This is a genomic window from Ureaplasma ceti (genome assembly GCF_040369755.1).
Classification (GTDB): domain Bacteria; phylum Bacillota_I; class Bacilli_A; order Mycoplasmatales; family Mycoplasmoidaceae; genus Ureaplasma; species Ureaplasma ceti.
In genome coordinates this window covers 57672-115342 of the sequence record NZ_BAABQM010000003.1, presented here as the reverse complement: position 1 = coordinate 115342, position 57671 = coordinate 57672, and the positions used below count along the sequence as shown (strand labels likewise).

Annotated in this window: 44 protein-coding genes (2 of these 44 cut by a window edge); 25 read left to right on the top strand and 19 right to left on the bottom strand. The window is 32.1% G+C overall.

All coding sequences use genetic code 4. The features are described 5' to 3' along the window. A protein-coding gene (locus ABWU82_RS02785; RefSeq protein ID WP_353289980.1) for a hypothetical protein crosses the window boundary here: on the top strand, positions 1-484 show its 3' portion. 128 nt of this gene lie to the left of the window's left edge; 484 of the gene's 612 nt are visible here — the last part of the coding sequence; the start codon falls outside the window, past its left edge; the stop codon is at positions 482-484. 217 nt (positions 485-701) lie between these two features. On the opposite strand, the gene ABWU82_RS02780 is transcribed toward ABWU82_RS02785, so the two are convergent. Both ABWU82_RS02780 and ABWU82_RS02775 read right to left on the bottom strand, forming a co-directional pair. Then, complete coding sequence (locus tag ABWU82_RS02780; RefSeq protein WP_353289979.1) at positions 702-4964, bottom strand: DUF4011 domain-containing protein; 4263 nt, start codon at positions 4962-4964, stop codon at positions 702-704. Between the two features lie 181 nt (positions 4965-5145). After that, complete coding sequence (locus ABWU82_RS02775; RefSeq protein ID WP_353289978.1) at positions 5146-6036, bottom strand: Abi family protein; 891 nt, start codon at positions 6034-6036, stop codon at positions 5146-5148. Between the two features lie 171 nt (positions 6037-6207). Here ABWU82_RS02775 and tsaD point away from each other — a divergent pair, with 171 nt between their 5' ends. From tsaD to ABWU82_RS02730, 9 genes are all read left to right on the top strand, one after another. Next, complete coding sequence (tsaD, locus tag ABWU82_RS02770; RefSeq protein WP_353289977.1) at positions 6208-7209, top strand: tRNA (adenosine(37)-N6)-threonylcarbamoyltransferase complex transferase subunit TsaD; 1002 nt, start codon at positions 6208-6210, stop codon at positions 7207-7209. Then, positions 7181-8317, top strand: coding sequence for a methionine adenosyltransferase (gene metK / locus ABWU82_RS02765; RefSeq protein ID WP_353289976.1), 1137 nt, complete (start codon positions 7181-7183; stop codon positions 8315-8317). Before tsaD ends, metK begins: the two co-directional genes overlap by 29 nt. A 62-nt stretch (positions 8318-8379) precedes the next feature. Next, the gene (locus tag ABWU82_RS02760) at positions 8380-8991 is read left to right on the top strand and encodes an FKBP-type peptidyl-prolyl cis-trans isomerase (protein WP_353289975.1); all 612 of its coding nucleotides are present in this window, start codon (positions 8380-8382) and stop codon (positions 8989-8991) included. A 216-nt stretch (positions 8992-9207) separates the two neighbouring features. After that, complete coding sequence (gene asnS, locus ABWU82_RS02755) at positions 9208-10569, top strand: asparagine--tRNA ligase (RefSeq protein WP_420017863.1); 1362 nt, start codon at positions 9208-9210, stop codon at positions 10567-10569. A gap of 12 nt (positions 10570-10581) precedes the next feature. Further along, positions 10582-11259, top strand: coding sequence for a CDP-diacylglycerol--glycerol-3-phosphate 3-phosphatidyltransferase (gene pgsA, locus ABWU82_RS02750; protein ID WP_353289973.1), 678 nt, complete (start codon positions 10582-10584; stop codon positions 11257-11259). Between the two features lie 24 nt (positions 11260-11283). Next, positions 11284-12273: an amino acid--tRNA ligase-related protein gene (locus ABWU82_RS02745; protein WP_353289972.1), complete on the top strand. Its 990-nt coding sequence runs from the start codon at positions 11284-11286 to the stop codon at positions 12271-12273. Positions 12274-12288: 15 nt separating this feature from the next. Beyond that, on the top strand, positions 12289-13713 hold the full coding sequence (locus ABWU82_RS02740; RefSeq protein WP_353289971.1) for an NADP-dependent glyceraldehyde-3-phosphate dehydrogenase: 1425 nt from the start codon (positions 12289-12291) through the stop codon (positions 13711-13713). Between the two features lie 156 nt (positions 13714-13869). Then, entirely contained in the window at positions 13870-15987 is a 2118-nt protein-coding gene (locus ABWU82_RS02735; RefSeq protein ID WP_353289970.1) for an ATP-dependent Clp protease ATP-binding subunit, read from the top strand. An 80-nt stretch (positions 15988-16067) separates the two neighbouring features. Beyond that, positions 16068-17303, top strand: coding sequence for an aminoacetone oxidase family FAD-binding enzyme (locus ABWU82_RS02730; RefSeq protein ID WP_353289969.1), 1236 nt, complete (start codon positions 16068-16070; stop codon positions 17301-17303). A 15-nt stretch (positions 17304-17318) separates the two neighbouring features. Here ABWU82_RS02730 and ABWU82_RS02725 read toward each other — a convergent pair whose 3' ends face one another. Beyond that, a complete protein-coding gene (locus tag ABWU82_RS02725; RefSeq protein ID WP_353289968.1) occupies positions 17319-17801 on the bottom strand; it encodes a glutathione peroxidase in 483 nt (160 codons plus the stop codon). A 158-nt stretch (positions 17802-17959) separates the two neighbouring features. On the opposite strand from ABWU82_RS02725, the gene ABWU82_RS02720 reads away from it, so the two are divergent. The 4 genes from ABWU82_RS02720 (at position 17960) to ABWU82_RS02705 (ending at position 25269) form a co-directional block, all read left to right on the top strand. Next, on the top strand, positions 17960-20851 hold the full coding sequence (locus tag ABWU82_RS02720; RefSeq protein WP_353290003.1) for a cation-translocating P-type ATPase: 2892 nt from the start codon (positions 17960-17962) through the stop codon (positions 20849-20851). Next, positions 20835-20978 carry a hypothetical protein gene (locus ABWU82_RS02715; protein ID WP_353289967.1) on the top strand — a complete coding sequence of 48 codons (144 nt, stop codon included), beginning with the start codon at positions 20835-20837 and terminating at the stop codon, positions 20976-20978. Before ABWU82_RS02720 ends, ABWU82_RS02715 begins: the two co-directional genes overlap by 17 nt. Before the next feature lie 151 nt (positions 20979-21129). Further along, a complete protein-coding gene (locus ABWU82_RS02710) occupies positions 21130-23931 on the top strand; it encodes a cation transporting ATPase C-terminal domain-containing protein (protein ID WP_353289966.1) in 2802 nt (933 codons plus the stop codon). Between the two features lie 120 nt (positions 23932-24051). After that, on the top strand, positions 24052-25269 hold the full coding sequence (locus tag ABWU82_RS02705; RefSeq protein ID WP_353289965.1) for a restriction endonuclease subunit S: 1218 nt from the start codon (positions 24052-24054) through the stop codon (positions 25267-25269). A gap of 15 nt (positions 25270-25284) precedes the next feature. Here the strand turns inward: ABWU82_RS02705 and ABWU82_RS02700 are convergent, their stop codons facing one another. Continuing rightward, the gene (locus ABWU82_RS02700) at positions 25285-26436 is read right to left on the bottom strand and encodes a restriction endonuclease subunit S domain-containing protein (protein WP_353289964.1); all 1152 of its coding nucleotides are present in this window, start codon (positions 26434-26436) and stop codon (positions 25285-25287) included. A gap of 260 nt (positions 26437-26696) precedes the next feature. Between ABWU82_RS02700 and ABWU82_RS02695 the strand changes: the two genes are divergently transcribed. After that, the gene (locus ABWU82_RS02695; protein ID WP_353289963.1) at positions 26697-28358 is read left to right on the top strand and encodes a DUF31 family putative serine protease; all 1662 of its coding nucleotides are present in this window, start codon (positions 26697-26699) and stop codon (positions 28356-28358) included. Positions 28359-28425: 67 nt separating this feature from the next. Here ABWU82_RS02695 and ABWU82_RS02690 read toward each other — a convergent pair whose 3' ends face one another. From ABWU82_RS02690 to trpS, 9 genes are all read right to left on the bottom strand, one after another. After that, the gene (locus ABWU82_RS02690; protein WP_353289962.1) at positions 28426-28827 is read right to left on the bottom strand and encodes a hypothetical protein; all 402 of its coding nucleotides are present in this window, start codon (positions 28825-28827) and stop codon (positions 28426-28428) included. A 6-nt stretch (positions 28828-28833) separates the two neighbouring features. Then, a complete protein-coding gene (gene rbfA, locus ABWU82_RS02685; RefSeq protein WP_353289961.1) occupies positions 28834-29187 on the bottom strand; it encodes a 30S ribosome-binding factor RbfA in 354 nt (117 codons plus the stop codon). Continuing rightward, the gene (gene infB, locus ABWU82_RS02680) at positions 29180-31045 is read right to left on the bottom strand and encodes a translation initiation factor IF-2 (RefSeq protein ID WP_353289960.1); all 1866 of its coding nucleotides are present in this window, start codon (positions 31043-31045) and stop codon (positions 29180-29182) included. Before infB ends, rbfA begins: the two co-directional genes overlap by 8 nt. 14 nt (positions 31046-31059) lie before the next feature. After that, on the bottom strand, positions 31060-31320 hold the full coding sequence (locus ABWU82_RS02675; RefSeq protein ID WP_353289959.1) for a YlxR family protein: 261 nt from the start codon (positions 31318-31320) through the stop codon (positions 31060-31062). A 10-nt stretch (positions 31321-31330) separates the two neighbouring features. Next, positions 31331-32731: a transcription termination factor NusA gene (gene nusA, locus ABWU82_RS02670; RefSeq protein WP_353289958.1), complete on the bottom strand. Its 1401-nt coding sequence runs from the start codon at positions 32729-32731 to the stop codon at positions 31331-31333. A 141-nt stretch (positions 32732-32872) separates the two neighbouring features. Continuing rightward, on the bottom strand, positions 32873-35233 hold the full coding sequence (locus ABWU82_RS02665; protein ID WP_353289957.1) for a ribonucleoside-diphosphate reductase subunit alpha: 2361 nt from the start codon (positions 35231-35233) through the stop codon (positions 32873-32875). Continuing rightward, complete coding sequence (locus tag ABWU82_RS02660; protein ID WP_353289956.1) at positions 35223-36356, bottom strand: ribonucleotide-diphosphate reductase subunit beta; 1134 nt, start codon at positions 36354-36356, stop codon at positions 35223-35225. The genes ABWU82_RS02665 and ABWU82_RS02660 overlap by 11 nt, the downstream gene beginning before the upstream one ends. Before the next feature lie 300 nt (positions 36357-36656). Then, positions 36657-37553 carry a Cof-type HAD-IIB family hydrolase gene (locus tag ABWU82_RS02655; RefSeq protein WP_353289955.1) on the bottom strand — a complete coding sequence of 299 codons (897 nt, stop codon included), beginning with the start codon at positions 37551-37553 and terminating at the stop codon, positions 36657-36659. A 27-nt stretch (positions 37554-37580) separates the two neighbouring features. Next, positions 37581-38585, bottom strand: coding sequence for a tryptophan--tRNA ligase (gene trpS / locus ABWU82_RS02650; RefSeq protein ID WP_353289954.1), 1005 nt, complete (start codon positions 38583-38585; stop codon positions 37581-37583). Positions 38586-38706: 121 nt separating this feature from the next. Between trpS and ABWU82_RS02645 the strand changes: the two genes are divergently transcribed. Genes ABWU82_RS02645 through ABWU82_RS02635 form a run of 3 tightly spaced genes read left to right on the top strand, consistent with a single transcriptional unit; the run spans position 38707 to position 40212 of the window. Then, positions 38707-39087 (top strand): Spx/MgsR family RNA polymerase-binding regulatory protein, encoded by a 381-nt coding sequence (locus ABWU82_RS02645; RefSeq protein ID WP_353289953.1) that lies wholly within the window; start codon positions 38707-38709, stop codon positions 39085-39087. Next, complete coding sequence (locus tag ABWU82_RS02640; protein ID WP_353289952.1) at positions 39080-39838, top strand: NAD(+)/NADH kinase; 759 nt, start codon at positions 39080-39082, stop codon at positions 39836-39838. Before ABWU82_RS02645 ends, ABWU82_RS02640 begins: the two co-directional genes overlap by 8 nt. Before the next feature lie 5 nt (positions 39839-39843). Beyond that, complete coding sequence (locus tag ABWU82_RS02635) at positions 39844-40212, top strand: PTS sugar transporter subunit IIB (protein ID WP_353289951.1); 369 nt, start codon at positions 39844-39846, stop codon at positions 40210-40212. Between the two features lie 57 nt (positions 40213-40269). On the opposite strand, the gene ABWU82_RS02630 is transcribed toward ABWU82_RS02635, so the two are convergent. Then, positions 40270-40575 carry a hypothetical protein gene (locus ABWU82_RS02630; protein WP_353289950.1) on the bottom strand — a complete coding sequence of 102 codons (306 nt, stop codon included), beginning with the start codon at positions 40573-40575 and terminating at the stop codon, positions 40270-40272. Between the two features lie 107 nt (positions 40576-40682). Here ABWU82_RS02630 and ABWU82_RS02625 point away from each other — a divergent pair, with 107 nt between their 5' ends. From ABWU82_RS02625 to ABWU82_RS02605, 5 genes are all read left to right on the top strand, one after another. After that, positions 40683-43649 (top strand): AAA family ATPase, encoded by a 2967-nt coding sequence (locus ABWU82_RS02625; protein WP_353289949.1) that lies wholly within the window; start codon positions 40683-40685, stop codon positions 43647-43649. 14 nt (positions 43650-43663) lie between these two features. Continuing rightward, the gene (gene ftsY / locus ABWU82_RS02620; protein ID WP_353289948.1) at positions 43664-44734 is read left to right on the top strand and encodes a signal recognition particle-docking protein FtsY; all 1071 of its coding nucleotides are present in this window, start codon (positions 43664-43666) and stop codon (positions 44732-44734) included. Further along, a complete protein-coding gene (gene ylxM / locus ABWU82_RS02615; RefSeq protein WP_353289947.1) occupies positions 44727-45029 on the top strand; it encodes a YlxM family DNA-binding protein in 303 nt (100 codons plus the stop codon). Before ftsY ends, ylxM begins: the two co-directional genes overlap by 8 nt. An 82-nt stretch (positions 45030-45111) precedes the next feature. After that, a complete protein-coding gene (locus tag ABWU82_RS02610) occupies positions 45112-45765 on the top strand; it encodes an MPN555 family protein chaperone (protein WP_353289946.1) in 654 nt (217 codons plus the stop codon). Between the two features lie 22 nt (positions 45766-45787). Then, the gene (locus tag ABWU82_RS02605) at positions 45788-46399 is read left to right on the top strand and encodes a winged helix-turn-helix domain-containing protein (RefSeq protein WP_353289945.1); all 612 of its coding nucleotides are present in this window, start codon (positions 45788-45790) and stop codon (positions 46397-46399) included. Positions 46400-47519: 1120 nt separating this feature from the next. On the opposite strand, the gene ABWU82_RS02600 is transcribed toward ABWU82_RS02605, so the two are convergent. Next, entirely contained in the window at positions 47520-48407 is an 888-nt protein-coding gene (locus ABWU82_RS02600) for a DegV family protein (protein ID WP_353289944.1), read from the bottom strand. 276 nt (positions 48408-48683) lie between these two features. On the opposite strand from ABWU82_RS02600, the gene thrS reads away from it, so the two are divergent. Continuing rightward, positions 48684-50417, top strand: a complete 1734-nt coding sequence (gene thrS, locus ABWU82_RS02595; protein WP_353289943.1) for a threonine--tRNA ligase — start codon at positions 48684-48686, stop codon at positions 50415-50417. Positions 50418-50464: 47 nt separating this feature from the next. Here thrS and ABWU82_RS02590 read toward each other — a convergent pair whose 3' ends face one another. The 3 genes from ABWU82_RS02590 to ABWU82_RS02580 all read right to left on the bottom strand — a co-directional run bounded on the left by ABWU82_RS02590 (position 50465) and on the right by ABWU82_RS02580 (position 53280). Then, the gene (locus tag ABWU82_RS02590; RefSeq protein ID WP_353289942.1) at positions 50465-51172 is read right to left on the bottom strand and encodes a hypothetical protein; all 708 of its coding nucleotides are present in this window, start codon (positions 51170-51172) and stop codon (positions 50465-50467) included. Positions 51173-51341: 169 nt separating this feature from the next. Beyond that, positions 51342-51995, bottom strand: a complete 654-nt coding sequence (locus ABWU82_RS02585; RefSeq protein WP_353289941.1) for a hypothetical protein — start codon at positions 51993-51995, stop codon at positions 51342-51344. A 241-nt stretch (positions 51996-52236) separates the two neighbouring features. Beyond that, a complete protein-coding gene (locus ABWU82_RS02580) occupies positions 52237-53280 on the bottom strand; it encodes a 3'-5' exonuclease (protein ID WP_353289940.1) in 1044 nt (347 codons plus the stop codon). A gap of 341 nt (positions 53281-53621) precedes the next feature. On the opposite strand from ABWU82_RS02580, the gene ABWU82_RS02575 reads away from it, so the two are divergent. Then, the gene (locus ABWU82_RS02575; protein ID WP_353289939.1) at positions 53622-57329 is read left to right on the top strand and encodes an AAA domain-containing protein; all 3708 of its coding nucleotides are present in this window, start codon (positions 53622-53624) and stop codon (positions 57327-57329) included. Between the two features lie 52 nt (positions 57330-57381). On the opposite strand, the gene ispG is transcribed toward ABWU82_RS02575, so the two are convergent. Continuing rightward, positions 57382-57671, bottom strand: the 3' portion of a protein-coding gene (gene ispG, locus ABWU82_RS02570; protein ID WP_353289938.1) for a flavodoxin-dependent (E)-4-hydroxy-3-methylbut-2-enyl-diphosphate synthase. Its footprint extends 787 nt past the window's final position; only the last 290 of its 1077 coding nucleotides appear in the window; the start codon falls outside the window, past its right edge; it ends in the stop codon at positions 57382-57384.

The window sequence follows — 57671 nt, the reverse complement described above, 5'->3', positions numbered from 1 at the left end:
AAAATTAAACAGTTTAAGCTGACAAAACCGTTATGTCAGAAAAAGCTTGAAAATGTTGTTAAATATTCAACCTTTAATTGAAAGTGCCAAGGTGACTGTGTTAAATAACCAAAAGGTGATTAACATGATCCAAGAAATTAGTAATTACTCACTATCTGATGAAGCTAATATTTTTGAAGTTACAAATTTATTAGTCAAACACTTCATTTTATTCCCTTACATTTATGTAGATTTAGCAGAAATTAGTGAGTTACTAAAACATCCTAACGAAACGGTCTCAATAGAAGAATTAAAGGCTAAAGTGTTAGCAAAACACTTACCTAAAATCTTAAATTATGGACCAAATGTGTACAAAACTTGACAGTTTGTAAAAAGCAACACCAAGGTCTTAAACGAGTTCGAAAAAGAGTGTGACAAGTCAATGGAACAGTTTATTTTGAACTTCTTAAGTCCTGAAGAGTTAAGAAAGTTTAAATTACACTAAAAAGGCTAAAAAAATTTTTTATCAGGTACTTTATTACAATATAATTTATACGGCATTTAGAGTGCTATTATCACTCTAAATGTTATAGAAATTAGAAATGTTCAAATAGTTTTAAATCTGGAATTTTGCAAAAAATTTCAGATTTTTTTGTTTTAAACAAGAAAAAAACTACCTACAATTTGGAATAATTGTAGTGTAGCTTTTTTTCTTGACTGAATTACTTATTTCAAGGATCTACTTCGTCAAAATCTACGATGATTTTAGGTTTTGACATTGTGACATCATCAATTAAAGAAGCGATGTCAGCTTGAACGTTAGCCTTGTTGTAAGTTCACATGTATTCTTCAATTCTGTTAACCTTGTAGCCTCTATCTTTTAAGAAGTAGTAGTTATCAATGTCTTCTAAATATTCTTTAGTAGTCACATCTCTTGATCATGGTTGCAGAATAAAGGTTGTGATAATTTCTTTATTTTTAGGGTTAATTAAAGCGAAATCAATGACTTTAGAACCAATGTCATAGTTTTGGACTAAATCAATGTCTCTGTCCTTTAGAATGCTTTCTAAATATTGTTGGACATCTGTTCTGAAGGATTCGTTTAACATTGGGGTTGGTGTAATATCTTTGACCATTGCGTTAATGTTATCAGAACCGAATTGGTCACAGTATTGGATGAATGATTTAAAGACAACAGCGTTCTTGTTGTTCAAGTTCACGTTCATGTCTTTACTGTAAAGCGATTTAATGATAATCATTTTTTCTTTAGCTCTGGTAATGGCAACGTTTAATCTGTTGATACCACCATCCATGATTAACGGACCGTAACCGTTTCTTAAGTAGCCATCTTTATTTTTACCGTAAGTGACAGATAAGATAACTAAGTCCCCTTCGTTACCTTGAACGTTTTCTAGGTTAGTAATTACTAAGCGACCATCTTCATATTTTTGGAAGACAGTCCCTAAAGCTGGACCCATTTTAGAAATGGTTTGTTCGATTAATAAACTTTGTTTTACCCCAAAGGTAATAACGATAATCTTGTTGTATAAATTAATGTTTTCTTCTAATTTATCAATTACTAAATCGACTTCTCTTTGGTTTGTACTGTCTTCAGCAATACCGTTAGCGTTAATTACTTCGATACCGCTAGCAGTTGAACCATTTTTTGTTGCAAAGTGTAACTTGTGGTCGTAGATGTAGTCGTTACTGAATTGAATTAAATCTCTATGAGTTGAACGGTAGTGGTTTCTTAAGTTATAAGCAGATCATAAAGATACTTTAGCTCTGTCTAATAATGAGTCCACCACGTCGTTATCGTTTAATTCGTAGTTGTTGTTGTTTGAAATTCTTGATGCAAAGAATGAAGTTGGTTTTAATTGTTTATCATCCCCAGCAACAATTGAGGTTTTACATCTGTAAACTAGTGGATAAGCTCTTTCCACGAACATTTGACTGGCTTCATCAAAGATACCATAGTCAAATAAACCAGATTTTAACGGGAAGATTTGGGCTACTAGTTCTGGTAAAGAAATTCAAATCGGGAAGATGATTGATAATTCTTTGTAATATTCTTGAACGAAGTCTTTAATTGAAGAGTTATTACCACCACGTCTAGCAATTGAGAAGATTTGTTGCATACGTTCTTTTTCTAGTGGGGAAATTCTCACCAATCTGTTTTTTAAGTAGTCAATGAAGCAGTGTTCAATTTGTCTACTTGCATCTTTAGTAGCGTTTAGCACTTGGTCTCTGTCGCGGTTGACTAATTGGTTAAAGTCAGCACCCATTAAACCAGTGTATTTACTCATAACTTCGTTATCGTAGTTAATTAACAACTTGTATTCGTTGTAAATTTTTGAGTTAAAGTTTCTTACAGGATTTAACTTCACTAGGACATCATCGTCGAAGAAAGTAAATTGTTTTACTCCTAAATCAATGATGTAACTGTTTAATAATCAGTCGTTTAAGTAGAAGTGAACTGTATTTTTATCGATGTAGTTAACGTTATCTTTCAACAGTACTGGTAAGTATCTGTATCTAGCTTCAGGGATTTCCATGAATTCTTTAACAGCTTCAATCTTACGCTTTTGAGCATCAGTCATTACCTTAGGCTTTGAGAAGACTGGTTGAAGCTTTAACACCTTACCAGTTGTAAAGAATTTACTTGCAACATAGAACTTGTGTTCTTCTTTAGTTAATTCTAATTTGTTAATGAAGTGCGGTAACTCATCATAGTTTTTAACTAAGAATTCTAAGAATTTGCCTTCTAGTAAATCACTGTATTTCTTAATAAAGTTTTTTAACTGTGTTTGTTGTTGCTTTAATAAGTTTGGAGTGCCTTTTAATAAACGTAAGAAACGTTCATCTTTGTCTAATTTGTATTCTTGCAATAGTTCTTTGAACATTTGCACGTTGTACTTGATTTTAGATTCAGATTGAATTAAGTATTCTAATAAGTTATCAGCTACTTGTAGTTCGGTAATTTTAACCTTTTCTTTTTTTAATCTTTCACTAATGCCTGGTTCATCTAAACCATAAGTTAACAAGAAGTCTTTATATTCGTTGAACTTGTTCATTAACTTATCAACATTTTCAAAGAAGTATCTGTCCATGATACTACCGATGTATTCAATCACCTTTGATTCTTTAGCGTATTGAACAATCTTATCGTCACAACGTGAACGGTACACTAAGTAGTCGCTGAAGTTAGTGCCATTAGAGTCTAACTTGTTGTTTAGTTCGACTAATTGTCAAATGTGCTGTCTTAAGGCTTTGTGACTGTTATCGACATGAGTTCATTTTTCTTGAGTTTCTAAAATGCCTCTTAAGTTGTAGTCTTGCGGTTCAAAACCTTCAAGTCTCATGTTGTTAATCTTGTCACCAAAGTCTGCAATTTTATCGTAGAAGGCTTTTTTGTTATCTAAGTCATAGATAAATAAAGCTAAATCAGATAAGTTTTGTAAACGTTCGTGTAAGACGTCTAAAGCAGCTTTCTTTTCAGATACCACTAAAACTGATTTATTTAAACTGATTACGTTCGCAATGATGCTTGCAATTACTTCAGATTTACCGGTTCCAGGAGGACCGTAAATTAAAGTGTTTTGGCTTAAGGCTGATCTTACAGCGTATTTTTGGTAAATATTTAATGGACGGCCAATTTCTAATAATGGAATGGCATCAATTTCTTCTTGAACAAATTTGATGTCTGAGTATTCTTTATTAGAGACAAACGGATCAATGTCGTTATCTACTAAGTTTTCTAAGTTATCTTTTAAAGCACCACCAGAAGGTTCAAAGATACCTAAAATGGCTGAGTCATATAGGTTTAAGAAAGTTAGTTTACTAAATTCAGACGCTGTGTAATCTCTAAATTCGTGGTTTTCGTATGAAGATTGTACAAAGGTACTTTTGATACCGTTTCTGATAATCTTGATTAATTTTTCTAAGTTGTTGATTTTGGATAAATCAGCAATCACTCAATCTAGGTCATATTCTTTCTTTAATAAAGTTAATAACTTTTCGTTAACTTGGAAACCATTTTTTAAGTGGTACATCTTGTATGGCTCGTTATTTTCTGATTCTAAAGTGACTGGGAAGAAAATTAACGGAGCGTTAATAGAAGTACCTTTTCTAGTGGTTCCGACTAAGAAGTTGTAAGCAACGTAAAGTGAGTGTACACCAGTGTTTTCAACGATAACATCGTTATCTTTGACGATTTTGTTGAATTTCTTTTGTTGACTTTCTGTTTGACTGGCCACTTCATCACGTACTTTAATTTTGTATTTATCAAAGTTACCTGTTAAATCAGCTTGTCTTCTTTCGGTGATAGTGATTTCTTCTTCGTTACAGATTTCCATAAATTCTTCTAAGTTTTGAGCTTTACTTAATCTGTCGATAGTGTCACTAGCACCTAAGTTTTTACTAAAACTTAAAGTTTTGTCATTATCTCTAAAGAATTGCAATAAAGCTTCGTGTTCAAAGTACTTAGATAAATCTACTGTATCTTTAGTGATTTTGGCTTTAATACATAAGTCTCTAGGGTTGGCTGCTGTCATGTTAGCCAATTTTGATTTGATGGCTTTACCGGTTTTTACTTCAAAAGAAAAATCGTTTTCATCAAATAAGCCTTCATCAACAGAAACTTTATAGTTAATGTCGACGTTGCTTAAAGTTTTTTTATTAAATTGTGAAGCAGGAGTTACCACTGGGGGTGTGATTTCTGTTTTCATCGCAGTTAATGCTGCTTCAAAATTATTTTGTTCTCTTTTAATGTCAAAAATAGTTCTCTCTGTTGAAAAAGAAGTAGTTTGAGAACTAGATCCTTGATTTGTTTGAAAGTTAGAAGTGTGCGGTTCAGAAGGTTGTGCTTCATCTGTAGAAACAGATTCAGTTTTGAAACCTTCTAAATCATTGTGAACGCTATTCGCTTGGTTATTTGTTAAACCGTTAGCTTCAGCATCCAAAGTGTTTAGTTTTTCTGTTGACATTTTTAAGTCTCCTAAAATGGGGTCATTGTTTTTAGGTTGTTATTGGAACTAAATCAATAACGGGCTAGATATTTTACTAAGGAAAAATAATTGGGAATAAAATTATTGACTTCAGTAAAACGACCGTTGCAGACAATAAACAATTAAACGTGTCTCTTTAACGGTAGTGGTTAAAACCTAATTATTCAGAGAATGTTGCTCTTATATCTTTAGGGTTTCAACCTAAAAGTTTACCTACACGACTTCTAATAGGTTTTCTGAAACCAGATTTTTTAATTAATTTAGAAATCTCTTTCACTAAAGATTTTTTAGATGAGGAAATTTCGTCTAAAAGTGTACATACGTCATACACGTATACGTACTTTCTTTTAGGGTTTAATGACAATGCATTAATTAAAGTTTCAGACGCATCGTACTTAGATAAAAGTAAGCAGTCGTTATGAGAAATGGTGTTTCTAAGTTTTCTAATGATGTGTCCTAAACTTCTGAAAGAATTAACATCTCAACCAGTTAAGCCTAATGAATCGATTACTTCTCTTTTGATATCATCAGCTGTTGCTTCAAAGAAGGCTAAGGTGTTAAAGAAAGTTCAAGATAAAGCTAAACTCATTAAAGGAATGTTATCCTTGTCTGGGTAGCTAGATAAGAAGTTACATGAGTCCGCATTTTGGTACATGTTTCTTCTGAAATTTTCTTTGTCTTCGTGTGATCTAAATTCTAGTCAATCACAGTGATCGATGTCTAAAACGTATTTTGGACTTAATTTGTAATTAGCTAAAATTGTTGTAATCATCACGGAGTTTAATCTCTGTTCGAAATCAAATAAATACTTTAAAAGAGTGACGCCTAAGGCACCATCAAAATTGACTAATTTCATTAATTGACGGCTAGTTGTTTTGGAAATAAATTTACCGTCAGAATTGTCAATTAAGCAAGAAGCATAGCCTCTTAGCACTCTTGTTTGTCCGTACTGAAAAACGAAGTTACTCAACTTCTTTTTACTTCAAATACGCATTCCTTGTCTTTTTAGAGCTTTGAAGTCGTACGAGATGTTTTTTGGGGTCTTTAACATATTCTCGTCTCCATAAAATTACATAGTATTAATTCTACAAAAATATAGATACATTTATGTAAATATAAAAGTAAAACGATAATATATAATTTTTAAATATAACCACGAAAAAAAATGTGGTAAATTAACTATAATATTTCAATAATTTCAAACAAGAATCGAGAAAAAACTGTGCAAGATAAAATTGTTTTAGGTGTGGAATCTAGTTGTGATGAAACTAGCATGGCCATCATTAAAAATGACGTATTAGTAGCCCACTTCACAACAACTTCTGCTGATGTTCAAAGTAGATACGGTGGGGTTGTACCTGAAGTAGCGAGCAGATACCATATGAAGAACATTCATTACGTGTTTGACCAAGTGTTAAAACAAGCTGGTATTAGTCCGTTTGATATCACTCATATCGCATATACTGCTTGTCCTGGATTACCAGGTTGTTTACACGTAGGTATCACTTTTTCTAAAACTTTAGCCCAAGCTACAGGGGCTAAATTAGTACCAATTAACCATTTATACGGTCACTTATTTTCAGCATACATTGAATCAGGTGAACCAGTCTTTCCAATGTTAGGTTTAGTAGCTTCTGGAGGACATACTTCAATTTACTACGCAAAAAATTACCAAGAAATCGAAGTGTTAAACGAAACTCAAGATGACGCAATTGGCGAAGTGTACGACAAGGTAGCAAGAATTATTGGCTGACCTTACCCAGGTGGCCCAACAATTGATAAAAATTACGATGAAAGCAAAGCTAAAATCCAATTTATGGAAGGTATGCCTGCAACTAATAAATTTAGTTATTCTGGTTTAAAAACTTGTGTAATTAATTACGTGCACAATAAAAAACAACATAACGAGACAATTGACCAAGTGGAAATTGCGAGCTCTTTCCAAAAATATGCAATTGATGACATTATGAAAAAAGTAAAGCACAGTTTAAAATTAAATAATGTTAATTGCATTGCTCTTGGTGGGGGCGTATCTGCCAATAGCTTGTTAAGAAAAAAGATGATGGAATTAGACGTTCAAAAAGTAGACATTCCGTTATTAAAATACACTGGTGACCAAGCAGCGATGATTGCTCACTATGGAAATAAATTAATTGAAGAAATTGAAAGAAACGAAAAATTACAAGGAGTACAAAATGTCGAAAGAAAAAATCTTGTTCACTAGTGAATCAGTAGGTCCTGGCCATCCAGATAAAATTTGTGACCAAATCTCTGACGCAGTCTTAGATGAATGCTTAAAAAAAGACCCAAACAGTAGAGTTGCGTGTGAAGTGTTTGCTTCAAACAGATTAATTGTTATCGGCGGGGAAATTACTACAAGCACTTATGTAGACGTTGTAAAAACCGCTTGAAAAGTTTTAGAACCTTTAGGATATACTGAAGCTGACTTTACTATTATTTCAAACATCAACTCACAATCAAACGATATTAGTCAAGCTGTTTCAAAAGTGAAAAAAGATGATATCGGAGCTGGTGATCAAGGAATTGTTTTCGGTTATGCAACTGATGAAACTCCGGAATTAATGCCTTTACCAATCATGTTAGCTCATGAATTAGTAAGAGAAATGGAAACAGCGAGAAAAGCGAAAGAAGTGTCATGATTAAAATCAGACATGAAATCACAAGTAACCATTGATTACACTGATGAAACTAACCCTCAAATTGACACAATGTTAGCTTCTGTACAACACGCTGAATCTGCAACTAAAGAAGAAATTGACGCTTTTGTAGCGCAAAAAATGGATCAAGTAGCCAACAAGTATCACTTAAACTTAGATTTCAAAAAAATCATTAACCCATCAGGTAGATTCGTAATTGGGGGACCAATCGGTGATACTGGTTTAACTGGTAGAAAAATCATCGTAGATACATATGGTGGTGCAGCTAAACATGGTGGGGGTGCTTTCAGTGGAAAAGACCCAAGTAAAGTTGATAGAAGTGGTAGCTATTTAGCAAGATATATTGCATTAAACGTAGTATCTGCCAAATTAGCTAAACGTTGTGAAATTCAAATTGCATTTGGTATTGGTTTAACTGAACCTATTGCTATTCACATTAACACTTTCAATACATCAGAATACAGTGACAGCCAATTATTAAAAGCTATTAAGAAAACTTTTGATATGAAGATCGGTCACTTCTTACAATATTTAGATTTATACAAACCACACTACCGTGCAACTTCAACATACGGTCACTTTGGTAGAAAAGACGTAAAATTACCTTGAGAAAGAAAAGATAAGGTAAAAGAATTAGTAGCCAATATTAAATAAGAACTCTTATGATATTTTGACTAACTCACTAAATATTTTTATAATATAGGTAGGTAATAAAAATGGGAAAATTATCAAGAAAAAACAAGAGCCAAACACAAGTAATGGAAAGCGCTTCTAACATCAATAAAACAACTGATAGTGTTACTGATGCTCAAGTTATGATGCAAAAGGCTGATTTACAAAGAATTGGAGCAGAGATAGTTAGCATTATTGATAGCTTATCTCTAGATGATTGAAATATGAACGATTTACACGAACACGAATGCTGCCATGGCCACGAACATGAAGAAAAATCATGCTGCCACGGTCACGAAGAAAAAGCTTGCTGCCACGAACATGAAGAAAAATCATGCTGTGGTGGTGAACACGGTAAAGATGGCGCTTGCTGCCACGAACACAAAGAAGAATCTTGCTGTCATGGTCATGAACAAGAAGAACACTCATGCTGCCACGAACACAAAGAAGAATCTTGCTGCCACGGTCACGAACATGAAGAAAAATCATGCTGCCATGACCACGAAGAAAAAGCTTGCTGCCACGAACATGAAGAAAAATCATGCTGTGGTGGTGAACACGGTAAAGACAGCGAATGCTGCCACGAACACAAACATGAAGAAAAATCATGCTGTGGAAATCATGGTAAAGACGGCGAATGCTGCCACAACCATTAATTAATAAAAACACTTTGTTCTAAAATCTAAAATTAGTAAAAAAGAAAAAGCCTGGAGGTAAACCGGGCTTTTTTTATTTATTAAATATGTTTTTCACATATATCAATATATTATCGCTATAATATTTGTTATGTTTTAAAATTAATAATAATGTTTATACAAAATATTAAAGTATAAAACATAAAAACAGAAATTAAAAGAAAAGATAGGATTGATATTATGATCGAAATTAAAGAACTTCTAGAAAAACACGTAGAACTAGAAAACCAAATTGTTGAATTATATGGCTTTGTAAAAACTAACAGATTTAATGGAACTATTGGTTTCATTAACTTGAATGATGGAACAGCCTTCAAAGGTGTCCAAGTTGTTTACAAGAAAAATAATATCAATAATATTGATGAAATTGATTCTGCAAGACCAGGTTCATCTCTTTTGGTTCACGGTACTATTAAATTAACTCCAGAAGCAAAACAACCATTTGAAATTGTTGCTGACAAAATTGAATTATTAAAACAAACTGATGAAGATTACCCACTACAAAATAAGAAACACAGTGTGGAATTCTTAAGAGAAATTGCTCACTTAAGACCAAAAACAAACTTATTTAGTGCAGTTATGAGAGTTCGTTCTGAATTAGCTTACGCAATTCATGAATTCTTCCACGGACAAAACTTTGTGTGAACTGCTTCACCAATCTTAACATCTAACGATGGCGAAGGTGCTGGTGAAACTTTCATCGTAACAACTGATGATAAAGAATCATTCTTTGGTAAAACTGCTAACTTATCAGTTACAGGACAATTACAAGCTGAAGCTTACGCACAAGCATACAAAAAAGTTTACACATTCGGCCCAACATTTAGAGCTGAAAAATCACATACAGCAAGACATGCTGCTGAATTCTGAATGGTAGAACCAGAAGTAGCCTTTTGTGATTTAGACGGCATCATGGGCATTGCTGAAGCAATGTTAAAACACGTTATTGCTCACTACAAGAAAACATGTCAAGCTGAAATTAAATTCTTCAACGAATTTGTTGATGGTTCAGTCGAAGACAGAATTGAAGAATTATTAACAAAAGATTTCTCAAAATTATCATATGCTGATGGTATTGAAATCTTAAAGAAAGCTGTTGCTGAAGGTCATGTCTTTGAAGATAACAACATCTACTTCGGTATGGACTTAGGCTCAGAACACGAACGTTACATTTGTGAACAAATTGTTAAAGGTCCAGTATTCTTATACAACTACCCTAAAGCAATTAAAGCCTTCTACATGAAACAAAACGATGATGGCATCACTGTAAGAGCTAGTGACTTATTAGTTCCTGGTATTGGGGAATTAATCGGTGGTTCTCAACGGGAAGATAGTTACGAAAAATTAATGAACCGTTGCAACGAATTAAACATGAATATCGCACCACTTCAATGATACTTAGACTTAAGAAGATACGGATACTACATGTCAAGTGGTTTCGGTTTAGGTTTCGAACGTCTAATCATGTACTTAACTGGTGTAAACAACATTCGTGACGTAATTCCGTTCCCAAGAACTCACGGTTTATTAGACTTCTAATAATTACAAAAAATGAAAAAATTTAAACTTGAAAAAAAACAGATTCCAAACATCTTAACGATTTTTAGAATCTTATTAGTTCCTGTTATCATCGTGTTAATGTTGGTCCAATTTGGTCCAACCATTTATACATTTGACATAAGTCACGACCACAACTCGTTATTTGCCCCTCACGTAACAATTAATTTAAATATCCTTTTAAGCGCTATTTTCTTTATTATTGCTAGCTTAACCGACGCAGTCGATGGTTATGTAGCTAGAAAAATGCATTGAGTTTCGGATTTTGGTAAATTTTGAGATCCGTTAGCTGACAAGATTTTGACTAACTCAGTATTATTCTGTTTAGCCAGTCCGCAATTAAACATTGTGCCTATTTGAATCCCCATTATTCTATTAATCAGAGATATTATTGTCGACGGTACTAGAATGATGTCTGCTAAACAAAATTTAGTGGTGCCAGCCAACTGATGAGGCAAAGTCAAAACAATTAATATTATGGTCGCAATTATCGTAGCCTTCTTTATTGGCAATAACTACGGTAATGTTACAACAGCTTACTATTGAGCTGCACAAAATATCTTGATGTACACATCTGCTGCATTGTCAGTTATTTCAGGAATTATCTACTATACAAAATTTATAAAAATTTACAACAAGAGTAAACAACAATTGCAAGAGGCAAATAAATAGTTTACCTAACCAAAAGGTGTTAATATGTACAAATCAAAATTAAATGTGTCTGAAACACAACAAGCCATTCAAGCTTTGAAGGATTCATTCTCATTAGTAATGAACCACCAATTAAACTTAATCAAAGTTCCTGGTCCTTTATTCATTAACTGTTCAGACAACCTAAATGATCGTTTATCAGACAACGTTGATGGTGTAAAATTCCAACCTAGTTCTGTTAAAGAAGAACAAGAAATTGTTCAATCATTAGCTAAATGAAAAAGAGTAGCTTTAAAAAAATACGGTTATCCTTTACATTCAGGGATTTCAGTAGACATGAGAGCTATTAGACGTACAGAAGAAGTTGACGCAATCCACTCATTATTAGTTGATCAATGAGATTGAGAATACATCATTGATGAAAAAGATTACAACACAGATATGATCAAAAAAGTTGTAAATAAAATCTTCTACGCAATGAAATCTACAGAAGATTACATCAACATTTCTTACAGAGAATTAGAAGAAAAATTACCAACAGAAGTGTTCTACATCACTTCTAAAGAACTTTACGACATGTACCCAGGCAAATCTGCTAAAGAAAGAGAATACTTAATCACAAAAGAACACAAATGTGTCTTTATTCTTCAAATTGGCGGCAAAATTGAAGGTACTGCAAACGAAGTTCATGACTACAGAGCGAAAGATTACGATAATTTAATGCTAAATGGTGATTTATTGGTTTACCATAAAGTTAATGACATTGCTTTAGAGTTAATGTCAATGGGCATTAGAGTTGATAGTAAAGCTCTAATTGAACAAAAAGAATTAGATGTTAGCAAAATTGATACTTTCTCTGATTACTACCAAATGATTATTAGAAACGAACTACCATTAACTATTGGTGGTGGCGTTGGACAAAGTCGTTTAGCTATGTACTTATTAGAAAAAGCACATATCGGAGAAGTTCAAGTAAGTTCTTGAGATGCAGACTACGTTGCAAAACTAGAACAAGAAAACATCCACTTGTTATAAGAAAGTAGAAAAAGAATGTTAAATTTTAGTATTTTAGTTGATGGTGCATTAGTTGATTCTGATGAAAAAATCAGTGTAATGAACCCGACAACTAACACTGTTGCTGGAACTCTTCCTTTATTTGAACCTAAAGCTTTAGTAGACACTGCTTTAGCAGCTGCTAATGAAGCTTACATTGACTGAAAAGTAACAAGTCCAAAAGAAAGAATTGACTTATTACTAAAAGTTAAAGAATTATTCTTACAACACCAAGAAGAATTAGCTGATATCTTAGTTTTAGAAATCGCTAAATCTAAAAAAGACTCACTAACTGAAATCGTGAGAACTTGTGAATACATCGACGCAACAATTGAAAGCTATAACGAAATTATGGCTAATCCATTAATCATCGATGAAAATACACACCACATCAAAGGGAAAACTGGTATCTTCAGTCGTGAACCTTTAGGTGTTGTAGTAGCAATTGCGCCATTTAACTACCCATTTAACTTGTTAATGGCTAAATTAGCTCCAGCCTTAGTAGCTGGCAACACTGTAGTTTACAAACCTGCTTCTCAAGGTAGTTTAATTGGTGCTAGAGTTAGTCAATTATTCCATGAAGCTGGTTTCCCTAAAGGGGTTGTAAACTGTGTTGTTGGTAGCGGTAGATCAATCGGTGATTTACTAGTAGAAGATGGAAGAGTAGCAATGATTTCATTCACTGGTAGCGACACTGTTGGTTTAAGAATTGCTGAAAAAGCTAAAGGAATTCCGTTAGTTTTAGAAATGGGTGGTAAAGACCCTGCAATTGTTATGGAAGATGCTAATTTAGAATTAGCAGCTAACGAAATTATTAAAGGTGGCTTTAGTTATAACGGACAACGTTGTACAGCCATTAAGAGAGTCTTTGTACACAAATCAGTACATGATGAATTAGTAAAATTATTAGTTGAAAAAGTTCAAAAATTATCAGTGGGTTTACCACAAGATAACGCCTTTATCACTCCATTAATTTCAAACAAAGCCGCTGACTTTGTTCAAGGCTTAGTTGATGATGCAATCGCTGAAGGTGCTGTTTGCTTAACAGAAATGAAGAGAGAACGCAACTTAATGTGACCAATGTTAGTTGATCAAGTAACAGTTGATATGGACTTAGCTTGAGAAGAACCATTTGGTCCGGTCATTCCAGTAATCACTTACGATGACTTAACAATTTGTGTTGAAAATGTTAACGCTTCAAAATATGGTTTACAAGCATCAGTCTTCACAGAAGATATGGTTAAAGCTGAAGAAGTAGCTAACTTAATCGAAGCTGGAACAGTAAACATCAACCGTTCATCTTCACGTGGACCAGACATTTTCCCATTCTCTGGTGTAAAAAATTCTGGTTTAGGTGTTCAAGGAATTAAAGATGCTTTAATCTCTATGACTAGAGTTAAAGGAATCGTCTTCAACAAATAGAATAATCATAATTTAACGACCAATCCTCTTAGTTAAACTAAGAGGATTTTTTTTCGAAAATTTAAACAATTAGCAATAATTAGCACTTTTAGGTGTAGAGTGCTAATTTAGTAGTATAATTAATATCAACAACATTGAAGGAAGTGAGGATTCGCTATGGAAATGAAACAAACAGGCGGACAAGGTTTCAAACCTTTAGAAGCTTATGGAAGAAACATTAACCAAGAAGTTGAAGCCAACAAAATTGACCCAGTTATTGGGAGAGAAGAAGAAATTAGAAGAGTAATCGAAATTCTTTCTCGTAAGTCAAAAAACAACCCAGTGTTAATTGGGGAACCAGGGGTTGGTAAAACTGCTATTATCGAAGGATTAGCGCAACGGATTGTTCATAAAGACGTTCCTGATAACTTATTAGACAAGCAAATTTGAGAATTAAACTTATCATCATTAATTTCAGGTGCTAGTTACCAAGGACAATTCGAAGAACGTTTAAACCAAGTTGTTAAAGAAATTAAAAAGTCTGACGGCCAAATTATTTTATTCATCGACGAAATTCACCAATTAGTTGGTATGGGTAAAACTAGTGGGGCGATGGATGCGGCCAATATTTTAAAACCAATGATGGCTCGTGGTGAAATTAAATTAATCGGGGCTACCACTTTAGCTGAATACAGACAATACATTGAAAAAGATGCGGCTTTAGAAAGAAGAATGACTAAAGTATTAGTGTCTGAACCTACAAAACATGAAGCTTTGACAATTATGCGTGGGTTAAAAGAAAAATGAGAAATGTACCACGGGGTTAAAATCGCGGACTCAGCATTAGTTGCTGCAGTAGAACTATCAGAAAGATACATTTCTGACCGTTTCTTACCTGATAAAGCCATCGACTTAATTGATGAAGCATGTGCTAAAGTGCAAACTGAAATGCACTCAATGCCAGTCGAATTAGACCAAATTAAAAGAGAAATTATTAGTTTAAAAACTGAACAAGCTTCATTACAAAATGATAAAGATCCTAAGTCTGTTGAAAGATTGCAATCTATTACAAGACAATTAGTGGAACTTTCAAAGAAAGATAAAGAATTATCTGAAGTTTGAGCTAAAGAAAAAATCGATAACGATAAAATTATCGAATTCAAAACTAAAATCGATGAAGCAAAAGCTAAAATCGAACGTTTCCAAGCTAACGGTGAATATGCTAAAGCCTCAGAATTACTATATGTAGTTATTCCAGACTTAGAAGCTAAGAAAACTGAAGCAGAAGAAAAATTAAAACAAAACGGAAACAGAATGATTAAAGAATCTGTAACCGCTTTAGAAGTTGGGGAAGTAATTGCCAAAGCCACTGGTATTCCAACAAACAGAATCGTTGAATCTGAAAAAGAAAAATTACTACAATTAAAACAACAATTAGGTAGAAGAGTTAAGGGCCAAGATGAAGCCTTAGAATTAGTGTCTGATGCTGTTTTAAGAGGCCGTGCAGGAATTAATGACCCACAACGTCCAATCGGTTCATTCTTATTCTTAGGACCTACTGGGGTAGGTAAAACTGAAGTAGCTAAAGCGTTAGCAGAAAACTTATTCGATACCGAAAAAGCAATGATTAGATTTGACATGTCTGAATACATGGAAAAACACAGCGTGTCTAAATTAATCGGTGCTCCTCCAGGATACGTAGGTTACGAACAAGCTGGAGCTTTAACTGAAGCTGTAAGACGTCACCCATACTCAGTAATCTTGTTTGACGAAATTGAAAAAGCTCACAGCGACATCTTGAACTTATTCTTACAAATTCTTGATGAAGGTAGCTTGAAAGATTCACAAGGTAGAAAGATTAACTTCAAAAATACAATTATCATCATGACATCAAACGTTGGGGCTCAACAAGTATTAGATGGTCATAAAGAAAAAGTTATGGACGAAGTGTCAATGTACTTAAAACCTGAATTAATCAACAGAATTGACGAAATTGTAATCTTCAATGCTTTAGATAAAAACACAGTGAAGAAAATTTCTGGCAGATTGATCAGTGACCTTGCAACTAGATTACAAGAAGAAGGCTACGATATGGAATTCCAAGAAAACATCTTGGACATTATTTCAGACAGAGCTTATGACGTTCAATTCGGGGCTCGTCCATTAAAGAGATGAATCCAAAAGAACATCGAAAACAAGATGGCCGAAATGATTATTGCAGGCGAAATTAAGAAAAACGAAAAGATTAAAATTACTTTTAATACCGAAACAAACTCAATTGAAATTATGCATTAATTTCGGTTTCAATCAAGCAGAGCTTTTTCTGCTTGATTTTTTTCTGCGAAAACTAAAACATTTAATAAGATTAATATATTATGCAATACGACGTTATTATTATTGGTGCTGGACCAGCAGGCTGCTACTTAGCGCTACACTTAGACAAAAATTTAAAAGTCTTAGTGATTGACAAAAACTCAGACATTATGAAAAAGTTCTTACTATCGGGGAATGGTAAGGCAAACATTACTAACTGTTGTTCTTTTGAAGAGTTATTAAAGAACATGATTTTTGGTACCAAAAACTTTATGTACCACGCGTTTAAAACGCACCCTCATACAGAAATCTTACAATTAGTCGATAGTGTAGGGTTACACTACGTGCAAAAAGAAAATAGTACAAAAATGCACATGTTATCGAATAACCAAATCTTTATTAACAGAATGAAAGATTTATTAGAAGAACATGACAATTTAGGCTTTAGTTTAAGCACAAAAGTAGTGTCATGTCGTAAGGGTAAAGATGATTTATTCTATGTCGACACAAACAAAGATACTTTTGTAGGTAAAAACTTAGTTATCGCTACTGGTGGTTTATCATTCTCAAAATTCTGTGGAGATACAGGTGATGGTTACCGTTTTGCCAAGAGTTTTAATATCGATGTAAACAGAACATTCCCAATGGGGATTAGTTTGCCGTTAGAAGAACAATTAAAACAATTTACTAGCATGAGTGGAACTTCTTTCAGTCAAGTAACTGCCAGATTATATAAAGACAAAAAACTGATTGTAGAAGAAACTCATGACATGATGATTACTCATAACGGTTTAGGTGGACCATTAATCAGAAGAATTTCTGGTTATGTTACTTATTGAGAAAATCAAGGGGTAAAAGTTGAGTTAGATTTATTAAAAGAATCAGCAGTAAGAAATGCTTTAAATAAAGTAAAAACCATGAGCGAATTCTGAAAAGAATTTGAACCATTCTCAAAGAAGTTTGTCATGAATTTCAATGAAAGATTAGGTTTAGAATTTAAAACGGATGTAAAAAACTTATCTAAAGCAAAGAAACAAGAAATTGTGGACTTCTTCTGCAATATTCCTGTAGAAGGCATTATTGAAAAGTTTGATGTGGAACAAGCTATTAATACGGGTGGAGGTATTAGTACTAAAAAATTAAACCCTAAAAACTTTATGTCTAACGAAATTGATTCTCTATATTTCATTGGTGAAGTTTTAGATGTAAACGCTAAAACCGGCGGTTTTAATTTAACTGTTTGTTACAGTTCAGCACGTTGTTGTGCGGATGATATCAATAAAAAGTCTGGCTTTTAAACCAGACTTTTTTTCTTATTCGTTTAATAATTCTACAATCTTATCTTCAAAACTAAATGGTGTTTCTTTATCACCGATTCTGTATTTAGGTTCACCTTGTCTGTTGATTAAGAACTTTTCGAAGTTTCATTTCACGTTCTTAGCTCTTTGAGTTCAAGGCAAGGTTTGTTTTAAATAAGTGTATAAATCGTTAGCTTCTTTACCATTAACATTAATCTTAGCAAACATGTCAAAAGTTACATTGTATTTAGTTTGGCAGAAAGTCAGGATTTCTTCGTTACTTTTTGGTTCTTGGTATAAGAATTGGTTGCAAGGGAAACCTAGAATCATTAGCCCTTGGTCTTGGTATTTTTCGTATAAAGTTTGTAATTCAGCGTATTGTTTCGTGTTGCCACATTTAGAAGCCACATTTACAATCATGACTACTTTACCTTTATATTTTTCTAAACTAACATCATTACCGTTGATGTCTTTTTCTACAAAATCATAAATTGTCATAGAGGGTTTTTCTCTTTCGTTTAAATTATATTTAAATTATATCTGGTAGTCGAATTGTCGTGTAAGCAGACTACCTGTCTTTGCTTGAAAGCTAAAAAAATATTTTATAATAAAAATTATCTTTATTTCACGGATGAGAGCCGTAGACAAGGAGAAATATAAGTATAGAAAAAGAAAATTTAACATTAGATTCGTCTAATAAATTATCTTTTTCAATTGATGATGTTAATCCTAAAAAGGGATTAAACAAACAACAAGTGGAAGAATCTTCAGCTCTTTTCGGAAAGAACAAACTGAAAGAAAAGAAAAAAGATTCTTTAATTATTAAAATTTTAAAACAACTAAAAGAGCCAATTATTATTCTTTTATTAATTGCTGCTATCATTTCGTTAGTTTTAGCGATTCTCGGGGTGTGTAACGCCTTACCAGAAAAAACTTCAACTATTGAAAATGTCACAATGTTCGTAGAACCGGCAGTAATTTTAGGAATTGTTGCAGTAAACGTTGTCTTTAGTATTAAACAAGAAGGTAAAACTGAAAAGGCGCTAGATTCTTTAAAGAATTTATCAGCCCCAACATCCAAAGTAATTCGTGACGGACAAACAATTGTGATTCCTAGTGAAAACATTGTTGTCGGCGATATTTTAGTACTAGACGCAGGTGACCAAATTGCCGCTGACGGTGTCTTAATCGAAGCAGCTAATTTAAAGGTCGAAGAATCAGTATTAACTGGTGAATCTTTACCAGTTGATAAAGATGCAGATTACGTTTCTGCTGATAACGCACCATTAGGCGATAAGAAGGAATGAGTTTTCTCAGGTACAACTTTAACTAATGGTAGAGCGTTAGCTAGAGTAAGAAAAGTCGGCATGGATACAGAAGTTGGTAAGATTGCTAAATTACTAAACGACGAAGAAGTAGCGTTAACTCCATTACAAAAACAAATTGCTAAGCTTTCAAAATGAGTCGGCATTATTGCAGTAGTGGTATGTATTATTACTTTCTTTGTTTACTTATGAGCAATGACTGGTTACAAAGGTTACGACTGAAGTAATACGGGTGAATCATTAAACGTATCAATCTCATTAGCGATTGCAGTAATTCCTGAAGGATTATTAGCAGTTGTAACGGTAATTTTATCAATCTCTATTCAGGCGATGTCAAAACAAAATGCCTTAATTAAACGACTACCGGCAGTAGAAACTCTGGGTAGTACAAGTATTATCTGTACAGACAAAACTGGTACTTTAACGCAAAATAAAATGACAATTGTAAAAGTTTGAGATGTAAATCACGATGACCAATTAAGTGATAACTTCAAAGACTATGAACAATTGATTAAAATGGGTTCTTTATGTAACGATACAGCGATTAGTAGAGAAAGTGGTAAAACTGAATTCATCGGTGACCCTACTGAAACTTCAATCGTAAAATGTATGTATGATCAAGGATGAAGTTATGAATTACTAAATTCAGAATATCCAAGATTAAACGAAATTCCGTTTGACTCTGATAGAAAAATGATGACGGTTATTGTTAGATCAGATAATCCGGATTACAAATATTTAATAGTTATTAAGGGTGCACCAGACCAAGTATTTAACGCTTGTGCTGTAAGCAGCCAAGACAAAGTAGCTATTGCAAAAGAATTAAACACTGAAATGGGTGGTAACGCCTTAAGAGTGTTAGCAGTAGCTAGAAAATATGTCAACACACTTCCGGAAGTAATTAGTCCGGAAACAATTGAAAAAGACTTAGAATTGGTGGGATTATTAGGAATAATTGACCCACCAAGAGCAGAAGCAAAAGTTGCTGTAGCTGAATGTAAACAAGCTGGCATCAGAACTATTATGATTACTGGTGACCATAAAAATACAGCTTCAGCTATCGCCAAAGAATTGGGTATCTTAGAAGAAGGTCAATTAGCTTTAAGCGGTTCAGAATTAGACCAAATGTCTGATGAAGAATTAATTGCAAACATCGAAAAATACAGTGTGTATGCAAGAGTAAGTCCAAACGACAAAATTAGAATTGTGAAGGCTTGAAAAGCTAAAGGCAAAATCGTAAGTATGACTGGTGACGGAGTAAACGATGCTCCTTCACTAAAAGCGGCCGATATCGGTTGTGCAATGGGAATTACAGGAACTGACGTAGCGAAAAACGCAGCGTCTATGATTTTAATGGATGACAACTTCTCAACAATTGTCAAAGCAATTAAAACAGGTAGAGAAATCATGCTAAACATTAAGTCATCATTAGTGATGATCTTAACAGCTAATATCTCGAACTTAATTGCATTCTTTATTGGAATGTTAGTCTTCATTATTAACCCATTAAACTCATTACAATTATTATGAATTAACGTAGTGTCTGAAACCTTATTAGGTTTAGCCATTGCAAAAAACAAACGTCGTGAAAAAGTTATGGAATTTAAACCAAGATTAAAAGATCAGTTTATTCTCGACAAACACATGATGTTTAAAGTCTTATTCTTTAGTTGTATAGTAGCAGCTATGGCTTTAGTGGCTTTCTTCTTAGGAGCAGGTGCTACAACAGGCTTTAACTACCACGAAATGATTGCAGATCCAAATTTCTGAAAAGTATTGTCTCCACAAGGTATTAACATCCCTGCCTTCTCTGGTAGTGGTTTATGTTTCTTAACTATCGGAATTACTTTATCATTAAATGGTTTATGTGCGAGAACTAACGGCAGTATCTTTACTCAATCATGAGCAGATACAAAAGATATGTTCTTGGCTACATGTGGTTCATTATCATTAATCTTCTTAGTGGCTTATGTACCAAAAGTAAACGAAGTGTTCAACATGGACTTATACAACATGGGTGCTTACTCATGATTCAACGTCTTACCATACATCTTCGGTTTAGTGTTCATTGGAAGCTACGAATTATATAAAGTGATTTTCCATGCTTTATATTTAGATGATGGTTCAAAAAAAGGCAAAGTTTCCTCAACTAAAATTATTTCTGGTATAACTAATAACAATAGTATTAAAGGAATTACAACCAATCATGAACAAACAAACTAAAAAATGCTGTAACAATCGTTTAAACAGCTTTTACTTCGAATGAATTCCTTCAGAATTCTGCGAATACAAATCATTACCAATCGATGAAGAAGACTTCGATTTAAAACCTTACCCATCAAACAAATAGTTACATCTCGTTTTTTGTGTGTAAATTATGCAAATATCCTATGCAAACTTAACACACGAAAATTAATGTAATATCATTATAAGTAGAACGTTCACGTTATTTATTCAACTAACGTGGACGTTTTATTCATATTAAGGAGAAACTTCTTGAAATGAAAAGAAAAACCACAAATGATTTAGACTTTGATGTCACGCAAACCGATTATCAAGTTGGTTTGGATGATACTAAAGTGAAAAAATCACGGGGTAAATTTGGGCATAACGTAATTACCCATAATGCTCCGAAATTGTGAGAACTAATTTTAAAAGAATTAAAACAACCAATCTTAGTGCTGTTAATCGTTGCGATGATCGCTACCTTTGCGATTGCAATTGAAACGGTAGCCACGCCTCATAAAGATGGACCAAACACTCTTGAAATTATCCCCATGTTCGTTGAACCTTGTTTTATTTTAGGGATTATTACCTTTAGTGTTTCGTTCACGATTCTGCAAGAAAAAAAGATTGCTAAAACCTTAATTACGATTAAAAAACTGACAGAAACCGAAAGTGTGGTCATCAGAAATGGTCGTAAAGAAATCGTTAACGCTGGTGACTTGGTTGTCGGCGATATCATTGAGGTTTCGAAAAACGAAATTATTGGCGCGGATTGTAAATTAATTTTTGCAAATGACTTAGAAGTAAACGAATCCATTCTAGTGGGTCGAGAACTCATTAATCTAAAAGATGCTAATTTCAGATCAGTGGATATTACACCGATGGAAATTAGAAAAAATTATATTTTTAAAGGAACGAAAGTAGTCAGAGGTAACGGTTTAGCTATCGTTACTGCAGTCGGCAATAAAACTCAATTAGGAATTTTAAAACAAGCTGTAGAACAAAGTAGTGGTGAAGCTTTATCACCATTGCAAAAACAGATTGATAAATTATCTAAAATCTTAGGTGCAATTGCTGGTGCTGTTTGTTTAATTTTCTTCTTCTTAGACGTTATTGCGTCATGTCACTACCACAACATTACGTTTGGTGATAACCACGCAATTAATTCATTAAGTATTTCTATTTCTTTAGCTATTGCTGCTATTCCAGAAGGATTATTAGCAATTGTTACAGTACTATTAACTGCTTGTGTAAAAACAATGTCAGCACGTTATGTGTTGGTGAAAAAGATTCCTTACGTGGAATTATTAGGTTTTTCTAACACAATCGCCTTAGAAGATAAAGGAGTAATTGATAACGAACATTTACCAATTGCTCGGATTGAAAACTTTATTAAAACAGACAAAAAAGCAGATGGTCTAAAAGATGAATTGGTTTATCGTTTGCTAAGCTTATTTACTTTATCAAATAAGGAACATAAAGTAGATAACGAGCAAATTACACATTTCTTAAGAAATCATCAATTAGATGCTTTAGAAATGTGTGCTAATGACGAATTAGTTAACTACTGAAGTGATGAATCTTCAAATTTAATTCTGACTTACAACACAATTACTAAAGAATATACTGCTGTAAGATTAACAAGTTATTCAGATATTAAAGCTAAAAACGTGAAATTAGAATTCAACCACAAATTAGCTGTAGAAGCGTGCGTGGAAGATATGAAACACGATGGTTTAGTGAGTGAATTGTTAACTTATGAAACTTATACAGAATTACCAAATAACTTATCATTAAACAACGCGCAAAAATTTAAATTAGGAGCTTTGGTTGGGGTAACTAACACTCAATATTGTATCGACATTTTAAATGACTCTCATATGACGCCGATTATTATGACAGAAAAGTCATTAGAAGAGTTAAAACAAGATATCTCTAACTTAGATATCTTAAATAAAGAAAATGTCCAAGTTTGTACAGGAGCACAAATTAAGAGTTGAGATGATGTAGAACTAAAAGACAACATTCAAAACTACAATATCTTTACTGGTTTGGATTACCAAGATAAATTAAGAATTGTGTACTTGTTGAAAACCACAAGTAATATTTGTTTAGCTGGTGGTAACCAATCTGACGAAGATTCCATGAGAGAAGTAAATGTTGCTTGTGCATTTACCAGAATTGCAACTAATAGAGCGTCTGACAATTCACAAGTGATTATTACTAACAACTCATTGTCATCAGTTATTTCTGGTATTCGTTTAAGCAGAACGGTTTTATTAAACATTAAGTCAACGTTGACGCTTTTATTAACAGCTAACGTTTCTTGTTTATTAACTACGTTTATTGGTATTCTTGTATACATGTTCCAACCATTATGTTCTTTACAATTATTAACAATTAACATCCTAGCGGAAACAGCCATTGGTTTCCCAATGGCTAACAACGTGCGTAGAGAAAATGTAATGAAGTTTAAACAATTGAAACCCGGTGCCTTTATTATCGATAAGGATATGGCATTGAAAATCTTTATTATGGGAGCACTAGCGGCCGGACTATCATTACTAATGTTCTTTATTGGAGCCGGAGCCTTCTATCACTACGATTACACTGCCATGACTAATGGTTTAAACTTAATCGCTGGTCAAAAAGTGGGTGCTCCGGTAGAAACTGCAGAATACGCCATTGGTGGTGGTAGCAGTTTAGCGTTCATGACATTATCATTAATTCTATTAATGAACGGAATGTGTTACAGAACGACAGGCAGTATCTTCACTGAAACTTGAGAAAGTTCTAAGAGAATGTTTATTGTCGTAGCAGTATGTATTGCTATCGTTTGTATCTTTAACTACATTCCTAAGTTAAACAACGTTTTCCAATGTGATCCATACTCATTTACTAAGTTCGCTGATGCACATGCTAATGAACCAAACTATCAATGACTAAACATTATGCCTTACTTATGTTTAGCGTTAAACATTGGGGTTCATGAAGTGTGAAAAATTGTTGATAACAAAAACATAAACAAGTCAATGCAACCTTCTCAAACACCAATTATTGAGAATTCCACAATTTAAAACAAACATTTAAAGAATCCTTCATAACTATTTTGGTTATGAAGGATTTTAAATCTTTATAAGTATAGTTTCGTTATTATAATGACTACATAGTTTATAAAAATGTAGGTGTAAAACGATATGAACAATAGAATTCCAAAATTAAGATTTAAAGAATTTTCATCTAATTGAAGAATAACAAAATTAGAAAATATATCTTCAATAATTATGGGACAATCTCCTTTAGGTAACACTTACACAAATTTTGAAAATAAATATATTTTAGTTCAAGGTAACAGCGATTTATTGAATGGATATGTTAAACCCAGAATTTGAACATCTCAGCTTACAAAAATGGCAAAAAAAGGTGACATTATAATGAGTGTCAGAGCACCAGCTGGGGAAGTGGGTAGAACTAATTATGATTGTGTTATCGGCAGAGGTGTTGCAGCTATAAAGGGAAATAATTTCATTTATTACAATCTATTTAAATTAAATAGTGAAAATTATTGAAAAAGAATTTCTTGTGGTTCTACTTTTGAATCATTGAATTCAGACAATATTAAGTCCTTAGAGTTAATAATTCCAGAAAAGATAGAACAAGAAAAAATTGGCAAATTCTTTTTAGTTTTAGATAACATTATCACTCTTTATAAGAAGAAGTGTGAGAAACTAGAAATTATAAGAAAATCTCTAATAGAAAATGTATTTATTGATCTTGGTTTTAATCAGCCTAATATAAGATTTAAAGAGTTTAATTCAAAATGAATTAATAAAACATTTTCTGAACTATATAAGAAAAATACTGTCAAAAATTCTAATTTAAAATATGACGAAAATAATGTAATTTCTGTTGCAAATATGTATTTTAAATCAGACGTAAAAATTTCAAATGAAGAGTACTTAAAAACTTACAATATATTCAAAATTGGTGATATAGCTTTTGAAGGTAATAAAAGTAAAAACTTTACATGTGGTAGATTTGTAGAAAATACAATCGGAGACGGAATAATTTCTCACGTATTTGAAGTATTTTCTCCAATTATTGAATATGATTTATGATTTTGAAAATATTTAATTAATAATGAAAAAATAATGAAAAATATTTTAATGAAATCAACTAAAGCTACTACAATGATGAGTAATTTAGTTTCTAAAGATTTTTTAGAACAAAAAATTAAATTACCTGAATTGAAAGAACAAACAAAAATAGGGATTTTATTAAATACAATTTCTTATAACATTACTCTATGTAAGCGAGAGTATTGCTCTACTTTAAATCATAAAATTCATAAATTACGTATAAAAAAGCTCAAGAATTTAATTGTCTTGAGCTTTTATTTCGTCTTTTTTCTTTAAAAAATTAGATTTTGATTAGATGAACATCTTTTCCAGCAATGATTTCTTTATATTTTCTAGTTTTTCGCACTTACGCTTACATAGAGCGATTGATTTATCCATAGAAAAAAATAAATTAGATAATATTTTTTGAATGTTCTTACTAGTAATTACATTAACTTCTTTGCCATTAAGTAATTGGAAATGTCTTTTATAACCTTCTGATTTAGGCAAATTATTAATTAATAAATAAATTAAAAATTCTTTGCAAATATATGAATCATTGTTTTTTATGATTTTTACACCGTCTGTCGCAACTAAGAATGGAGATGTGGGTTTATATAAAGATAAAGTATGATCTCCAAACACAATTACATCCTCATATTTCATATAAGGCATTTGATTTGAATAGCCAATTAAAGGATTATCACCTTGTTGAATAACTGGGAATGAGCCATTTAAATCTAATTTATTACAAATAAATTTTTTAAATGGAATAACTGATATTACTTCGTTTATTAAACGTCTATCAAAACTATATTTTTCGTTTTTAACAAAAATAGAATCCGATGAATCGAGAAGTGTTTTGATTAAAGTGCTTTTTATCTTTTCCAGCTTCTCACACTTCTTCTTATAAAGAGCGATAAGGTTAGAAATTAAACTCATGAATGCACCTATTTTAGATTGCTCTTTAATATCTGGGAATAATAAATTAGTTTTTAGTCATATCTTTTCGTGTAATGCTTTTTGAGCTGAACCAATAGGTGTATTTAACTCTATCGCTTTATAAAAATAATTGTGATTTAATAATAAACTAGTAAAAAAATTTTGATCTAAATTATTATTTTTTGATAATAAAGGCATATTTTCAGTAACTATATATTTATTTAAATGTTTTGGTATAAATCCTATTCCGCCTTCATAAATGGTTTGTCTTGTAAATGTCAATGTAACTGGATATTTATCTAAATTTATTAAATATTGTCTTTTTCTACCAATATTTTTGCCTTCGTTTACGCATCTATGTTCTATTAAACCAGTATTTCTTACAGAAATTTGCTTATATATTTTATTATCCTCTAGATAAACTGTTTCTTGATATTTAGTAAAAAAATCAGACAATTGATGATTACTTCACTCTTCAGTAAAATGTTTAAATCTAATATTAGGTATTTTTTTATTACTCATTATTATTCCTTATTCTTTTAATATTTTTCTAACATTTATAATCTTAAATTAATATTTAACAAAAATTATTTTTATTAAATTTATCTAAATTTATTACGGATTTTCGCACAAAAAAATGTTATTTTTTTGGAACGACAAAGTAGCTTTCTAATCGTTATTTTGTCAAATTAACGCCAAAAATTTTGAATAATAAAATTTTTTTTAGCAAAATATAAGCATTTAACATGGGGTTATTTTATTTTTTAATAAAATTAGTTTGTATGCTTAAAAAGAAATCCATTATTGAATGCGTGGTTTTATCAATGGGAGTAGCGGTGTTGTTATCTGCCGTTATTGCTCCGATTGCTGTAAAATACGTTGAACGTAATTTAAACCATTTAATGCGCATTCCAAATGTTTCTACTGATAGAATTACCAAGCCTATTCAGGAGTATGCCAATGCTAATTCCGTATCTATTTTATTTGATGCCAATCTCGATGTAGATTATTACAACAATTTATATACGAATATGCAAAGCGCCTTAAGTGAATACTTAAGCACCATGCAATTATCAATTGACCCCGACAACTTTTCAGTTTATGAAGCTGATAGTGGTACCGCTTGATTGGTAGATTATCAAACTCATATTAATAGCTTAAAGAATTTAGTGACTTATTATTTAGCTACTAATATTCACGTTGTTAATTTGAGTGTGACAATCAAATATCCGCTATACAAAACGTATTATGTACACGGTGTTAAACAAACAAGATTTTCAGGAGAAACTTTTAATTTACAATTGCCGATTAATCAACAAACTACTGATGACTTCTCGGTGTATATTTCGAATCCGTTAGGAGAAAATCTTCAAACCCAAACCGAACTACCGGTTATTACTAGTACGGTCGTAGACTTACCAGTTAACAATGAAAAACAACCATCAACTGACTGATTTAAATTACCTAACGTTAATTTAATGAATAAAAATAAAACTATTGTTCCATTAGGAGTATACAATTCGGATGGTACAGAACCTAACATTACTTATAATAAAGATAAAATTGCTAAGTTTTATATCACTGATAACGATAGCATTTTACAACAAGGTTCAATCGACAATAATTACCAAATACAAGAACAAAATGGTCTTTCTTTTAATGGCAACAATAAGGGCGAAGACTTTGCAATTGTCAAAACGTTATTTAACCCACAAGATTTAACGAATTGAGTGAACTTAAATAAAAGAAACATTAGTAAATATTTAGCAAAGCAACCAAACATTGAAAAGAGTTTGTATGCTTCGTGGAATAATTTAGAAACGATGTTTATGGTGAACCGCTTCTCTGCGTCTAACCCGAATCAAGTTCAACGTAGAACTTATATTAGAAGAATTCAATCTTTAATTTTCTCATTGCAATACTTTAAAGGGCAACCTTTAACAGCAACAGAAAAAGATTATTTCTGAAAGTCATTTATGTTTAGTCGAAGCGTAAATGATAATGACGTCTTTTACGTATCCGGTTATCCCGGATCTTCATATGAAGGAATCAGCTATGTGTCATTTAAAACCGCTGCTTTTACTGACGCTCAGCCAATTACAAGCAATTTCGAAAGAAACAGTATTGAATATCCTTTAAAACAACAAATTATGAGCAACCCATATAACAAGAACGACAATTATTTAGCTCCAGGAGCTAACTTAGGATCAGGCTCTTCTGGTTCTATGGTTCTAAACTCTACTGGACAAATTGTAGGTATTTATTGAGGAACTTATGCTGCCGGTAATATTGGCGTTTTTACACCATTATTTACACAAAATCCAAAAACAAATTTAATTCAACGTTTATTGAATTACGAACAAAAAACTTTTGTGAAAAGTACTGACCATCCAACGGCTTTAACACAGTTGTTTGGTCTAATGAAACAATATAAACTAATTTAGATGATGATTAAAAAAATCTCACCAATTACGGTGAGATTTTTTGTTGTTTATCAATATTGATACGTTACTAGAACATTCATGCTCTGTAACAGAAGATGATTGCCAAAATAATTAATGTAATGGCAATTGAATAAACTACTCAGATTAGTAGGTGGAAGTATTTCGATTTGGTAATGTTATCGACTCCAACAATTCATGAGGCAGTTAGGTATAAGTAAGGAACACATACCACCCCGTATGATACAAAGACAATTACTTTAGAAGCAATTGTAAAGTTTCAGTTATACGCAACGTTATTTGCAATTGTTTGCGGTAACTTAGCGTATAAACTAGCTAACGGAATTGCCGTTAAGGCTAAGATACATAAGGTTACAAACCCAATGATAATTCAAATCCGTTTATAGTGTTCCGGAACCCGAAGCTTTGCTTCAATTTCGTTTAACGTTTTAGAGTTTTTAACAGAAACCATCTAGTCCTACTTTCCTTCTTTTTCTTTAATTTCGTTTAGAAGTTGTTCAATCTTGTTTGCGTAGTCAATTGTTGAATCGGCAAAGAATCTTAATTCAGGAGCTTTGTATGCGTTTAATGCATGCGCAACTTTAGTTCTTAAGAAGCCTTTTACTTTTTCTACGTTTGATATGATTTTATCAATATTTTCTCTATTAAGACAATCTAAGTAAATTCTAGCGACTGATAGGTCGTTAGTTAATTGTACGCTAGTAACAGTTGCGTTACTTGCGATTTTATTTTTCACTTCGTTAGTTAACGCTTTGTTAATTGTGTCTTTAACGATTGATTCAAATCTTGCTAATTTTACACCACTAGGCATTTGCTTCTACCTCGTCTTGTGTCTTTTCTAATAATAAGTAAGTTTCTAAAACGTCGCCTTCTTTAACGTCGTTAAAGTTTTTAATAGTTAAACCACATTCGTTACCAGCTAACATTTCTGAAGCTTGGTTTTTACCGTGTTGTAATGTTGCGATTTCACTTGTATAAATTACAACACCATCTCTAATAACTCTAACTTTGGCGTTACGTTTTACTTTACCACTGGTTACTCTACAACCACAGATTGTACCAACATCACTGTGTTTTCAAGTTTGCATAACTTCAGCTTCACCTAGAACTTCTTCAACAATCACTGGGTCTAATGAACCCTTCATGATGCCGATTAATTCTTCTTTTAGTTTGTAAATGATGTCGTAAGTTTTAATTTGAACACCACATTGGTCGGCTAAATCTTTGATAACTCTTGATGGTCTAATGTTGAAACCAACAATGAAAGCACCTGAAGCTTGCGCTAATTTAACGTCAGTTTCAGTAATTCCACCAATAGCACTTCTAATAATTTCGGCGTGAGCACCATCTACGTCGATCTTATCCACCATGGCTTTAATTGCTTCTAATGAACCGTGAACGTCAGCTTTTAAAACGAACTTACTGTTTTTTAAAGTACCGTCTTCGATTTGTTGACGCATTTCGCTAGTCATAGCGTTAGCTCATTCTAATCTTGTGTTTTTAATTCTAATTTTGTTAGCGATTTCTCTAGCTTCTTTTTCGTCGTTTAAAACTAAGAATTTATCCCCAGCAGATGGCACTTCTTCTAAACCAGCTACTTTAACTGGTGTTGAAGGAGCGGCTTCGATAACTTCGTTACCTAAGTCATCGAACATCATTCTTAATTTACCGTAAGTTTGGCCTACTACTAAGTAGTCACCTTTTTTCAAAGTACCGTTTTGAACTAAAACAGTGGCTAAAGGACCATAACCTTTATCTAGGTTCGCTTCAATAACTGTACCGTAAGCTAATCTTTGAGGGTTAGCCTTGTATTCGTTAACGTCTGAAATTAATTGAATTGCTTCTAATAATTCAGAGATTCCGTCTTTTTGTAAAGCAGAACCTTTAACGCAAATTGTTTTACCGCCTCATTCTTCAACAACAATGTCTTGTTCTGATAATTGTGCGATAACTTTTTCAGGGTTGGCAGTTGGTTTGTCCATTTTGTTTACGAAGACAATGATTTCAACACCAGCAGATTTTGCGTGGTCAATGGCTTCTTGAGTTTGGACTTTAATACCATCATCAGCAGCTACAACTAATACAACGATATCAGTAACGTTAGCTCCTCTAGCTCTCATTTCAGTGAAGGCTTCGTGGCCCGGTGTGTCAATGAAAGTAATTTTCTTGTTATTTTTTTCTACTTGGTAAGCACCGATGTGTTGAGTAATTCCCCCAGCTTCACCAGTAGTAACGTTTGAGTGTCTAATAGCGTCTAATAAAGTAGTTTTACCGTGGTCAACGTGACCCATAATTGTAACGATTGGAGGTCTTTGTTCTAATGACAATTCATCATCGTCGAAAGTAATGTTGTCTAATACGTTTTCGGCACTAATTTCTTTTTCAATTTTAAAGTCTAGGCCGTATTCTAAACATAATTCACCGATTTGTTCTTCGTTTAAGATTGTGTTTAAGTTAGTAACAATTCCTTTCATGAAGAAATATCTAATGATTTCACTTGTAGACTTGTTTAATTTTGGTCCAAGTTCTTCAATAGTTAATGGTGAAGTAAATGTAAATACGCCACCTTGTACTCCAACGTCCACTTTCTTAATTTGTTTTTTAATATCGACAGATTTTCTATTATCAAATTTTTTGTTTGATTTTACCTTCTCTTTTTTATTAGCCATATTAATTCCTCCTATTATTTAAAATATTGTTCTAATTTAGCATATACTGCTAAATCAATGTTGGTCTTGAAGATGCGGTTAAGCAATCTTGTTTTTACCAATTTTTGGTAGTTTTCTGCAGAGGGATACACGTAGTAGCCCCGAGCAGGAAGTTTTTGGTCAACATCGACTATGACTTGTTGATCGAGATACACAATTCTTAATAAATTGGGCTTCAAATATTTTTGTCTAGTTAATAGACAAGTTCTTTGATTAATAACTCTCTTTTTACTCATAGTTATTTTTTTATTTTAAAGCATTTTTTACTTCATCAGCAAAAGCGTCGCTTAATTCGTTATTAACTTCGTCGTTTTCGTCTAATGTTTCGAAAATTAAATCTTCTTCATCGTCGTTGTTTTCTTCTTCGTTCATTAAACTGTCAAGACTGACATTGCTTACTAATTCATCAATGTCGTGGTCGTTTAATGAAAGAATGTCTAAGTTAGCTTCGTCTTTATTAGCATTTAAAGCTTTAAAGTGTTCTTGGTATTCTTCTGAGTCGACTCTCATGTAGTCTAAGTTAGTTAAGTTAGCTTCTTCTTCAGTCATGATGTTGATGTTTCATTCAGTTAATAATGAAATCAATCTCACGTTGCTACCTCTTTTACCAATCACTTGTGGTAATACAGCTTCAGGAACTACGATTGTTGCGTGTCTTGAACCATTTTCATCTTCTACTAATTTCATACCTGAAATCTTAGTACGGTCGATTACTTCTGAAATTAAGACAACTGGATCTTCGTTGTAGTTGTAAACTTCGATTTTTTCTTTACCTAATAAAGCTGACACAGTTTTAATTCTGGCACCTTTAGGACCAACACAGATTGCAGCTGGTTCGATTGGTAAAGTTTTTGAATCTACTAAAACCTTAGTTTTCATACCAGCGATTCTAGCAATTTTAACGATTGAAATTGAACCATCGTCAATTTCAGGAATTTCTGAATGCATGTAGTATTCTACTAATTTTTCACTAGCTCTTGATAAGATAACTGGGCAGTATTTTGATTGTTCTTTAACTTCAGAAACTACGAAGTGGTATTTTTTACCAACATCTAAGTTTTCTAATGGGTTTTGGTCTTTTTTACCGATGAAACCTAAAGTGTTTTCTAAATTCTTACCAGTGATTCTGTCTTGTTGGTTTTCTAAGTTCACTGTGAAGAAGTTACCTTTTTTGTCTTCTTTTTCGATTTCAGCGTAAATCACTTGGCCAATAACTGGTGTTCATGATTGGTAAATTCTTTGGTTACTTACTTCAATGATTTTTTGTTTGAATGATTGTAAGATTTGTTGAACTTGTTGTTGGTTAAATTCTTTAGTGATGTCGAATGTTTCTTTGTAAATATCACCAACGTTTAAACCAGATTTGTTTAATCTAGCATCCTTGTAGAAGATGTTTACGTATTCGTCTAATTCATCAGCGTTGTCGATAACTTCGTATAGTCTGTAGCAACTTAATTCGCCGTCTTCTAGACTAAAGTTTACTTCTAAGTTTTCTAAGAATGTTGATTTAGCGAAAGCTTTTTTAATTGAATCAGTTAAGAAGTCTCTTACTGTTTCTACTGGAATGTCTTTTTCGTCAGCGACATTTCTAATTTCTTGTAATAAAACTTGACTAATAACGTCAGTTTTTGCTGGGCTTTTTTTCATATGGTGCTCCTGAGATACAAAATAAAGAGAAACCACGCGAATGGTTTCCCTTCTTAAGTTTGATTAATGTAAATGATTTTACTGTATTTTTTGAAATTTCGCAACAAGATTCTGTTTTTCTAATTTCAAAATGGTGACAATCTATGTACAGCTTTCGCAGACGTTGTCGGATACTTCTTTTTGTGTCTTACAGTAGTAGTAAGTCTTAATACCTAATTTAAAACCGTATAAGTGGTGTAAAGTGAAGTCAGTTAATGATTCTACTTTATTGAAGTACATGTTAATTGATTGCGCTTGGTCTAAGTAGCATTGTCTGATAGCTGCTAAGTTGATTAACATGTATTGGTCACAATCAAAAGCTAACTTGTAGTAAGCTGAGTTCTTAGAGATGTTTGGTGCTAAGGTAATAACGTTAGATTTACCATCTTCTTTGTACACAAAACCTTGAATTGGTTCGATACTTTCAGTAGCGTTGATTGCTTTACCAGAAGTAGCAGTTGGAGCAATCGCCATTAATTGAGCATTTCTAATGCCGTACTTCTTAATGTCTTTCGCTAATTCTTTTCACTTGTTTCAGTCTGGTTGGTAGTCAGTTAAAGCGAGAGCTTGTTTGTTAGCTCTTAGAATTGGTAAATCACCTTTTGCTCATAAGGTTTCTTCAAAGAAGTTGAATTTACCTTTTTCTTTAGCCAATTCCATTGAAGAGTGAATGATTTGGTAACTTAACTTATCAAACAATGCAGCAGTGTTTTCCATCGCTTCTTTAGTGTCAATCACAATCTTGTGGTTAGCTAAATAGTTTACGTAGTTTAATACTCCAATACCTAAGTAACGGTAATTGATGTTTGTGTATTTTGCTTCCATAACTGGATATTTAGCAATATCAATGGTATTATCCATTGCTCTGACTAAGATATTGATTAAATCCACTTGACCAGCTTCATCTAATTCATCTCATTTTACTAAGTTGACTGATGATAAGTTACATAAGGCGATTTCACCAGCGTTGTAAGTTTTAGTAATACCAGCTTCTTTTGAACCACTGTTATCTAAAGTTTGTTCTTTAAATTCAGAGGCTCTTGAAGGTAAAGTAATTTCACAACATAAGTTTGAAGAGTTTACATATCTGTTTAACATTGACATGTTATTTACGTTTTCTTCGTGGAACATGTAAACGTTACCAGTTTCTACTCTTTCTTTAAAGATCATTTCTAATACCTTTTTAGCAGGCATTTTCTTTGATCTTAGGCCAGATTGTTTTTCGTATGCTTCGTATTCTTGTTCAAATTCTTTACCGTATTTATTGAATAAACGTGGTACATCACTTGGGTTGAATAAAGTTACGTCTTCGTTTTTTAACGCTCTGTCAATTAACAAGTCGTTAATTTTTACAGAGTATTTTAGTTGTCTAGCCCGGTTTTCTTCGGTACCACTGTTGTTTTTTAACACAACTAGTTCTTCGAAGTTGTAGTGTCATCATTGGTAGTACACACAACATACCCCAGGACGTTCTGAACCTTGGTTAAAAGCTTTAATTGTGGCTTCTACAATTTTTAAGAATGGAACAGGACCTGAAGAGAACCCGTTATTACCTAAAATGTAAGAACCAGATGATCTAATCTTAGAAATATCAACGGCATTACCACCTTTGTTTTTTGAGTAAATGGCAATACTTTCGATAGTTTCCATAATACTGTTAGCGTCATCATCCATGTCAGATAACACACAACTTGAAAGTTGCATGTTTACTGTTCCGGCATTCATTGAGATTGGTGTTGACACAGTAAAGTAGTGTTGTGATAAGTAGTCGTAGAACTTTTTAATGTAAGTTAAACGGTTAGCTTTATCTTCTTGGTAGAACATTGTCATCGCAATTCTCATGTAAGCGTGTTGCGGCAACTCTAATTTTTTGTTCTTAGCGTAGTTTAAGCAGTATTTTCTAGTGTAGAAAATTAATGCTTTATAAGTGAATAAGAAGTCATTTTCTGGTTTGATGAAACTGTTAATTTCGTCAATTTCTTCATCAGTATAGCTACTGAAAACTTCTTTATTGTATTTTTTATGTTCTAAACCTTTAGCAATAACGTCTTTCATGTGGACGTATTGTTTTTCGGTTTTGATGTTTCAAGCTTCTCTATAGTACTTTAATAAGTACAATTTGGCAGCTACTCATTCGTAAGTTGGGTAGATTCTACTAATCTTGTTAACAGCAGATTTGATTAGTTCGTCGTATACATCACTAATTTTAATTTTGTCGTATAGTTTAATTTCAGTTGCGTCTAATAAAGCTTGGGCATAGTGTTCGTTACCATTAGAAGCTCATAGACAAACTTTTTTCATTTTTGAAGTAGTATATGGTTCAATACTACCGTTACGTTTAATTACCATGATGGCACTAGCAGGAATTTCAACTTCTTTTCTGCCTTTTTTAACGGTAATGTCGCCACCTTCTTCAATCGCATTTTCAATATAAGATAACGGAGTTTTGGTATTACTTAGCATGTCTGTTTAGTAATTCTTTCAACATTGTGTCTAAATCGTTGTTATCGTAGTCCATGTTCATGTTACCAATATTGTAGTTTAAAGCGGTTGATTCTTGTTGTGCGGTGTTGTCTTTATTAATGTCTTTGTACATGTCAAATCATGTCACAATGTCATTTTTTTGCACGCCTTCGTAAATTGGGTCTAATTTAATTCTTGATAATCTTTCGTTAGCGTAGTATTTCATGAATGATTCGAAGACTGGTAAAGTCAATGAAGGGATTGGACCAAAGCTTAATAAGTATTCAGCTCAGCTAATTTCTTCGTTCACGATTTCAGAAACGATTCTTTCTACTTCTTCTTTGAATCATGTTTCTTTAAAGAAGTGAGTGAATCCTTCACTTTCTTCTCTCATTAAGATTCTGATTAAGCCTCCGACCACAGCTACGTGCATGTCTTCGTCAAAGTTAATTAATTTAATAATCTTAGCTACACCAGAAATTGCGTCGTTGTAGCTGTAGTTGATCATGTAAGTTACCATGAATGAAACATAGAATTTTAAACCTTCTAAGAAGTAAATTCTAACTAATAAGATTAAGATGTTTTTCTTAGTTTCTTCTTCAGTTCATTCAGGATGTTTACCTTCAATGTATTCTCTTAATAAAGTATATTCAGCAATTTCTTTATCAGTTCTGTGTTTAATTTCGTCAATTTTGTAAATTCTGTCAAAAATGTTTGAAGCATCAGAGCTGAACATTTCTCTGATGATATGACTGTATGATAATGAGTGGATTAATTCGAAGAAAGCTTGAGTTTTAAAAGCGGCTTCTCATTCAGATGAAGTTACTAATTCACTCATAACACTGTCTAAACCACGGTTTTGAGCTGAGTCCATTAAAGTTTGGAATAACAAGTTAGAAATAATTACTTCTTGTGCTTGTTGTGGTAATTCTTTAAAGTTTTCTCTATCAGAGATTAAACTAATTTCTTCAGGAGTTCAGAATGCTTGACGCATGTTAGATTCGATTTGTTTAGCGAATGGATATTTAATAATATCGTAACGTTGAAAACCGTTATATTTACCTAAGAAGATTTTGATATCTTTAGGTTTCACAAACATATTTAAATCGACTAATTTTTTCATGTTAATGTTTTATGTCCTTATGTTCTGATTATTTTTTCGATTACGCCTGGCGGTTTGTAATGATCTCAACCGCCAGAACGTAGCACTTATATTTTCTATAAAAAAACGACTTTTGCAACATGAAAACGACAAGAGAAAAATATATTTTTTTCTGCAAATTTTCTGGCACTTTTGTAGTAAAATTCATAGCTATTTTTATAGAAAAAAACGGGAATTTTTTATCATCTTTTACAACAAAAAAAGAACTTTGAGAATCAAAGTTTTTTTCTTGTTGGTTGGGAATATCTTTTTAGTTATAAATTAATTTAAGAAATTTTTATGTTTCATGAAGAATTCTAATTCTCAAGCCACACCATCATCGTTGTTAGTGTGCTTTGTAATATGTCTTGCAGACATTTTAGCAGTTTCTTTACCGTTCTTCATTGCGAAACCGAATTTAGCTTCAACTAACATTCTCATGTCGTTGTCACTATCACCGAAGGCGATAATTCTGTCTTTTGGAATACCGTAGTATGAAGATAAGAAGTTTAACCCCATTGATTTATCAGCAAAGTTAGTGTTAACTTCAACCATAAATCCTTGGCTTGGCAACATAATCATTCTTAATTGTAAGTATGGAGAAACGTTTTTTACTCAGTACATTAACTTATCGAATTTGTTAATGTCGTTTGTATCTACGTAAAGTAATAACGCGTTTACATCGCTATCTAATTTATTTACATCACTGTTTAAACATGGGTTGTTACGGTCTAACGGATCGATGTGGTAGAATTCGTAAATGTCTTTTCTAACTTCTTCTGAAATTTCGTTGTCTTCGTATTTTTTGAAAATGATTTCTTGGTCTTGAGTTTCTAAGAATGCGTTAGAAATCACTTCTAAAATCTTCGGAGTAGTTAAGATTTTTTTAGCGATGTCTTTGTGGAAGGTTAGGTTGATAGCAGAGAATTTTGGATCGCTTGGGTTTACGATACAAGAACCGTTGTAGTTTACCATAACTGTGTCTAAACCTAATTTTTCGTAAATTGGTAAAGCACCTTTTGTTGGACGTCCGGTTGCAATACAGAAAATGTGACCTTCTTTAATCACTTCTTTAATACATCTTACTGATTCGTCAGAGATTTGACTTTTACTATTTAATAAAGTACCGTCTAGGTCACTCATAATTAAGTATTGTTTGTCATTGTTAATGTTTGGCATAATTGGATATTTCCTTACTGTTAAAATCTATAAAATTCCCATGGTATTGTAAATTTTATGCAGAGTTTCTTGCGCTAGTTTTCTGGCGTTAGCTGCGCCTCTTTGTGCAATTCTGTCGATTTCTTCATCAGTGTATGAGTTGACTTTGGCTTGGAAATCAGTAATGAAAGTTTCTACTAAAGTAATTAAATCTTTCTTAAAGTCGCCATAGTTGCAACCTACGTATTTGGCTTCAATTTCTTCGAAGCTTAAATTGCTTAAAGCAGCATAAATAGTCATTAAGTTGCTAACCCCTGGTTGGTTATCGACATCGAACTTAACACAGTTTAAACTATCTGTTTTTGCTGTTTTGATTTTTTTAATAATATCATTAATATTCTCATTTAAGAAAATAACCCCTTTTGGTGACACACAAGATTTAGACATTTTGACACTTGGATCTTGTAAATCCATAATTTTAGCGCCGATTTTAGGGATAGATACTTCAGGAATTACAAATAAATCTTCACCATATTTATTGTTCATTCTCATTGCGATATTTCTTGTTAATTCCATATGTTGTTTTTGGTCGATACCGACTGGTACGATGTGTGCTTGGTATAGTAAAATATCGGCAGCCATTAAAGTTGGGTAAGTTAATAAGCCTGAAGGAATCATTTCAGTTCCGTTACCTTGTTTTACAGCTTTTGAAGATTTGTCTTTAAATTGAGTCATTCTGTTAAGTTCACCTAAAGTGGTGTTACATAACAAGATGTGTGCTAAGTTACCAGTTTCTAAAATGTCTGATTGGTAAAAAATGTTCACTTTTTCAGGGTCTAAACCAGCTGCTAAATAGCAACGAATAATTTTACGGCAGTTAGCTTGAAATTCGTCTCTGTCTAATGTTTGTCCTTTAGTTAATGAGTGTAAGTTGGCCACAAAAATGTACATTTCGTATTGGTCTTGGTATTTAATAAATTCTTTGATGGAACCTAAGTAGTTACCTAACGTTAAATCGTTAGTTGGTTGAATTCCACTAACTAATCTTTTCATAATCTCTCCGTTTTGTTTGTTGAATATTTAAATAAATTTAAAAATGTTATTTGTTATTTTATCAATATATATTTTGTATTTTATAATTACAATGTTTTAAGACTCTTTAAAGGTGATAAAAATGATTTATGTATTGATGTCTTCAAACTCTTTTTCTTGCGCCAAGGCTTTAAAATTTTTCAAAAAACATGACATTAAAATTATGCCGATTAATTTAATTAAGGCACCGATTGATGAAAAAATTTTATTGGATATTCTTAGTTTAACAGACGGTGGATTTGAAGATATTATCGCAACAAGATCAGACTTTTTTAAACAAAGTAATATTGACTTAGACGATCTTACCACACATGAATTAATTCACTTAATTCAACACGAACCTACTATTCTTAAAAAACCAATTATTATTCAATATACTAAAAACCACCACCACCCGTACCGCCTGATGATTGGTTACAACTCTGATGACATTGAAATCTTTTTAAGAAATAACGATGAATAATAGTCCAAAACGAGTAAAATTTCATTTTTTTGTAAAAAATCCAACAGTTCAAGAACAAATTGTTAAATTAATGCCGTCCTGAATCGAAGATAACGATAACTATGATTTAGTTATTGTTCTCGGTGGCGATGGTACTTTTTTACATGCGATGAAAGAATATGTAAACGAGTCGGTGGATTTATTATTTATAAACACTGGTCACGTGGGATTCTTATCCAATATTAAAAATGTGCAAGATTTAACGCAACTGAACGAACAAGAGTTTACTACTTTTCAATATTTACAAGCAACGAACGTGCGCAACGAATCCACAATTGCTATCAACGAATTCACTATTACTCGATTATCGACTTCTGCACATTTTAGTGTAGCGGTGGATAACCAACCATTTTATAGTTTTTTTGGTAGTGGATTGTATGTAACTACAGCTTTAGGTTCAAGTGGATTGAACAGAAGTTTTCACGGACCATTATTATTTGATGATGATAGTATGTGCTTATTCGAACTGGGACCATCTTTATATCCCAACTTTAAATCATTAATGCAACCATTGGTATTAAATAAAAATCACCAGTTAACTATTACAACTGATCGGTTAACAGATACTTTTTTAAAAAGTGATGGTCAATTAGTTCCGTTAACCGATTCTACACTAACTCTCCAACTCCAAACTTCACGAGCACGGATTATAAATCCGTTTCTCACAAAGAACAGAATTGGTAAAATTAAATTAACACTTTTAGGAGATTAGTGACAATGAAAAAAGAAACAAAGGTTAAATTATTCTATATTGGTACTTTGGGAATTGGTTATTTTTACGCAAAAAGAAAAGCAAAAAAATTAGCTCAAACTAAAAACATGGAAATCAAAGGTACAACTTCAATTGATTTCAAAATGGAACATTTAGTTCATGCTTTAGGTGGCAAAGATAACGTAGTCTCAGTAACTAGCACAATCAGTAATGTAAAAGTTAAACTACACGATTTACAACTAGTGAAAATTCAAGAACTAAAAGGTTTAGGTGCAAAAGGCACTTTAAAAAACTGTGATAGTGTTACCATTCTGTTTGGTGACCACAGTCAAACAATTGCTCACGAACTAAATAGATACTTAAACTTAAAATAAAACAAAAAAACTCATCCCATAAACGGGGTGAGTTTTTCTACGTTCATTTTTGTATTCCTAGCCGTTTAACACGTTGTGTAAATCATCAACGTCTTCTTTGGCATCATTTAATAATTCAGAATGTAAAATTGCAGTATCACTAAGATACTCTTCTACCTCCTCATTTATTTCCTCGTTATCAAGATTTAGTTCTTCGATTTCATCAATAGAATCGACGATGTCTTGGCCGGTATGGTGCTTGTTGTTTACGTCCGTTTTTTTCTTAAATAATTTGTTTCATTCGAAACTGAATAAGTGGACTAATAAGCTTTTTAAATTAGGAAGAGGATGAAAGAACTTCCTAGGTATCTGATCTTGTGACAATTTTATTACCTCTTAAATATCAATATTAATTAATAATTATATTATTAAAGCCTAAAAAAATACATTATTATATTAAGTATTATAAAAATATGTGGAATGGTGATTAAATGGTTTTCTTAAAAAAATTTCACGCAGAAGGATTTAAATCCTTTGCTAATCCAGTAACCCTAAACTTTAACGAAACAATGATTGGGATTGTCGGACCAAACGGTTCTGGTAAATCTAACATTGTGGACGCGTTAAAGTGAGCAATGGGGGAACAATCAATTAAATCTTTACGTGGTAAAGAAAAAACAAACTTAATTTTCGTAGGTTCAAAAGACATGAATGAAGCAGATTACGCTTTAGTTGAACTAACTTTTGACAACACAACAAGAATTTTGCACTACGAAAGTGATGAAGTTAAAATTTCAAGAAAATTAATCAGAAAATCTGGTGAAAGTATTTTCATGATTAATGACGAACCGGCAAGACTGAAAGACATTCAAGAAATGTTCTTAGACTCTGGTTTAACTAAAGGCTCTTTAGGAATTATTTCTCAAGGTACAGTAAACTGGTTTGCTGAAGCTAAACCAGAAGACCGTAGACACATGTTCGAAGAAGCCGCTGGTATTGGTAGATATACTAAACAAAAAGACGAAACACTTCACATGTTAGAAAAAGCTACTCTTAACTTAGAACGTTTAGACCAATATGAAGGTGTTTTAAGAAGAGATATTAAAGAACTAACCAAACAAGCAGAAAAAGCTGCTTTATACAAAGCTAAATTTGAAGAAATGAAACGTTTAGATGTTAGTTTATCTGTTCAAGAAGTTTTAACAGCGAAAGATGAACTTCACGATTTAGAAAACGCTTTAATTTTAAGTGAAGACAAAATTTCAAATACGCAAATTAAATTAAACGAATCAAGAGCTTTAAAAGACAAAACTTACCAAGATTACTTAGATAGAGACAGAGATTTCATGGCTGTAAACCACGAAAAAGAAATCTTGAGTAAAGAAATTAACGACTTAAACTACAAAAAAATTCAGTACAAAAACAGCTTAGAAAATAATTTATCTTCAGGTAGTCTTGAAGAAAGAAGAAAATCATACGAATTATTATTAGCTAGTGATAAAGCTGAATTAAATTCTGTGCAAAACCAATTGACTAACGGTGAACAAAAGTTAACTTTAGTAAAACAAACATTGGAAGATTTAAGAGTTGAAAAACAAGATTCAACCAATAAATACAACCAAGCAATGTTAGCGCACAACACTGCTAGAAATAAATTAAACACCTTAAGTGAATTAATGCAATCTAGTCAAAATGGTGAAAAAGGCGTGAACACTTTATTGAACGCTAAAGACGTATTATTTGGTATTCATTCAACAGTTTCTAGTGTGTTAACTGTTCCGGAAAAATTTGAAATTGCAATTCAAACAGCGTTAGGAAAAGCGGGTAACAACTTAATCGTAGATACAACGGAAACTGCGGTAAGAGCAATTAACTTCTTAAAGAAAAATAATGGTGGTAGAGCTACGTTATTACCTTTAGACACAATCAAGCCAAAAGAAATTAGAGAAGATTCTCTATTGATTATGTCTCAAGTGGAAGGCTTTATTGATGTTGCTTCTAACTTAGTGTCTTACAATGACGAATACTCTAATATTGTGAGAAGTTTAATTGGTAACGTAGCAATTGCTGATAGCATCGAAAATGCTAACTTAGTAGCTAAAATGGTGAACTACAACTATAAAGTTATTAGTTTAGACGGAGATATCGTCTTTACTGGTGGTGCTTTAAGCGGTGGTCAACAACAAACTAATAAATCAATGTTTAACTTAGAAAGTAAGATTGCTAAGGCTAAAGAAGCGCTAGAAGTAGCAAGTGAATACTTGACACAAACTAAGATTAAATTTGAATCATTAGATTCTGACATTGCTGAAAAGAACATTGAGTTACATAACTTAACTTCATCAATTTCAACTTTCAGAACAAGAGTTCAAGACTTATCTACAAGAATTAGTCAAAACCAAGCTGGTTACGACTCAATCAAAGATACAGTAGAATCTGGTCAAAAATTACAAGTTAAAATTAATGACTTTGAAGTGAAATTGATTGAAGCTAACGAAAAGTATGCTGATTTAATGAATAAGTATGACAACGCAATCGAACTAAGAGCGCACGCACACGACTTATATTCAAAATACACAGTCAACTTCGAAAGAGCACAACAAGAGTTTAACGAAGTAAGCAAGAAACACAACTCACAAAAAGAAAGAGTGGTTGTTTTAGAAGCTCACTTAAAAAATATTCATAACAAGTTATCAGTTTCATACGGCATGACAATTGATGCAGCGGTAGCTGATTATAACGAACCATTAGAAATGACAACCGCTGAAGCTAAGAGTGTTGTGTATAAACTAAAAACTGAATTAGACGGTTTAGGTAATATTAACTACGAAGCAGTAGATAAATTGGCTGAAAAAGAACAAGAATACAATTCTTTAAAAACAGAACACGATTCAGCAAGAGAATCAGTAAATAATTTGAGAAAAATTATTGATGACTTAGACAAACGTGCTAAAGCAGACTTTACAGCTGTAGTAGACCGTGTGAACGCAACAATTCCTGGTATTTTCAGAAATTTATTCGGTGGTGGAACTTGTGAAATCAAATACACTGATCCGCAAAACGTTTTAGAATCTGGTATTGACGTCATTGTTCAACCTTTAGGCAAAAAGATTTCTAACTTAGTCTTATTATCTGGTGGTGAAAAGACTTTAGTAGCTTTAACTATTTTATTTGCGTTATTAAAATCATCATTATTCCCATTAGTTGTATTAGATGAAGCTGAAGCGGCTTTAGACCAAGCTAACGTTTCTACATTTGCAAAATTGATTCAAGAATTTAGTGATTCAACACAGTTCTTAGTGATTACACACCGTACAGGTACAATGAAAATGTGTAACGTTCTATACGGTACAACAATGCAAGTGAAAGGGGTAACTAAAGTTATCAAAACTGATTTAGATGAAATTAAAAAAACTGTGGGCGATAGAACACATTTACACGAAAATCAGGATAATTAAGTAGAAGGATAATCATGGGATTTTTTAAAAAAATATTTGATAAGTTTCGTAAGAAACCTGCGCAAGACAAAACTGTAGAACAAGTTGCGCAAAAAAATGAAGAAAACAGAGTTTTTAAAGTTGAAAACAACCAAGATAAATTTGACTCAGGTTTAAGAAAATCTTCTTCAGGTTTAAACGAAGCGATTGCAAATTTAATTACTGAATATAGAGAAATTGACGAAGAATTATACGAATCATTAGAAGAATTATTAATTTCTTATGATGTTGGTTACGTTGCAACAATGAAAATTGTAGACGCGGTCAGAGATGAAGTAAACTACCGTAACGTAAGCAATGCTGAATTAATCAAACAAATCTTGATTGATAAAATGTTCACTTACTATATTCAAGATACAGATATTTCGACAGACATTAACTTGTATGAAAATAGAACTAATGTAGTTTTAGTAGTAGGTTCTAACGGTGTAGGTAAAACTACTTCTATCGCGAAAATTACTAAATACTTTGTCGACCAAAATAAAAAAGTTTTACTAGTTGCAGGTGATACATTTAGAGCTGGTGCTGTAGAACAATTAAAAATTTGATCAGCTCGTTTAGGTGTGGACATTATCGTACCAGATAAAACTGGTCAAGAAACTGCTTCTGTTATTTACAAAGGTGTTCAAAAAGGTTATGCTGAACACTATGATTTAGTTATTTGTGACACTTCTGGTAGATTACAAAATAAAACTAATTTAATGAATGAATTAAAGAAAGTGTACGATGTTATTCATAAATTTGATGAAACAGCGCCGCACGAAACCTTATTAGTGTTAGATGCAACTACTGGACAATCTGGTTTAGCTCAAGCTAAAGCGTTTAATGAAGTAACTAAATTAACAGGAATTATTTTAGCTAAGATGGACTCTACTTCTAAGGGTGGTATTGTCTTAGCTATTAAAGATGCCTTTAATGTACCGGTGAAATTCATTGGTTTAGGTGAATCGTTAGATGACTTAAAACCATTTGATTTAGAACAATTCGTTGACGCTATGGTTGCTGCTTTTGATGACCAAATCAAAGTAACTCAAGACCATGAGTAACGAAAATCGTTTTGAACTCATCGAATTGTTTGATTACTATCAAACCTTACTAACGCAAAAACAGTGCGACTACTTCACAGCTTATTACTTTGATGATTTTTCGTTAGCAGAAATTGCTGAAACGTTTCAAGTAAGCCGGGCTGCAGTCCATGATGCTTTAAACAAGATTACAAAAGAGCTTGTAAACTACGAGCAAAAATTGCACTTGCACACGAAAGCGCAAAAACGTAAGGCCTTAATTGAAAAAGTTTCTGATTCAGACTTAAAAGTTGCATTCTTAGAATTAGAACAGTAATCAGAACTGAATACTTAACTATTGTTTATAATTTAAGTGTATTGAATAAAAAATATAAAAGACATAAAGGAACGTATTGAATATGGAAAATACTATTAAAAGTAAAATCGTGGAAAAAAGAGAAATCGACTGAAAGACTCCAATCGTGATTTCTGAATTAAGAATTGATCCACAAGTGTTAGAAATGCACAAACAAAGAATCAATACTGTATTTGCTAATTTATCAGAACAAGAAAGAGACCAACAATTACACAACGTGGTTTTAAGAGATAACTTATTCTCACAAGCAATGGATAGATTAGTACAAAGCTACACATTCGATATTGATGCTGAAGAATTAGCACAATACAAACAAGCTATTATTTCTTCATTTGGTGAAGACAAAAACCAATATGCTGAAGAAATTGCTAATAAATTAATCATGAAAGCTTTAATCTTTGCTGATTTACAAAAAGAATTTGACATCACAATCACTGACCAAGAATTAGTAAAAATCTTACAAGATTACTACCAACAAACAAATCAACCAATCAGAGATTTCATGTCAGATAAACAAAGATTTGAATCTGCAAAACAAACATTATTAGAAGAAAAAACAACTGCTTTCATTATTGAAAAATTCCCAAGAGATTTAACTGAACTTGAAAAGAAATTATACGCATCTCTTGATGAATTAAGAAAACAAGAAAGCCAAGCAACACAACAACAAGCTGAAGCAACTAAAGAAGAAAAATAATTTTTAACCATAATTATTCTTTATGACTACAAAAGATTTTATTGTTAGATATGTTATTTTAAAAATTGTGGTCGGAAGCTACCGGGTGGGTGAGCCTATTCCTTCTGAAAACAAGTTGGCCGAACAGTTTCAATGCACCCGCATTACTGTGCGCCAAGCTTATAACCAGCTGACAGAACAAAATATTTTAACGTCAAAAAAAGGGGTTGGTTACTTTGTTAACCAATCCTTTTTTACGCGTGTGTACTTGCCTTACAATTCTTTATTAGATAAACGCTTAATTTTTCAAACTGGGTATGTGCTAAATGATACGCAATCGGTGATGATTTACCAGATTTATTCGCAAACCCAACCGATTGGTCAAGTGAAGTTTTATTACAAAAAGTTGATTGCGGATTGTGAACAGTTTCGCACAATTGATGAAATTTTAGTTGCAATTACTTTAGATTGTAATTTAAACTGATTGGATGTGTCTGAATCTTACCAATCTGTTAAAGATGGTGATTTAGAAGCGTGTCATATACACAAAATTACAACTGTTTTCCAAGACCCAGAAGAAACGAATAATTTAACGATTGATACAGAAATTAATGAAGGCTACTTAGAATTTAAAAGAAAATTTATTATTGCCTAGAATAAAAATTAGAAAACACAAAAAACAGTATAGAATAAAACTATACAAGCTTCCTTTCAAGCTTGTGAATATTTTTATTGTTATTTTTAGTGCTCGTCTTATTGAGTGCTTTAATTTTTTAAATTTTTATTTTATTTGATGGGTTCACTTTATAAATAAGCGTAATGAATTAGTTATAAAAGTTCTAAGTGAACAAACGTTAGTTGACTCATTATGATGTAGTGGTACATATCGTCAACTAACAACACAAATATCTCCTACAAACAGCAAACTAGTCGAATGTTTGCATTGTTAATATAATAATTTTTTACTTTGCTAATAACTTAGAGTTTCTATATTTTCTCTAAGTTATTTTTTTATACCTTTTTTGCTCAAAGTTGACGGAAGAAACTATAATAATGGTGGATGAAACAAACGTGTTCATCTACCTTAATTGTTTTATTTTTGCAATGTATATTAAATCTTTATTTTTTATACATTCGGTTTCTTTTAATATAAAGTTTCCTTTACAAAAAAAGTGTTTCCCGTTATAGAAATAGGGTCAGCATAAACATTTAAGAATAAGCGTGATGAACATTCTTAAATGTGTCTGACAACAATAGCATCATCACCGGTAATACGACCGTGCTATTCGCAATAAACATTAAAAAAGTTAAGGGGTTAGTCTCCCTTAGCTTTTTAGTAGTTTCTCTTTATCTCAAGGTAGGGTAGAAGCATTCATGAAAAAACAATTAAATCTTCTTTTCTGTAAGATAATATGTTTAAAAAATGGTTATATTAATCCTAGTTGATAGTATTTATTCTCATGTGTAATTAATAACCTCCTTTCTAATTAAGAAATATAGTTTAATTAAAAACAATATAATAAAAAAACTGAGCACAAGGTAGAATGCTCAGTTTTTATTTGCGAGATATTGGGTGGCGGGTGAGTTTAAAGTAGACAAAATTTAGTTCTACCTTTTCTCCAGTTCGCTTACCCCTTTTTTATATAATAATCATGAGTAGGGTGTCTAACTACTCGTAGTTTGTAGCCAATACAAACAGTATTTGTTTTGAAAAAAGTAGTGAGATAAGAAATAGAAGAGTCCTCACTACTTTTTTATTATCTAAAAAAAGAATTTTAGATTTTGTTTTTGTTGGCGATTAAGTGAACACCGATACTACCTTTTAGCACAATGTTAATAAAGATGTTAGGCGCTCATCTTACTTCCACTAGTTGAGGATCTACTTTTAGAGCGGCGGCTAAATCAGTTTTAAATTGGTTAATATATTCTTGAGAATTGCCAGCAGTTAACACGGTTACTTTTCTGATTTCAGATGGTTTTAATCCACCGTAAGTCTTAATGACTGATTTAATCATAGTGTTAGGAATATTATCTCAATTTTTGATAATTTTTTCTAAGTGGTTTTCTGCTTCCATTTTGATTAACGGATAGATTTTAACTAATTTAAAAATTTTAGAAATTGCTTTAGGTACTCTCCCACTAGCAACTAAACCGTTTAAATTACGGCAAGCAAAGTAACAGATAGTTTTATGTCTGTAAGCTTCAGCATATTGCACAAGTAATTCAGGGTCATCTAAACCTTCTTCATCAATCATTTTTCTTAAATCAATGCAAAGGTTTTCGTTAGCGTAACCGAATTCTAAAACATCAGCTACATAAAGTTTATTTTTAAATTCAGGTTCATTTGACAAGGCTTTTAAGTGACTGTATTGTGAAGATCATTTGCTACTAATAGGTAAAGCTAAAATGTAGTCGTATTCGGTTAGCTTAGCTCTTAAAGTTTCTTCCATCAATAATTGTGGAGTACAACTAGTAGTGAAAGTATAACCTTCTTCATGCATATCTAATAATTCTTCTGGGGTTAAACTATTTAAGTTAGTGACAAAATTTTTGCCATCATTACGGTAGATGGCTAATGGTAAAATTTCGACACCATATTTTTGTGCATCTTGAGACGACATTGTGGTTGAAGAGTCAGCCACTAATAAAATTTTCTTTGACACGATAATATCTCCTTAACTATAAAAATTATTTGAATAACGTTATAGTGTTTATATGAATATTATAATAAATACAATTTTGAAACTTTAACATTAGCAAACGCATTTTGCGTTTAAAGTATTATAATTATTACAATTTATTAAGCTAAATTTATTAATTTTTAAATATTTATTGACAGTGGCTGAAAATCAGCCATTTTATTTTATAGAACGCTTAATAATGATTATTAATTTTAAGAAATAGGTGTTGAATGAAAAGTTCAACGAAAGAGGTAAAATATGAAATTTGATCACGCACTTAACCATAGTGCTGCGCACATCTTAGCGGCTGCTTTAAAGAAATTATATCCAGATGTTAAGTTAACAATCGGTCCCGCAATTGAAGAAGGATTCTATTACGACTTCAGCACCAGCACGCCTGTTTCAATTAATGATCTTCCAAAGATTGAAAAACAAATGAAAAAAATCGTGAGCGGTGCTCATGAATTTACAAAATCTGTAGTTTCAAAACAAGAAGCTTTAGACTTCTACAAAGATAACAAATACAAATCAGAAATTATTTCTGAAATTCCAGATGAAGAAGAAATCACATTCTACACATGTGGTGACTTCACTGACTTATGTGCTGGTCCACATACAGCAAACACAAAAAACGTTAAAGCTATTAAATTATTAAACTTAGCTGGTAGCTACTGACGTGGTGATTCTAAAAATGACCAATTAACAAGAATTTACGGGGTAGCATTTGATAACGAAGCTGACCTTGCAGAATACTTGACTTTATTAGAAGACAGAAAACAAAGAGACCACAGAAAAATCGGTAAAGATTTAAAATTATTTACATTCAGTCCATTAGTAGGACAAGGTTTACCAATTTGATTACCAGCTGGTACAAAAATTAAATACGAAATCCAAAGATACATCAACTACTTACAACACAAATATGAATTTGAACCTGTAATGACTCCGGTTTTAGGAACTGTTGACTTATACAAAACTAGTGGACACTGAGACCACTACAAAGAAAATATGTTCCCAGTAATGGATGTTGAAGGTGAAGAATTAGTTTTACGTCCAATGACTTGTCCACACCACATTATGGTGTACAAGAGTGACTTACGTTCATACCGTCAAATGCCAATTAGATTATGTGAACACTCAAACTTACACAGATACGAAGCTTCTGGTGGTTTAACTGGTTTAGAACGTGTTAGAGAAATGGTGTTAGAAGATACACACATTTTCTGTAGACCAAGCCAAATTAAAGAAGAAGTAGCAAGATGTTACAAAGCAATCGTGGAAGCTCACGAAGGTTTAGGTTCTAAGATTTGAAGAGTTGACTTCTCAACTTATGACCCTGAAGATACAGAAAAATTCCATGGCGATACAGCAATGTGAGAATCTTCACAAGCTCAATTAAGAGAAGCTTTAGAAGAACAAGGCTTAGAATACGTAGTAATGCCTGGTGAAGCTGCTTTCTATGGTCCAAAAATTGACTTCCAAGTTAAAACAGCTTTAGGTCACGTTGTAACTGTTTCTACAATTCAATTAGACTTCTTATTACCAGAACGTTTCGAATTAGAATACAAGAACGAAAAAGGTGAAATGGAAAGACCAGTAATGGTTCACTTAGGTATTATTGGTACTTACGAAAGATACTTAGCAATGTTATTAGAACAAACTAAGGGTGTCTTACCATTATGATTATCACCAACTCAAATCGAAATCTTACCAGTTAACGTAGATATTCACGCTGAATACTCACACGAATTAATGAACAAATTAAACCTTGCTGGTTTCAGAGTAGAAGTTGATGACCGTGACGAAAGATTAGCTAAGAGATTACGTGAAGCACAAATTTCAAAAGTGCCTTACCAATTAATTATTGGTGACAACGAATCTAAAGACAGCAACAACATTTCATTCAGAAGATATGGCTCTGAAGAAACTGTTACAATGTCATACGAAGAATTTGTTGATATGTTAAACAAACAAATTAGCGAAAGAAAATAATTCTATAAATAAAGAAAGCCTCTAGGATTCTCTCCTAGAGGCTTTTTTTATTTAATTCATTTAAAGTCTTGTGTAAAGCTCGCACGAGCTTCTGTTTGGTATTTATAGTGATTATTGTGTGGGTCTGAAGTTAAACTGCACATTTTACGGTATTTATCTTGTAGATTAATCACGATAGCTTCATCTAAATAAAAACCTTGGTCATAACCCGTTTCATAACAATCAGTTACTGGTTCATTTAAAAAGATTAAGTAGTCTTCTACTAGTTGGTGTTCTTTTTTAAAGAATGATTTAGAACCACAACCACTAGCAGAAACAATAGCTTCTGGTCTGAACCCAACGTATAAACTAAAGGGTAAGTTCACTTGGTTGTATTCACTTAATCCGTGATTTCAATCTAACCGGTAAGCGTTTATCATTGTAGCTAATTCGAATAATAAGTTGTAGTCGATATCTTCTCTTAAATTAAAGTATCCAATAATACTGTTGTGGTGACTTCTCATGGTTAAGAAGTTCCGGTGTTTTTTAAACAAGTTCACCACCACTTGGTTCATTAAATTATATAGTTTAATGAAGTTTAAGTTATGGTCTCGGCATGAAGATTGCATTTGTGCATCGTCTAAGACAAGGTTGATGTAACCAATCTTACCCATAAAGGCTAAGTGATCATCAACACTGTTATAAGTAATGTTGTCTGCTGTTTTAACATGCTTATTTAAAGCGGCCTTAATAGTTTCGTTTAAACTTTGGTTCATTGCTAACAGAACTCCGTTTCTTTTATATTAGTAATATTGTAAAAGGAATAGTTTAAGAATTAAAAAAATCAAGAGTGAGGCCTCTTGATTTTTGGAAAAGATTATATGACTTAGCGGGCAAAAATTCAGGACCCTACTAATTGGCTTAACTCGTATGAAATTGAGTTATTTAATGCTTTCAAATGGTTCTGTGATGAACATTTGAAGGTTCGTGATGTTTTAATAATTCTTTTCTCTTGAAATTTAGTGCTTCTAAAATTTCGTCTAACTCTAAAGCACTATCGTTTAGTTTTAAAACTTTATCAAAGTATTTGCTTTGGCTAGGATTGCTGTAGTAGTCTTCTTTAATAAATTCTAAGAAGTAATGGTTATCGACACAGCAGTCCATAACATCAACGATGCCTAAAGCTTTTTTGTAGTCATGACTTAGTTTTTCGTATTGTTTATCTAAACTATTTTGTTGTTTTTCGTAAACAGCTAAATAGTGATCCAAATCTTTAAGATTATTAATTTGGTTAATCTTAGCTAAAATATTGTCATTTCTTTTAGCCCGTAATTTTTCAATTTTAGTTTGTAGTTCCTCAATGTGGTGGTGTTGTTGACGACTTTCTTCATTGCAACAACCACCATGTAAAGTAAAGCCTTCATGAGCACTAGTGGCGGAGTGAGAAGCAGGTTGAGTGTCATAGTGAATACAACCTTGATTTTGGTTGTGTTCTAATTGGTCTAATTCTTTTAAATACCGTAAGAGTTCTGCTTCCAAAGATTCATCGCTAAATTGGTAAAGGTTAGCCAATTGAGCGGATTGGTTACTTGTTTTCATTGTGATTTATGCTCCATTCAAACTTAAAACATTAAATCTTAACTACATTATAAGACTTTATAAAAAAAGAGCAATCTTTCTAATATATAGTGCAAACTCTGATTAAATGAATATTTAAAAAAATTAAAGAACTTATTTTTATTACTAAAAATAATAAATAAACATTTAAATCAAAAAAATTATTTGTTGTTAGTAAGAAAAAACTACTTGTTGATAAAAAACAAGTAGTCAAAATAGGATATTAGTTATGTAAGTGGTTAAGAATTTTAAGGGTTTGTGTAATCGTTTCAGGTTGGTTCAGCTTGTTGTCTAACTGTAAAGATTTAGTGCAACAAACTCATAGACTAGCGTAACGCTTAGTAAGTTTAAACCAGTGGTTTTCTAGTTTTTCAATATCTTTAATGTTGTTATTTTTGGTTCAAATCACAACTGCATTTTGACATGCACTAAAGAATCTGTTTAAGTAATCAGGTTCATCGGTTTCTAAACCACTAAAAGTATAGTGGTTAGTTTGGTTAGTTAAAGCGTTGTAAGCGATATATTCTAGTTCTAAAGGACTATCTTTGCTTACTTTAGCATTAATAATATAAACATAAGAACCATTGTTAGTTTGGTTGAAAGGTTTTACTTTGTGTCAATATTTATCAAAGACAGTTTCAGCTTTAGGTTCTGCTAACAAGGGAGTTAATTGAGCAAGTTGAAATTCTTGCATTAAAGCTTGAAGGTTATTGTTTATCACATGGTCTCAAATAATTGTAAAGATTGCTTGTACGGCTTTGGCATCAGCAAAAGCACCGTGTGTTCTTTCTTGATAAAAAGTCTTAGTTAAATGTGCGTAAGCTTTATCTAAGCTTAGACTAAGTTTAGTAGGATATTCTTTACTAGTTAATTTAGATAAATCGATGATTGGGTTTTTAATACCAAAACATTTTTTTAACCAAGTAGTGTCGTTGCTAGCGCCTCAAACAATGACAATTTTGTCTTTCAATAATTCTTGGATTTCTTCTTTGTAACGGTTAGTGTATTGGAATTGTTTATAAAAGCTGGGTTTCTTTTTTAAGAAATTGGTTACAAAAGTGTCGAAATGTGCTTTGTTTTTAAAGTAGAAAGCTTTTTCAACGCCAGCTTTAGTAATCAGACCTAACTCAATTAAGTCATATTCTGTTTCGTTATCATTTCTTGAACTACTGTTGTGTTCAATATCTAAAAAACAGTAGTCTTGGTCTTGTAAATTAATTAAATCTTCTAAATAGCTAAATGAAGCAGTATTTTGGTTTGTGTTCATATTTTTTTACCTCTTAATCTGCAAAAAAATATATTAATAAATCATTTATTTTGGAATTAGATAAACAGTTTATTAATATAAATTTTTTAGTAACAATAATTTTATTATAACCCAAAATAATTAACTATGAAAATATTTTTTAATATTTTCTTGTATTTATTTGATTGCGAATTTGCTCTATGCTCGGAAAAAGATGTAGATCATAAATAAATATTTATGATTAATTTCCGTATTTTTTCCAATAATTTTCACTAATCGTTTTAAAATTAAAAGAATTGTATTATTTTGGCTAGAAATAGCCAAAATAAACATTACTTAACAAAGGAGAGAAGGAAATAGACGTGGCATACCAATATTTATTAACGAATAGTGAAAGGTTAAACATTACTGCCAAAAACTACGACAAGAAGTACCAAAAATTATTAAATAATTTATTGCAAATTAAAAGTAAAGGTGACAACACTTTATTTTTTAAAGTCACTACTTTAAATCATGATGTGTACAAAATGGTTAGTGATAGAGACTTCCAAACTATCTATCATGAACCTGAATTTAAAGTCAAATTGCAAAAAATTAATATTAATACCGTAGCAAAGAAAATTGAAGCTTGTCAAACTGTTGATGAATTATTAGATTTAATCAGTGTGGAAAAGTTAAGAATTACAGCAACCTTAAGAAAACAATTTAAAGATTTAGGTGAAGCTAAACTTAGCTTTTTAAAACGTGAAACTTTAAAAAAGTTCGAAGATAAGAACTTAACTTTTTCTACTAAATGAATTAAAAACATTAAAGAAATTAATGACATTTACAACGAAACTAATATCTGACCTTGTTATTTAGGAACTTACTTTTTATCTGTAAAGATTGGTGATAAATCTCTTTACAGCCCATTGGTTTTAAAAGAAGTGAACATCATTAAAGAAGATAACGAATTCTACTTTGTTTCTAAAGATGATTCAGTTATGTTTAATGAAAAATTAATCTTCTTCTTAGAAAATAAATTAAACATTACGTTCCCAAAAATCAATGAAGATATGGATAGTATTCCACTAGATAAATTAACTCAAGAATTAGATGAGTTTTTTGGCAGCGTAATTGTGGATACAGAAGCCCAAATCTTACAACCATTTGAAGAAAAAACTAGCACAGAAATTGAAAACAAAGAAGTTATTAAATGTGGTGGTATAGTGTGCTTAGTGGGTGAACCTGCTGGTGGCAATTTAAGAAAAGCGTTATTAAATTTAATCAACAGTGGTGAAATTAACTCTATCGTAAAAGTGGATAGTCAAGAATATTTCACTTTAGACCAAACAGCAATTAAAAATGTAATTGAAACACAAGTACCGATTGCAAGAATTTGTCCTACAGATCCTTCACAAGAAAAGGCAATTATTTCAGCCTTGAACAATAACTTAATTATTATTGGTCCTCCAGGGACAGGAAAATCACAAACAATTGCCAACATTTTAGCCAACGTTTTATTGCAAAACAAAAAAGCCTTGTTTATTTCACAAAAGAAAGCCGCTTTAGACGTTGTTTTAGAACGTTTAGGTAAACTAAACCTATTTGTCTTTTCGTTACTAGATTCAGCAACAAGTAGTTCTTGAAACACATCCCAAAACGATAAAAAAGAGTTTTATGATTCTTTAAAACTTTTATTAAACTGAATTAAAACTAACTTTGGTATTGGGAATAGTCAATATACTTTAAACCCTTTAATTAGTGAAGTGTTAAACACTTACTGATTAAATAAAGAAATTTATGCCAAATTCCAAGCAGAAGAATTACAACTTTTCTACAGTTTTGAAAATAAATATCATGATGTACCTGCTGAAGATTTATATAGTGTACAAAAACAATGTCACGCATTATCTCAAGCCAATTTTTCTAAATATTTAGAAACTATCATTACAACTAAAACGCAAGATTTAGATACTTTAGCTAATGCTGTAGGTATCAAGAAAAAAGGTTTCTGATTGTGAAAGAAATATCCGAAAGAAATGGATAATTTACTCTCAATCAATAACGAAATTGTTACTTATTTAAAAACTAAACCTTATGATTACGCCTTCTATCAAGACGTTAACAAAATCCAAAATGTAGAACAATTTTTAAAAATTAATTATTTAAGTGACAATTTAAATCAACCGCTGCCAGAAGTAAACCACTTCAAAAATAATGAAGAAATCATTTTAAAAACATTGCTATATAAATTTGTAGAAACTTTCAAAACTATTAGCAGTCAAGATGCTGATATCTTCGGGAAGTTTGTGGGTGCAATTGAAGCTGGCCGTGCTCTACCACACAAATTCATCAACAAGTTTAAAGACATCTTAAAACAACTGTTTAATGTTTTAGTGGGAACACCAGAGTCATTAGCTAATTTTATTGACTTTGAACATGATAAATATGACTATGTGATTTTTGATGAAGCTAGTCAGTTGTTCTTAGAAAAAGGTATTCCTTACATCGCTATTGCAGATAAAAGTATTATTGCTGGCGATAACCAACAAATGCAACCATCTGTTTGATTTGAAATTAGAGAAGAATATGACGATGATAATGACGACAAGAATGATGAATCATTGTTAAACTGAGCAATTCAAAACGGTTTCAATAAACAAAACTTAGAGTTGAACTACCGTTCTGTAGCTGCTGAGTTAACAACCTTCTCTTCAAAAGAATTCTATGAATCTAACTTAAAAACAGTAGATAAGAATAATTACAGAGGCGACGCAATCGAAGTAATTAACGTGAACGGTATTTGAGAAGATTCTATGAACCGCCGTGAAGCTGAATTAATGGTAGATTTATTAATTGAAAATTTAAAGCATTACAACAAAATTATTTTGTTAACGTTAAATGCAGCTCAAATGGGATTAGTGAACGAACTTATCTTTAAAAGAGATATGAAACTGTATGATTACATCTTGTCTGGCAGAGTCATTGTAAAAAACTTAGAAAACATTCAAGGGGACGAAGCAGATTTAGTTATCGTCTCAGTAGGATATGCTGCTAACGCTTTATTAAGTGCCACTTATGTTGGTCACAAAGGCGGTAGAAATGCTTTAAACGTAGCGATTACTAGAGCCAGAGAAAAAATGATTGTTTTGAAATCAATTCAAAGTTCTGAAGTGCGAATTGCTAATGCAAGCAACTTAGACTTGCTGACTTTTAAAAATTGGTTAGCTTTCTTAGAATTGAATCCACAAGAAAGAAAAACTTATTCATTTAAACAAGTAGATTCAATGTTAATCAAAGAAGCTCAATTTAGTGAATCACTGAAAACTTGACTAGAACAATTGCAATTTGTTAGAACTTTAGAAATTAAAACTAACTATCCAATTGGTTCTTATAACATTGACTTTGCTATCTTTGATAAGGATACGCAACAATACTTGATGGGTGTAGAAATTGATGGTTTAAAAGATAATTTATCAATGCAAGAAAAGTATGACGCTTTAGTGAGAAGAAACTTTATTAAAGCGAAAGGATATGAATTATTAATCGTGTCACAAATTATGTGAGAACAAAATAAACCCCAATTACAACGTTTAATTTTAGATATCTTGCATAGTCAAGAAATTCGTACTCCAATTAAACAACGTCCAAAAACTAATTATGAAAAACTACTACAAAAAACTGTAGAAGTAGAACCCGAATTAGACGATAGTGATGTACAAATTAGAGACGCTATTTATCCAGTAGTTTCACAAGCTGACGAAAGCTTATTTGATTCTTACTTTGAAAAAGATATTTATAAATGATTATTGACTCAAAAGTTTAAACGTCCACTAGCTTTAGTGAACCAATTCCATGTGGATAAGTACAGAATTGATTTAGCTTTCTTAGATGCTAAATCTCAAGCTTTCTTATTGGGAATCGAAGTTGACGGTTTAAGATACCATTCTAGTGCTGATCAAAAATATAATGATGTTAGCAGACAACAATACTTAGAAAGTAAGGGTATGAGAATTTTCAGAATCTCTGAAAAAGACTGAAACGGTTCTAAAAACGAGTTGTTTAACAACATTAATGATTTATTATAGAAGCAACAAAAAAAGCTTTCTGGAGACCATCCAGAAGGCTTTTTACTAGTGATTAATGAGTCTTTTGTCATTCGGCTCACATTTCATCAATTAACAATTTTAATTCGTTAAACAATTCTGATTCAGGCACAGTTTTTAAGATTTTTCCTTTCTTAAAAATGATACCTTTTTGTGAACTACCAGCAATTCCGATATCAGCTTCTTTACCTTCGCCAATACCGTTAACAATGCAACCTAAAATAGAAATTTTTAATGGGAAGTTCATGTCTTTGGTGTATTCGCGAACTTGTTCTACAATTGGGAACATATTGTAGTTTAAACGACCACAAGTAGGGCAACTGA